Annotated in this window: 50 protein-coding genes, 1 pseudogene and 1 riboswitch; of the genes and pseudogenes, 36 read left to right on the top strand and 15 right to left on the bottom strand. The window is 36.4% G+C overall.

The annotated features are described in order from the left end of the window. The first annotated feature begins 58 nt into the window (after positions 1 to 58). The 23 genes and pseudogenes from modA to OWO01_RS10885 all read left to right on the top strand — a co-directional run bounded on the left by modA (position 59) and on the right by OWO01_RS10885 (position 22,982). Entirely contained in the window at positions 59 to 838 is a 780-nt protein-coding gene (modA, locus tag OWO01_RS10995) for a molybdate ABC transporter substrate-binding protein (RefSeq protein ID WP_268780511.1), read from the top strand. A gap of 94 nt (positions 839 to 932) precedes the next feature. Then, entirely contained in the window at positions 933 to 1,607 is a 675-nt protein-coding gene (gene modB / locus OWO01_RS10990) for a molybdate ABC transporter permease subunit (protein WP_268780510.1), read from the top strand. A gap of 18 nt (positions 1,608 to 1,625) precedes the next feature. Further along, positions 1,626 to 2,291, top strand: a complete 666-nt coding sequence (locus tag OWO01_RS10985) for an ABC transporter ATP-binding protein (RefSeq protein WP_268780509.1) — start codon at positions 1,626 to 1,628, stop codon at positions 2,289 to 2,291. Between the two features lie 886 nt (positions 2,292 to 3,177). Then, positions 3,178 to 4,605, top strand: a complete 1,428-nt coding sequence (gene nifB / locus OWO01_RS10980) for a nitrogenase cofactor biosynthesis protein NifB (protein WP_268780508.1) — start codon at positions 3,178 to 3,180, stop codon at positions 4,603 to 4,605. Positions 4,606 to 4,647: 42 nt separating this feature from the next. After that, a complete protein-coding gene (gene nifH / locus OWO01_RS10975; protein WP_268780507.1) occupies positions 4,648 to 5,523 on the top strand; it encodes a nitrogenase iron protein in 876 nt (291 codons plus the stop codon). 22 nt (positions 5,524 to 5,545) lie between these two features. Then, positions 5,546 to 6,979 carry a nitrogenase molybdenum-iron protein alpha chain gene (gene nifD / locus OWO01_RS10970; RefSeq protein ID WP_272506102.1) on the top strand — a complete coding sequence of 478 codons (1,434 nt, stop codon included), beginning with the start codon at positions 5,546 to 5,548 and terminating at the stop codon, positions 6,977 to 6,979. Positions 6,980 to 6,996: 17 nt separating this feature from the next. Then, a complete protein-coding gene (gene nifK / locus OWO01_RS10965) occupies positions 6,997 to 8,526 on the top strand; it encodes a nitrogenase molybdenum-iron protein subunit beta (protein ID WP_268780505.1) in 1,530 nt (509 codons plus the stop codon). Positions 8,527 to 8,569: 43 nt separating this feature from the next. Further along, on the top strand, positions 8,570 to 9,943 hold the full coding sequence (gene nifE / locus OWO01_RS10960) for a nitrogenase iron-molybdenum cofactor biosynthesis protein NifE (RefSeq protein ID WP_268780504.1): 1,374 nt from the start codon (positions 8,570 to 8,572) through the stop codon (positions 9,941 to 9,943). Next, positions 9,924 to 11,222: a nitrogenase iron-molybdenum cofactor biosynthesis protein NifN gene (nifN, locus tag OWO01_RS10955; protein WP_268780503.1), complete on the top strand. Its 1,299-nt coding sequence runs from the start codon at positions 9,924 to 9,926 to the stop codon at positions 11,220 to 11,222. Before nifE ends, nifN begins: the two co-directional genes overlap by 20 nt. Positions 11,223 to 11,226: 4 nt before the next feature. Beyond that, positions 11,227 to 11,604: a NifB/NifX family molybdenum-iron cluster-binding protein gene (locus OWO01_RS10950; protein WP_268780502.1), complete on the top strand. Its 378-nt coding sequence runs from the start codon at positions 11,227 to 11,229 to the stop codon at positions 11,602 to 11,604. A gap of 23 nt (positions 11,605 to 11,627) precedes the next feature. Then, positions 11,628 to 11,960: a nitrogenase-stabilizing/protective protein NifW gene (locus tag OWO01_RS10945; RefSeq protein ID WP_268780501.1), complete on the top strand. Its 333-nt coding sequence runs from the start codon at positions 11,628 to 11,630 to the stop codon at positions 11,958 to 11,960. A gap of 5 nt (positions 11,961 to 11,965) precedes the next feature. Beyond that, on the top strand, positions 11,966 to 12,277 hold the full coding sequence (locus tag OWO01_RS10940) for a hypothetical protein (protein ID WP_268780500.1): 312 nt from the start codon (positions 11,966 to 11,968) through the stop codon (positions 12,275 to 12,277). Positions 12,278 to 12,543: 266 nt separating this feature from the next. Continuing rightward, positions 12,544 to 13,698 (top strand): homocitrate synthase/isopropylmalate synthase family protein, encoded by a 1,155-nt coding sequence (locus tag OWO01_RS10935; protein WP_268780499.1) that lies wholly within the window; start codon positions 12,544 to 12,546, stop codon positions 13,696 to 13,698. A 1,086-nt stretch (positions 13,699 to 14,784) separates the two neighbouring features. After that, positions 14,785 to 15,408: an ECF transporter S component gene (locus OWO01_RS10930; RefSeq protein ID WP_268780498.1), complete on the top strand. Its 624-nt coding sequence runs from the start codon at positions 14,785 to 14,787 to the stop codon at positions 15,406 to 15,408. A gap of 417 nt (positions 15,409 to 15,825) precedes the next feature. Then, positions 15,826 to 17,577, top strand: a complete 1,752-nt coding sequence (locus OWO01_RS10925; RefSeq protein ID WP_268780497.1) for an ABC transporter ATP-binding protein — start codon at positions 15,826 to 15,828, stop codon at positions 17,575 to 17,577. Positions 17,578 to 17,999: 422 nt separating this feature from the next. Continuing rightward, a complete protein-coding gene (locus OWO01_RS10920; RefSeq protein ID WP_268780496.1) occupies positions 18,000 to 18,230 on the top strand; it encodes an ABC transporter permease family protein in 231 nt (76 codons plus the stop codon). A gap of 1 nt (position 18,231) precedes the next feature. Further along, positions 18,232 to 19,272, top strand: a complete 1,041-nt coding sequence (locus tag OWO01_RS10915; RefSeq protein ID WP_268780495.1) for a hypothetical protein — start codon at positions 18,232 to 18,234, stop codon at positions 19,270 to 19,272. 96 nt (positions 19,273 to 19,368) lie between these two features. Then, positions 19,369 to 19,539, top strand: a complete 171-nt coding sequence (locus OWO01_RS10910) for a hypothetical protein (RefSeq protein ID WP_268780494.1) — start codon at positions 19,369 to 19,371, stop codon at positions 19,537 to 19,539. A gap of 288 nt (positions 19,540 to 19,827) precedes the next feature. Continuing rightward, positions 19,828 to 20,031, top strand: coding sequence for a hypothetical protein (locus OWO01_RS10905; protein WP_268780493.1), 204 nt, complete (start codon positions 19,828 to 19,830; stop codon positions 20,029 to 20,031). A gap of 1,070 nt (positions 20,032 to 21,101) precedes the next feature. Next, a complete protein-coding gene (locus OWO01_RS10900; RefSeq protein ID WP_418936215.1) occupies positions 21,102 to 21,242 on the top strand; it encodes a helix-turn-helix transcriptional regulator in 141 nt (46 codons plus the stop codon). Positions 21,243 to 21,336: 94 nt separating this feature from the next. Beyond that, positions 21,337 to 21,699: a hypothetical protein gene (locus tag OWO01_RS10895; RefSeq protein ID WP_268780492.1), complete on the top strand. Its 363-nt coding sequence runs from the start codon at positions 21,337 to 21,339 to the stop codon at positions 21,697 to 21,699. A gap of 631 nt (positions 21,700 to 22,330) precedes the next feature. Further along, a pseudogene (locus tag OWO01_RS10890) lies at positions 22,331 to 22,803 on the top strand (transposase); the annotation flags it as partial. A 17-nt stretch (positions 22,804 to 22,820) separates the two neighbouring features. Beyond that, positions 22,821 to 22,982: a hypothetical protein gene (locus tag OWO01_RS10885; protein ID WP_268780491.1), complete on the top strand. Its 162-nt coding sequence runs from the start codon at positions 22,821 to 22,823 to the stop codon at positions 22,980 to 22,982. 268 nt (positions 22,983 to 23,250) lie between these two features. On the opposite strand, the gene OWO01_RS10880 is transcribed toward OWO01_RS10885, so the two are convergent. The 4 genes from OWO01_RS10880 to OWO01_RS10865 form a co-directional block, all read right to left on the bottom strand. Further along, the gene (locus tag OWO01_RS10880; RefSeq protein ID WP_268780490.1) at positions 23,251 to 23,892 is read right to left on the bottom strand and encodes a response regulator transcription factor; all 642 of its coding nucleotides are present in this window, start codon (positions 23,890 to 23,892) and stop codon (positions 23,251 to 23,253) included. Positions 23,893 to 24,087: 195 nt separating this feature from the next. Beyond that, the gene (locus tag OWO01_RS10875) at positions 24,088 to 26,361 is read right to left on the bottom strand and encodes a sensor histidine kinase (protein WP_268780489.1); all 2,274 of its coding nucleotides are present in this window, start codon (positions 26,359 to 26,361) and stop codon (positions 24,088 to 24,090) included. Positions 26,362 to 26,383: 22 nt separating this feature from the next. After that, complete coding sequence (gene comX, locus OWO01_RS10870; RefSeq protein WP_268780488.1) at positions 26,384 to 26,545, bottom strand: competence pheromone ComX; 162 nt, start codon at positions 26,543 to 26,545, stop codon at positions 26,384 to 26,386. Between the two features lie 14 nt (positions 26,546 to 26,559). Continuing rightward, positions 26,560 to 27,456 (bottom strand): polyprenyl synthetase family protein, encoded by an 897-nt coding sequence (locus OWO01_RS10865; RefSeq protein ID WP_268780487.1) that lies wholly within the window; start codon positions 27,454 to 27,456, stop codon positions 26,560 to 26,562. Between the two features lie 264 nt (positions 27,457 to 27,720). Between OWO01_RS10865 and OWO01_RS10860 the strand changes: the two genes are divergently transcribed. From OWO01_RS10860 to OWO01_RS10830, 7 genes are all read left to right on the top strand, one after another. Then, positions 27,721 to 29,001 carry an MFS transporter gene (locus tag OWO01_RS10860; protein WP_268780486.1) on the top strand — a complete coding sequence of 427 codons (1,281 nt, stop codon included), beginning with the start codon at positions 27,721 to 27,723 and terminating at the stop codon, positions 28,999 to 29,001. A 474-nt stretch (positions 29,002 to 29,475) separates the two neighbouring features. Continuing rightward, positions 29,476 to 30,531, top strand: coding sequence for an LLM class flavin-dependent oxidoreductase (locus OWO01_RS10855; protein WP_268780485.1), 1,056 nt, complete (start codon positions 29,476 to 29,478; stop codon positions 30,529 to 30,531). Positions 30,532 to 31,702: 1,171 nt separating this feature from the next. Further along, complete coding sequence (locus OWO01_RS10850) at positions 31,703 to 33,403, top strand: sensor histidine kinase (RefSeq protein ID WP_268780484.1); 1,701 nt, start codon at positions 31,703 to 31,705, stop codon at positions 33,401 to 33,403. Positions 33,404 to 33,416: 13 nt separating this feature from the next. Further along, positions 33,417 to 34,181, top strand: a complete 765-nt coding sequence (locus OWO01_RS10845; RefSeq protein ID WP_268780483.1) for a response regulator transcription factor — start codon at positions 33,417 to 33,419, stop codon at positions 34,179 to 34,181. 1,021 nt (positions 34,182 to 35,202) lie between these two features. Continuing rightward, complete coding sequence (locus OWO01_RS10840) at positions 35,203 to 36,531, top strand: extracellular solute-binding protein (protein WP_268780482.1); 1,329 nt, start codon at positions 35,203 to 35,205, stop codon at positions 36,529 to 36,531. Positions 36,532 to 37,082: 551 nt separating this feature from the next. Beyond that, positions 37,083 to 37,961, top strand: coding sequence for a carbohydrate ABC transporter permease (locus tag OWO01_RS10835; protein ID WP_268780481.1), 879 nt, complete (start codon positions 37,083 to 37,085; stop codon positions 37,959 to 37,961). 15 nt (positions 37,962 to 37,976) lie between these two features. Then, a complete protein-coding gene (locus OWO01_RS10830) occupies positions 37,977 to 38,837 on the top strand; it encodes a carbohydrate ABC transporter permease (protein WP_268780480.1) in 861 nt (286 codons plus the stop codon). A gap of 314 nt (positions 38,838 to 39,151) precedes the next feature. Here the strand turns inward: OWO01_RS10830 and OWO01_RS10825 are convergent, their stop codons facing one another. The 7 genes from OWO01_RS10825 to ric form a co-directional block, all read right to left on the bottom strand. Beyond that, positions 39,152 to 39,769: a YesL family protein gene (locus OWO01_RS10825; RefSeq protein WP_268780479.1), complete on the bottom strand. Its 618-nt coding sequence runs from the start codon at positions 39,767 to 39,769 to the stop codon at positions 39,152 to 39,154. A 339-nt stretch (positions 39,770 to 40,108) separates the two neighbouring features. Continuing rightward, entirely contained in the window at positions 40,109 to 41,263 is a 1,155-nt protein-coding gene (locus OWO01_RS10820) for a hypothetical protein (protein WP_268780478.1), read from the bottom strand. A 24-nt stretch (positions 41,264 to 41,287) separates the two neighbouring features. Continuing rightward, entirely contained in the window at positions 41,288 to 42,448 is a 1,161-nt protein-coding gene (locus tag OWO01_RS10815; RefSeq protein ID WP_268780477.1) for a hypothetical protein, read from the bottom strand. Continuing rightward, complete coding sequence (locus OWO01_RS10810; protein ID WP_268780476.1) at positions 42,441 to 43,319, bottom strand: ABC transporter ATP-binding protein; 879 nt, start codon at positions 43,317 to 43,319, stop codon at positions 42,441 to 42,443. Before OWO01_RS10810 ends, OWO01_RS10815 begins: the two co-directional genes overlap by 8 nt. Continuing rightward, the gene (locus OWO01_RS10805) at positions 43,303 to 44,142 is read right to left on the bottom strand and encodes a hypothetical protein (protein ID WP_268780475.1); all 840 of its coding nucleotides are present in this window, start codon (positions 44,140 to 44,142) and stop codon (positions 43,303 to 43,305) included. The genes OWO01_RS10810 and OWO01_RS10805 overlap by 17 nt, the downstream gene beginning before the upstream one ends. After that, the gene (locus tag OWO01_RS10800) at positions 44,102 to 44,695 is read right to left on the bottom strand and encodes an RNA polymerase sigma factor (RefSeq protein WP_268780474.1); all 594 of its coding nucleotides are present in this window, start codon (positions 44,693 to 44,695) and stop codon (positions 44,102 to 44,104) included. The genes OWO01_RS10805 and OWO01_RS10800 overlap by 41 nt, the downstream gene beginning before the upstream one ends. Positions 44,696 to 45,003: 308 nt before the next feature. Continuing rightward, a complete protein-coding gene (gene ric, locus OWO01_RS10795) occupies positions 45,004 to 45,708 on the bottom strand; it encodes an iron-sulfur cluster repair di-iron protein (RefSeq protein WP_268780473.1) in 705 nt (234 codons plus the stop codon). Between the two features lie 342 nt (positions 45,709 to 46,050). On the opposite strand from ric, the gene OWO01_RS10790 reads away from it, so the two are divergent. Beyond that, positions 46,051 to 46,743, top strand: coding sequence for a Crp/Fnr family transcriptional regulator (locus tag OWO01_RS10790; RefSeq protein ID WP_268780472.1), 693 nt, complete (start codon positions 46,051 to 46,053; stop codon positions 46,741 to 46,743). A gap of 138 nt (positions 46,744 to 46,881) precedes the next feature. Here the strand turns inward: OWO01_RS10790 and gcvPB are convergent, their stop codons facing one another. From gcvPB to gcvT, 4 genes are all read right to left on the bottom strand, one after another. Next, positions 46,882 to 48,363, bottom strand: a complete 1,482-nt coding sequence (gene gcvPB / locus OWO01_RS10785; RefSeq protein WP_268780471.1) for an aminomethyl-transferring glycine dehydrogenase subunit GcvPB — start codon at positions 48,361 to 48,363, stop codon at positions 46,882 to 46,884. Further along, positions 48,360 to 49,706, bottom strand: coding sequence for an aminomethyl-transferring glycine dehydrogenase subunit GcvPA (gcvPA, locus tag OWO01_RS10780; protein WP_268780470.1), 1,347 nt, complete (start codon positions 49,704 to 49,706; stop codon positions 48,360 to 48,362). The genes gcvPB and gcvPA overlap by 4 nt, the downstream gene beginning before the upstream one ends. A gap of 1 nt (position 49,707) precedes the next feature. Continuing rightward, positions 49,708 to 50,097: a glycine cleavage system protein GcvH gene (gcvH, locus tag OWO01_RS10775; protein WP_268780469.1), complete on the bottom strand. Its 390-nt coding sequence runs from the start codon at positions 50,095 to 50,097 to the stop codon at positions 49,708 to 49,710. A 208-nt stretch (positions 50,098 to 50,305) separates the two neighbouring features. Next, positions 50,306 to 51,409 carry a glycine cleavage system aminomethyltransferase GcvT gene (gene gcvT, locus OWO01_RS10770; RefSeq protein ID WP_268780468.1) on the bottom strand — a complete coding sequence of 368 codons (1,104 nt, stop codon included), beginning with the start codon at positions 51,407 to 51,409 and terminating at the stop codon, positions 50,306 to 50,308. Positions 51,410 to 51,762: 353 nt separating this feature from the next. After that, positions 51,763 to 51,862: riboswitch (glycine riboswitch) on the bottom strand. 556 nt (positions 51,863 to 52,418) lie between these two features. On the opposite strand from gcvT, the gene OWO01_RS10765 reads away from it, so the two are divergent. The 5 genes from OWO01_RS10765 (at position 52,419) to OWO01_RS10745 (ending at position 57,210) form a co-directional block, all read left to right on the top strand. After that, entirely contained in the window at positions 52,419 to 53,855 is a 1,437-nt protein-coding gene (locus OWO01_RS10765) for a glycoside hydrolase family 1 protein (protein WP_268780467.1), read from the top strand. Between the two features lie 480 nt (positions 53,856 to 54,335). Beyond that, complete coding sequence (gene uvsE / locus OWO01_RS10760) at positions 54,336 to 55,295, top strand: UV DNA damage repair endonuclease UvsE (protein ID WP_268780466.1); 960 nt, start codon at positions 54,336 to 54,338, stop codon at positions 55,293 to 55,295. A gap of 104 nt (positions 55,296 to 55,399) precedes the next feature. Continuing rightward, positions 55,400 to 55,957 carry a sugar O-acetyltransferase gene (locus OWO01_RS10755; RefSeq protein WP_268780465.1) on the top strand — a complete coding sequence of 186 codons (558 nt, stop codon included), beginning with the start codon at positions 55,400 to 55,402 and terminating at the stop codon, positions 55,955 to 55,957. A gap of 89 nt (positions 55,958 to 56,046) precedes the next feature. Continuing rightward, positions 56,047 to 56,724 (top strand): NAD(P)H-dependent oxidoreductase, encoded by a 678-nt coding sequence (locus OWO01_RS10750; RefSeq protein WP_268780464.1) that lies wholly within the window; start codon positions 56,047 to 56,049, stop codon positions 56,722 to 56,724. Between the two features lie 75 nt (positions 56,725 to 56,799). Further along, positions 56,800 to 57,210 (top strand): GNAT family N-acetyltransferase, encoded by a 411-nt coding sequence (locus OWO01_RS10745; protein WP_268780463.1) that lies wholly within the window; start codon positions 56,800 to 56,802, stop codon positions 57,208 to 57,210. Positions 57,211 to 57,671: the final 461 nt, after the last annotated feature.

Here is a 57,671-nt window from a genome sequence, read left to right as displayed (position 1 = left end):
TAAATATTATTCCGATATTTGTAAAACAAAACAATCAGTAGCGAGAGGAAGTGGTTGAGTGAAAAAAATCTGGTTATCGATAGCTTTCGTTTTGGTTTTTTTTGTTTCATGTAGTACGAATGCAGTGGATGAAGGCAAGGAAGTAGAATTAATCATTTCTGCTGCGGCTAGTTTAATGGGGGTGATGGAAGAAATAAAGAATGATTTTGAAACAATCCATGACGACATTTTACTAACATTCAATTTTGCTGGTTCAGGAAGCCTAGCGCAACAAATTCAAAGTGGTGCGCCAGTTGACCTTTATATTTCAGCAAATCAAGAGTGGATGAACACACTTGCAGACAACGAATGGATCCAACCGGACTCACGTATCAATGTTGCTCATAATCAAATTGTTTTGGTGAAAAAAAGCAAGCTAGATTATGAGTCGTCAATGACCTTTGTTGGTTTATCCGAAATAGAAGAATTACAAATAGCAATCGGTGATCCAGCAACGGTCTCGGCAGGTTTTTTTGCAAAACAAGTTTTTGAAGAGCTGGGAATATGGACGAATTTAAAAGACAAACTTGTATATGGAAAAGATGTTCAACAAGTAAGAACATATGTGGAAACAGATAGCGTTGATTACGGGGTATTGTTTCTTAGCGATACAATAGTGACTGATGAGATTGAGGTGCTTGACGTTGCATTATCAAGCTGGCATGATCCGATTGTTTATCCGGCGGCGATCACGTCACATACGGAAAACGTGGAGGCAGCAAGAACTTTTTTAAACTTTATTGCTAGTGAAGCAATTGAAGACGTATGGATTGAATATGGATTCAACCAAAAGCACTAACCTAATGTTGGTGGTAGAATTCTGAAGAGGAGGGACGGTATGATGAAATATTTTGAAGAAATAGACAAACTAGTAAAACGATTAGCCGGAAAACATGTCGTTTGAACCGCTTTTTTTATCTCTGCGCGTCTCCGCGATTGCAACTGTCTTTGTTTTCTTCCTGGGAATGTTCACAGCCCGATTATTTAGTAAACGAGATTTTTACGGGAAAGCCTTTTTAGAATCTTTTATTCTATTACCTATTGTTTTACCACCAACTGTAGTCGGATTCATTCTGCTCTATTTGTTTAATCGGAATGGATTGATTGGCAATCTACTAAGTAATTGGTTTGGTATCGAGGTTGTTTTTCATTGGATGGGTGCATTGATTGCTGCCATCGTTGTTGCATTTCCGTTAATGTATCAGAGTGCTTGTGCAGCGTTTACTAGCTACGACCAGAAACTAGAGAGTGTTGCGTTAACAATGGGCGTATCAAGATCTAAAACGTTTTGGACGATATCGTTTCCATTGGCTTGGCCCGGTTTGTTAGCAGGTTTGGTTCTTACTTTTGCTCGTTCTATCGGTGAATTTGGTGCTACGTTAATGCTTGCAGGTTATATACCAGGGCGAACGGATACTGTGCCAATGACGATTTATTTTGCTGTTCAATCGGGAAACAATCGTTTGGCTGCCTTTTGGGCTATCGTTCTCATTATTCTTGGTTATAGCGCCGTATTATGGTTAAACCATTGGAGTAAAAAAAGCATGACGAAATACAAAAGAAAATAGACCGGAGGAGGGATGTTTATGTTACTACTTAAATTATTCAAACAGCTGGAACAATTTAACTTAGATGTTGAAGTGCAGATTGAAAAAGAAATATGTGTCTTGTATGGCCCGTCAGGATCGGGGAAAACAACAGTGCTCAATTGTATTGCTGGTTTAGATCATCCGGATAAAGGATTCATTCAGTTGAATGACCTGCTATTTTATCCATGCAAAAAGCGATCATTACCTATACGTGAGCGGGAGGTGGGGTATTTATTTCAAGATTATGCACTTTTTCCTCATATGACCGTATTGAAAAATGTTAGGTATGGTGCAAAGCAAGAACAGTTGGTAATGGAGATTCTCGATACCCTTGAAATAGATCAGTTGAAAGATAAATATCCCCACCAGATTTCCGGTGGAGAACAACAACGGGTAGCATTAGCGCGTGCGTTAGTAACAGAACCGAAAATATTATTACTTGACGAGCCATTTTCAAATCTAGATCAACAGTTAAAAAAAGAGTGCTATCGTTTCTTGTTGCATCTCTATCATATTTGGGCAATTCCTGTTTTACTTGTTACGCATGATTATGAAGAAGCGAGAAGTCTCGGTCATTACATTCTTCATATTGATCAAGGAAAGATAACGAAACGAGAAAAAGTAGTCGAAAAAATTAAGAGAAAAGATAAAATTATAACATAATTGAACAATTAACTGAATGTTCATAACTGACTCTAGAAGATTTAGTTCGGAACAGCCGTCGATAAGACGCCCACTTTAAAATAGTGAGAAGGTCAAAGAAGTTTACGAGGATTCACTCAAAGCTTTTCTCCCGAACATTTCTCTACAAGTAGCCGAAATAACAATAGGGTCTGATGGTTGATTCCCAATAAGTAAATGACAGATGACTATGAATGGTCATCTGTCATTTTGTTTGTTGGAAAGTGTCACGCTTTAGCATGATGGGACAAACGTGCTCTTGTCACCACCAGCCCCTTACAAAATATAGCTTCGAATTTTTTAAAAAGGATCTTGTGATTTTCCAAGTTTAATCTTATAGGATAGGAAATCATAAATTTTGTGTTGATGTATCAAGGGTTTAGAGTCTTTTTAAACTTGGAAAACGCCGAAAAAAAACCAAAAAAATAAAGAACTTTAATTTGATGTTCTCTAAGCTGAGGTCGCGCCCGTGGAAAGCGACCGTCTGTAACTGGAGTGCCCGCATAGACATGGTGTAAAAGATCTTAAAGGACCGTGTGATTCTTCGGTTTATCATAACGATCGATATAGCTACGTTCAGCTCTGGGAGCAACAAGGCAGAATCAAAAAACAAACTGTGAGTAGTCATCATCGGTAAGCAAACTTACCGTGATCCCTCTGTCATCAGTGGTTTTCTGCGTTTTTCTTCAAAGAAAAATGATAAAAGTGACAAAAATGTGAATGGATTCACATAGATGTTGTAAGAGAATATCACAACTCTATTGATTCAGAATATTCTAAAAATTATGATAAATTCAAATAAACTGTTATTTTTATACAGTTTGATTCATTGCAACAGCTGTTTGTGTAAGTTCTATTTTCAAAAAAAATGCAAAAGGAGGGTGATCTTATTCTAGTTAAAGAAAAAAGTACGTTCCTAAGTGATGAATCCAAAACCGCTCGCCATCCCTGTTACAGTGAAGAGGCACATCATCATTTTGCTCGAATGCATGTAGCTGTAGCTCCAAAGTGCAATATTAGTTGTAATTTTTGCAGTCGTAAGTTTGATTGTGCAAATGAAAGCAGACCGGGTGTTGTAAGTGAACTTGTTACTCCAGATGAAGCCGTAAGGAAAGTGTTATTTGTAGCAAGTGGTATGAAACAACTCTCGGTTGTTGGGATAGCAGGTCCAGGTGATCCGCTAGCCAATCCAGAGAAAACATTTGCTACTTTTAAGGGGATCGCAGAAGAAGCTCCCGATTTACGCTTGTGCTTGAGTACGAATGGATTAACTTTATTGGATCATATCGATCAAATAAAAGCATTATCGATTGATCATATTACGATTACCATTAACGCAGTTGATCCAGAAATAGGAAAGGAAATATACTCATGGATTTATTATAAGAAAAAGCGATACAAAGGTCTAGAGGCCGCGAAAATTCTTATTGACAGACAATTAAGAGGTTTAGAAGCATTAGTATCACTAGGTGTTTTGGTGAAAGTAAATTCTGTTTTAATACCGGGAATTAATGCGGATCACCTGGCAGAAGTATCAGAGGTAATTGGTGCTAAGGGAGCTTTCATTCACAATATAGTTCCACTGATTGTTACCCCAGATACGGTTTTTGAAAAAAACGGTATTAAAAATCCGACGGCAGTAGAGTTGCAAGCTGTCCAAGAGAAATGCCAAGGTGATAGTCCAATAAAAATGATGAAACATTGTCATCAATGCAGAGCAGATGCGATTGGATTATTAGGTGAAGATAGGAGCTCAGAGTTTACAAAAGAAGAGTTTCTAAACAAGAAGATTGATTACAACATAAAAGAAAGAGCAGATTTTCAACATCAAGTAGAACAGAAGATTAGAAGAAAGAAAGAAGGAAAGGAGGATAATGCAATCTTGGAAAAAGAATCGGATATGTCGGTTGTCAGGATTGCCGTAACAACACGTGGAGAAGGTAAGGTTAATTTGCATTTTGGTCATGCTAAAGATTTTTTGGTTTTCGATGTTTCGGAAACTACGATTACATTTATCGGTGTACGAAAAGTGCAATCTTATTGTGTGGGAGGGGTGATGAATTGTGGTTCAGAGAAACTCACTATCTTAGACGAGACGAAAGCTATTTTAAGTGATTGCCAAATTTTATTATCATCAGGAATGGGTGCTGTTCCGCAAAAATATATGCGTGATCAGGGAATTATCCCAGTCATTCGATCAGGAGATATGGAAGTTTTATTGCATGAAAGTGAAAAATATTATCGATACATGAATCCAGAACCAAAGCAACAAATGGAAGTACCCTCTATTCGTTAAAGATTTACAAAAAAATAAAAAATATTAGGAGGATGTTTAATTATGAGACAGATCGCTTTCTACGGTAAGGGTGGAATTGGAAAATCAACCACATCACAAAATACGTTGGCTCAATTAGCTACGAAGATGGGGCAAAAAATAATGATTGTTGGCTGTGATCCTAAGGCTGATTCTACACGTCTAATTCTTAATCAGAAATCTCAAAACACAGTATTAGAGGAAGCCGCAAAAATAGGAACTGTCGAGGATCTTGAATTGGAAGATGTATTAGCAAAAGGATTTGGAGATATTGAATGTGTTGAATCCGGTGGTCCAGAACCAGGAGTGGGCTGTGCTGGACGGGGAATTATTACGTCGATAAATTTTTTAGAGGAAGAAGGGGCATATGAAGGGAAAGATTTTATCTCCTATGATGTTCTTGGTGATGTAGTATGTGGGGGCTTTGCGATGCCAATTCGCGAAAATAAAGCAAAGGAAATTTACATTGTTGTTTCGGGAGAGATGATGGCAATGTATGCAGCAAACAATATTGCTAGAGGGATTTTAAAATATTCGAATAATGAAGATGGGGTGCGATTAGGTGGCTTGATTTGTAATAGTAGAAATACCGATCGAGAAGCTGAGTTGATTTCAGAATTAGCACGTCGACTTAATACACAAATGATCCACTTTGTTCCTAGAGATAACATCGTTCAACATGCAGAATTACGCCGTATGACGGTTGCTCAGTATGACCCAGAGCATGCACAAGCGAAAGAATATGAAAAGCTAGCGCAGAAAATTTTAGACAATGATAAATTAACCGTCCCGACTCCAATTGAAATGGATGAACTAGAAGATTTATTACTTGAGTACGGAGTAATTGAAGATGATACGGAAAAATTAAAAAAACTAGAAATGGAAGAAGCAGCTAAATAACTTTAAGTGGAGGGTGATTGGCTTGAGTGCTAAAGTAATAGAAGAAAAAAAAGCGTTAATTGAAGAGCTATTAGAAGTTTATCCAAAACGTGCGAAGAAATTTAGAAAAAAACACTTTGAGGTTTCCGATCAAGAAAATATCGAATCCGGCAAGTGTTCGATCAAATCAAACAAGAAATCCCGCCCTGGCGTCATGACGATTCGAGGTTGTGCTTATGCTGGATCCAAAGGTGTAGTATGGGGACCGATAAAGGATATGGTTCACATTAGTCACGGTCCAGTAGGTTGTGGACAATACAGCTGGGGAACAAGACGAAACTATGCAAACGGAAAGCTAGGTATTAACAACTTCACAGCGATGCAAGTAACTAGTGATTTTCAAGAACGAGATATTGTGTTTGGCGGAGATAAAAAACTGGAGCAACTTTGTCGGGAAATAAAGGAGATGTTCCCATTAACGAAAGGGATCTCTATTCAATCAGAGTGTCCGGTTGGTCTAATAGGAGATGACATTAATTCAGTTGCTAAGAAAATGTCTAAAGAACTGGATATACCGGTCATCCCAGTAAATTGTGAAGGATTTAGAGGAGTTAGTCAATCCTTAGGTCACCACATCGCTAATGATGCAATTCGAGATCATTTAATGGGTACCCGAGAGCTTGAAGAATCAGGCCCATATGATGTTGCAATTATCGGTGATTATAACATTGGTGGAGATGCTTGGGCAAGTAGAATTCTTCTAGAAGAAATGGGACTACGAGTTGTTGCTCAGTGGTCTGGTGATGGTTCAATTAATGAACTAGCGATTACACATCATTCAAAGCTAAATCTTGTGCATTGCTACCGATCGATGAATTATATGGCAAAGGAAATGGAGAAAAAATATGGTACACCATATTGCGAATACAATTTCTTTGGTCCAAGTAAAACAATTGAAAGTTTACGAAAAATTGCTTCCTACTTTGATGATACGATTCAACAGAATGCGGAAAAAGTTATTGGAGATTATCTAGATGAAATGGCTCAGACGATGAATAAATATTTATCAAGACTTAAAGGAAAGAAAGTGATGTTAGCTACAGGTGGATTGCGTTCACGCCATACCATCGGAGCCTATGAAGATCTTGGAATGGAAATTATTGCAACCGGACATGAGTTTGCTCATCAGGATGATTATGAAAAAACGTTTCAAGAGGTTCAAGAGGGGACGATTGTATATGATGACCCTACCTCATTTGATTTAGATTTTCTCTCGGAAAAACTCGATGTTGATTTAATTGGTGCAGGGATTAAAGAGAAATATGTGTATCATAAGACCGGAATACCATTCAGACAAATGCACTCTTGGGATTATAGTGGTCCTTATCATGGTTTCGATGGATTTAAAGTATTTGCCAGAGACATGGATAGTGCAGTGAATAGTCCAGTTTGGGATTTAATAGAATCACCATTTTAATAGAAGGAGGGAACTAGATGGATAAATCGATAACAATGAAGGATCATAATACCTTATTTCAAGAAGAAAAGTATGTAAAACAAGCGGAGAATAAGAAGCAATTTGAAGCACCTTGTTCAAACGAAGAAATTGAAATGATGGAGGCTTATTTAAAAACGGATGACTATAAAAAAGTTAATTTTAACCGAGAGGCAGCAACGATAAACCCTAATAAAGCATGCCAACCGCTCGGTGCAGTTTTAGCAGCACTCGGTTTTGAAGGAACGCTTCCTTATGTTCACGGTTCACAAGGCTGTGTAGCTTATTTTAGAAGTCATTTTGCTCGCCATTTTAAAGAACCAGTCCCGGCAGTTTCCTCCTCTATGACAGAGGACGGTGCAGTGTTTGGTGGAATGCGTAACTTAATAGAAGGTTTAGAAAACTGTCAAGCTTTATATAATCCTAAAATGATTGCAATCAGTACGACTTGTATGGCTGAAGTAATCGGAGATGACTTGGGAGCTTTCATAGAAAATGCTAAAAAAGAGGAGGTTATTGATTCTGACTTTCCACTTCCCTATGCGAATACACCGAGTTTTGTCGGCTCACATAATGAGGGATATGACAATATGATGCGTGCTATTTTAAGTCATTTATCTGAAAAGGATAATGGCCTGGCATTGAAGCAACCAAGTGATACGATTAACATTATTCCCGGTTATGACACGTATACAGGAAACTTCTCTGAAATTAAGCATATTTTAGAGACCATGAATGTGGGCTACACTATTTTAGGAGATCATAGTGGAAATTTAGATTCACCTGCAAATGGTGAGTATCACTATTTTTATGGTGGGACTAAGTTGATTGATGTTCAAGAGTCGCCAAGTGCGAAAGGAACAATGATTTTGCAAAAGTATTCAACTAGAAAGACGGCAAAATATATTGAAGACAAGTGGGAACACGCGGTTGTGTCGACCTATTCACCTATTGGTATAAAAGCAACAGACCAATTTGTATCACAGATCAGTGAATTGACCGGTGTGAAGGTCCCTCAGTCCTTAATTGATGAACGTGGTCGAGTTGTTGATGCTTTTACCGACTCACAAGCGTACTTGCACGGAAAGCGTGTTGCCCTATCTGGTGATCCTGACGTATTACTTGGTTTAATTTCGTTTTGTTTAGAAGTAGGTATAGAGCCTGTTCATATTATCTGTACAAATGGAAATAAACAGTTTCAGGAGGAGGCAGAGGAATTATTAAAAACAAGCCCCTATGGTGCTGAATCAACGGTTTATGCAGGAAAGGATTTATGGCATTTAAGATCTTTGCTTCTTACTAATCCAGTTGATTTTGCCATCGGTAATACGAATATGAAATATGCTACTAAGGATGCTAATATTCCATTGGTTCGGATTGGCTTTCCTATATTTGATCGTCATCATATGCACCGCTATCCAATTATTGGTTACCAAGGTGCACTGAATGTATTAACAATGATTGTTAATACAATCTTACAAGAACTCGATGAACAAGCACCAGATTATAGTTATGATGCAGTAAGATAAGAAAAAGTTAAACACCCTACACTAATGGGAAGGGATTGATTTCATGAAAAATCACATCATAAATGCCTTTCAGGAACCAGCCTGTCAGCATAATCAAACTCAATCAAACCAGCAAGGGTGTTCACCAGCTAAGCCTGGACAATCAAATGGAGGATGTGCCTTTGATGGAGCGCAAATTACCTTGTTACCAATTGCTGATGCGGCTCATCTTGTACATGGACCAATCGCGTGTGGGGGAAATAGTTGGGAAAGAAGAGGGAGTCTTAGTTCAGACTCCTCGCTTTACCGCTATGGCCTGACAACGGATTTAAGTGAGCAAGATATTATATTTGGTGGTGATGAAAAATTATTTCGATCTATTGACGAGATTATTCAGCGATTTCATCCACCAGCAATTTTTGTCTATTCCACATGTGTCACCGCACTAATAGGGGTCGATTTAGATTCCATCTGTCATCAAGCTGCAAAACGGCATGCTATACCTATTATCCCTGTTAATAGCCCGGGTTTTTCAGGAAGCAAAAATTTGGGTAATCGCCTAGCAGGGCAAGCATTAATTGATTATGTTATTGGAACAAAAGAGCCACCGTTTGAAACGCCTTTTGATCTGAATTTTATTGGTGAATATAATATTGCAGGAGAAATGTGGGATATTGAAGATCTTCTTAAGCAACTTGGTATTCGACTATTATCACGGATCACAGGAGACAGTCATTTTCATGAGGTACAGTGGGCTCATCGAGCAAAAGTAAACATGGTTGTTTGTGGTAGGGCACTTATTAATGTTGCTCGGCATATGGAAGATGCATATGAAATTCCATATTTTGAAGGTTCCTTCTATGGAGCGAAACAGACGAGTTCTTCATTAATGAAAATTGCCAAATTGTTTGGTGATCAGAGATTAATAGATAATGTGAGCGAGCTAATCAAAAATGAAGAAGAAAAGCTAGAAGAAGCACTTAAGGAAATGCGGAACGTGTTAAGAGGAAAACGAGCCCTTTTGTATACGGGTGGGGTGAAGAGTTGGTCAGTTATATCTGCTTTACAAGAATTGGAGATTGAGGTTGTTGGAGTCGGGATTAGTAAAAGCAGCCAAGAAGATATAGCGAGAATCAAAGATTTAGTTGGAGAGGACGCATTGCTTATCAATTCTCGAGGAGCTCGTGTCGTGTTAGAAACATTTAAAGAGAAGCAAGGGGATATTCTTATAGCTGGTGGTCGTAACATTTATGTTGCTCTTAAGGAGCGAATTCCTTTTCTTGAGATAAATCAAGAACGTGATCACGCATATGCAGGTTATACAGGATTTATTAGAATGGCTCAGCATCTTGTAAATGCAATCCAACACCCTGTATGGAGGCTAGCTAATTTAGAAGCACCATGGGAGGAGAGTAATCATGACCGTATCTTTCAGTGAGAAAGAATTGATGATCAATTCGTTGAAGATTAGCCAAACAGTAGGTGGTGTCTTAGCGTTACAAGGTGTTTTTCGCTCCATCCCGATATTACACAGTGCTCAGGGATGTGCTGCCTTTATAAAAGCGTTAATGACCAATCATTTTCGTGATCCAGTGGCACTTCAAACAACCGCATTGACGGAACTGGATGTGATTTTTAAGGCAGAGCAGAATATGGTTAAAGCGATTGATTCTGTCATTGATAAAAATGATCCAGCTGTCATTGCAATTTTAAGCACGGCGTTAACAGAAACGTTGGGTGATGATGTAAAAAAAAATGTCAGCGATTATCGGAAAAATCATCTTGAAGATACACGGGTAATTTTCCCGGTATCACTTCCAGATTTTGAAGGCTCATTAGAATCAGGTTATGCGCGAACAGTGGAGGCTCTTTTAATGGAAGTTTCTCATCGTATATCGGATAAACTTCCATTAAAGAAACTAGCAAATCGTGTGAACTTAATTCCAGGTTCTCATTTAACCTCTGGTGATGTTATGGAAATCAAAATGATCTTAGCGGATTTTGATTTAGACGTCGTTACCATCCCTGATTTATCTTACTCCCTTTCTGCAACACGAGCAGACGGCTATTCTCCTTTAGCCCAAGGAGGAAGTACGCTAATGGAACTGGAAAAAATCGCATCTGCTCAAGTTACGATTGTTCTAGGTAATAGCATGGAAAAGTCTGGTCAAATCATGGAAGAGCATTTTGATATCCCCTACGTTTTATTTGATTCATTAACTGGTTTAGAAAATGTTGATCGATTTTTCTCTTGGCTTACAAAATACACAAAACTTCCCGTTCCTAGTCGTTATCGTTGGGAACGTGAGCAGTTAGTTGATGCCATGTTGGATAGTCATTTTTATTTTGGTGGGAAATCTTATGCAATGGCCCTAGAACCGGATCATCTCTACACACTCGTGATGTTTTTAAAAGAGCTTGGGTGTAAACCGGCAAAACTAGTCAGTTCCTATGAAACTACCACTTTAAAATTAATGGAAGAAGAAGTGGAGATTGGAGACTTGTATGATCTAGAGAAAGGATCCGACAATGCGGATTTTTGGCTGAGTAACTCTCATGGCCAACAAAGTGCTGACCGCTTGTCTATTCCCTTTGTTCCAATCGGGTTTCCAATAACGGGTCAAATTGCTAACGGTTATCGAATGCAAGTAGGATTTAGAGGCACGATGGAGTTGTTACTCGCTATTAGTCAAAAGATCATGAAAGAAGGAAGGTGATCTGATGAAGGTTGGCTTTTCATCAAGTGATGGTATAACTGTCAATTCACATTTTGGTTATGCAGAGATTTTTTCAATCTATAACATTGATCATTCTCAGTATGAACCATATACAACAAGAGTTATTGAAGAGGTTAATGAAGAAGATGAAATCGATAAAATTGAAACGCGATTAAATGCGGTTAAAGATTGTACAATTTTATTTATTACACAAATTGGACCGGCCGCTGCTGCACGCGTAACAAGAGAAAAAATAATGCCTGTTAAAGTACAAGAAGGGACGTTGATAAAAGAACAGCTAGATCGGTTGTTAATTATGTTGCAGAATAAACCACCATTGTGGTTACAAAAGCTCCTAAATGAGCAAACCGCTAATGAATGAATCCAATGAGAGGGGAGGATAGAATGAGTGAAAATCCAATGAAGGAGTTACAAGATGCTGAGGATTTTTTTGCTTATTATCACGTGCCTTTTCACCCGCAAATTTTAAATATTTCACGGATGCATATATTAAAGAAGTTTAGATCGTATCTGGAAGATGCTGATTTGTTGGAAGCTGATTCTAGAAATAAAGAAGTTTGGCGATTCCAACGGGCCTATTTATTTCGGGCATATGGAGATTTTGTGAAACCAACGCCTGTACGGAAGAAATTTTTCCCTGAATTTTATAAAAACTACGGTACATTCATCGCATTTTCAGACATAAAAAAAGCCGAACCGAGTGAAAAAGGAGAGTGATAAAAATGTACTTTACCGATGAAGCGAAGAAGCAAGTTGTTGCTTATAGAAAAGCACATGATTTGATGGATTATTCTCTTCGAATTCATGCAAGCGAATGGGATGGGAAACTAAATTACCAAGTGTACTGGGATAATCGTCAAGAACAAGATGATATTGTGAGCGAAGAAGAGGGTTTTACTGTATACACAAGTGTTGAATCAAACAATCTATTACATTCTACACTTGTTTTTGTTTCGGAAGAAGAAGGAGAGGAAGGTCTTTTCATGATGGAAAATCAATTGGATTGTGCATCATGTATGATTGATTGTTTTTAAGAAAATGATCCAAACGTAACCTTCACACGAATACTAAGGAGTAGCTAAACGATTAATTCTGGGTTCCAATAAGTTGATCCCGGAGTAACCGTCCGTAAGATTCTCATGATAAAACAACAAGAAAATCAAAGGTGATTGGGTGAGTTTACGGACGCTGGCACTCTGAAGGCTTCAACGAACAAGCAGCGGGGGAAGTCAAGAACCCACTAATTGAAGTTTCACTCTATGAGATTATTTCAACGATACTAAATGATGGAGGGATGAAAGTGGGGGGGATACTATTTTGTGATACCACGTTAAGAGATGGTGAGCAAACAGCAGGTGTGAATTTTTTGGCGGAAGAAAAACGAGCCATTTTAAAATTACTTGCTGAGGTAGGCGTTGAGCAAGCAGAGGTAGGAATTCCGGCAATGGGTTTAACAGAACAACAAACGATTCAATCTATGGTTGACATGGGATTGCCTATTCAATTACTTACTTGGAATCGTGCCCTAATTGCGGACATAGATGCCTCAATTAAATCAGGTGTTTCTAATGTGCATATCTCGATTCCTACATCTGATGTACAGATTCGACATAAGCTTCGTTTAAAAAGAGATGACATTGTTTTAAAAATATTAAAAGCAGTTGACTATGCGAAAGCAGCTAATTTGAATGTATCGATTGGTTTTGAAGATGCTTCAAGAAGTGATATTTCTTTTTTAGTGAAGCTTATTCATTATCTCGATCCGTTTGGAATTACCAAATTTCGTTATGCGGATACTGTTTCTGCTCTTACCCCAATTCATACTAGTGCTAACGTAAAGCGAATACTGAAAGAGTGCCCGAAAGAGGTTGATATGGAGATTCATTGCCATAACGATTTTGGTATGGCTACAGCAAATACGTTGGTAGCTGTTTCAAGTGGGGTTAGATGGGCCAGTACAACCATACTCGGCCTAGGCGAACGAGCGGGTAATGCTCCGTTTGAAGAGGTTGTGATGGGTTGGAAACATTTGTATAACGGTGAAGTAGCAATTGATACCACCCGATTACACTTGCTTTCCGAGCTTGTTAGTCGAGCATCTGGTCGTGCAATACCTGAAGCAAAGCCGATTGTTGGTGAGATGGTTTATACCCATGAATCTGGTATCCATGTTGATGGCTTACTTAAGAATCAATGTACTTACCAAATGTTTGATCCTAAGGAAGTTGGGAAAAACCATCAGTTTATGGTTGGTAAACATTCAGGAGTAGCTTCATTGGCTTATTTTTTCGAAGAAGAAGGATTGAAGCTTGAAAGAGGCGAATTAGAATTTCTATTAATGCATTTACGTAGGATGACAGTGGAGAAGAAAGAAGTGAAACAATCAGATTTAACGAAAATTTATCAGCAATCGATTCAGGGTAAGTATAGTCAATTAGAGCTTCCTGTTCGTTAACAAGTTCAGTACCAAGAAGATAAAGTAGTTTAAGTAGAAGTACTCGCATTCCGATAGATATGTTAACGGTAAAATGCACCACATTGTTAATTAAAAAATTACATCGAAGGCTTCTAGGACTTTTGCGTCATTCTTCAGGGCTAACAATCAGTGGGGGAATACTTAAAAACGCCCACTGATTGAAGGGTCACTTAAAATGATAATGAACCAAAGCGTTTTTGCATCCTTTCATTGACGATGTTCTAACTCGAGTTTTTATCTTTTAGCTTTTAAACAAAATAGAATGGTAGACAAATCGAGTACAACATTATCGAGACCTAAGATGGAAAAGTTATCTCCTTCTGCTTAAAGGGCACCTACTTGTAAAAAGTCCTTTGACGATTTTCCCCTATGTATATACGAACACAATCCTATCCTATCCTTTCAAAATAGGTACGGTTATTATATTCTTGAATTTCAGTCATCTCTTTTTATTTGAGGAAATCCGAATCTGTACGCTTTTTACCAAACATTGATATTCCCCTCCCTGTATTATAAAATACATACTATATCAACTCTTCAGGGGGAAGGTAGAGTGGTTAACAGTTTCCAAAACAGGAATTGCCCAAGTTGATGATTACAGAGAAACATAGGTTTTGATAAACGTATGCAAACTATTTTTCATCTCTTTCAAGTAGCACTGGATCAGTCGGAGATAGTTAAGCTCTCCTTAGTGCGAAGATGATTCGGCCCCCATTTAAGATTGAGCTTTCCCTTCCGCATTCCTTGAATGTGTTTTTTTTGTTGCGGTGGAGACGTTTAGAGAGTAGATATGGTCACCCCAACTCTGAGTGCTAAAAAAAGCCAATCTCACGAAAGAATCTACAGGTTGTCATTGGTTAACAAGCTTACCGTAATGTCTTTATCTCGATTGATTCATTCCTGTTGCTATTTGTTTAATCGACGCTCTGCACCTATGTTCCCGAATTTTAGATGAAGAGGTAGTATATACATAATAAGGTAGGGATAAAGCTAAATAGGCTTGATAGATCGTAGTTGCATGGTATAGTAGGATAAAGATAATTTTTCTAAAGAAGGAGCAAGAAATTGAAACTAAGAGAATTTACGTTAACTGCGATCTTTTTATCGATTATTTTATTGTTTGCATTTACTCCAATTGGGTTCATCCATTTAGGCTTCATTAGAGCGACGTTGATTCATATTCCAGTAATTATCGGATCCATTGTTCTAGGTCCAAAGATCGGGGCGTTTTTAGGTTTAGCATTTGGTATCACGAGTGTGATAACAAATACGATTGCTCCAACCTTAATGTCATTTGCTTTCTCACCCGCAATTCCTGTGTTGGGAACAAGTCAGGGGAGTTTCTGGGCGCTAGTGGTTGCAATAGTTCCAAGAGTGATCGTTGGATTTATTCCTTTCTATCTATTTAAAGCATTTCGTAAAGCTTTGACAAAAAAACAATCCAATCAAAAAGCTTCTTTAATGCTCACTGGTCTGTTTACTACGTTTATACACACTTTTTTCGTGATGGGCTTGATAGCTTTATTGTTTCATGATGCTTATGCCAAAGCGGTTAATGCGGAGAGTACAGGCGCGATCTTTACAGCTGTTTTGACCGTGTTTTTTACAAATGGTCTTGCAGAGGCGGTTGTTGCTGCATTTGTTACGGTGGCGGTCGTGCCGCCATTAATTAAGCGGAAGAACTATTAATAGATAGATTTAGTTATCCCGCACCTAATTTTAGGTGCGGGGTATTTTTCTGGATTTTTAATTGACTGATGTAACTTCTCTATGCCTCCGCGTTGTACCCAGCTATGCAAAAAAGTATAATTGCTGGAAATTATTCTATTGCTTATGATAAAAAAGGGTGACAACAATTGAATCAATAAGTGTTGTGTTAGGTAGGCATGGAGTTATTTTCAATGGATAATGAAAACTAAGTTAGTAACCAAACTCGTCATTTAATGAGAACGCTTTCTTTGGTTGAGCTGTTTTTGCTTATTGGAAATTCATTCCGTACCCCAATGTGATTTATGTACGCATTCCATATCAAAATAAGGAGGAAATCAAAACTGTTTAAGATTGGAGAGTAAACCAGACACGACATAAATCTTAGGGAGGATTTTAATGGAAAATGAGAATAAGAAGTTAATTAGAAGAGAATTATTTCACTTTGTCAAAAAGAAGAAGTTTCTTTATCTGTTATTATGTTTCACCATGATTATAGGAATATTACTAGATTTAGCTTTACCGTGGTTCATGATGAATGTAACGAATATTGCAGTCTTAGAGGATGGAGATCGTTTTTCCTTTTTTATCTGGGTGGGGGTACTTATTCTATTTGCTAATTTCTTTTTTCATTATTTTGATGTTTTTTTGAAAAATAAAGTAGCTAGCTTTGTGCGAAATGATATGAGAAAGAAGCTGTTTGCTCATTCTTTATTATTACCACTAACATATCACGATAAAAACCACTCAGGCAGTATCGTTTCGAAACTAACGAATGATGTGAACGCTATTGGTGATTTGATGGGTAGTGTGTTCTTTTCTATCATTCGGGGTCCTCTTGTTGCGATTGTAGCATTTATCTATTTACTAACCATTCATTGGCCGCTTGCGCTTATTTGTGGATTGATTGGCCCTTTAACCTTATGCGTAGGGGCTGTCTTTGGAAAAGCGATGAAAAAGAATTCGATCTTGCTACAAGAACGAATGGCTAAAGCAGTAGAGTTGGTTCAAGATGTGCTTGCTGGTATACCCATTATTCGTTCCTATTCTCTTGAAAAAACAATGAATGAGAAATATGTGAATTCTAGTGATCGTATTTATGAACATGATCTTAAGAATGGAAAGATTAGTGCTGGTTTACAGGCGACATCAAGTTTCATAGGAATATTAAGCTTCTTACTTGCCTTTGGTCTTGGCTCTTATTTTGTAATGGAAGAAAGTATTTCAATAGGAGAACTGATTGCCTTCATTCAATTGTTAAATCATATTGTCTGGCCATTTACAGGACTTGCAGGGCTGTGGGGGCAAATGCAGTCTTCTTTGGCTGGTGCGGAGAGAGTATTTGAGACAATGCACGAGCAGCCGTGGGTAGATAAATTCCCATCGATCCTTCCTATGAATCAAACAAGCATAAAATCCATCGAGTTTCAGAATGTTAGCTTTGCTTATCAAGATAAATTAGTGATCAAAGACTTGAATTTAAAAATACGAGGCCAAGGGGTAGTCGCCCTCGTTGGTCCTAATGGTGCTGGTAAGTCTACCTTATTTAAATTATTGCAAAACTTCTACGACTATGCTGGTGCTATTTTAATCAATAATAGAAACATAGTCACGATGACACCGGAAGAATTATTAAGTTATTTCTCTGTTGTACCACAAGAAAGTTGTCTTTTTACTGGTACGATTTTAGAAAATATTAATCCTAATGATCAATTGAGCATGGATGACATGGATCGGATTCTCGAATTTTCTCATGCAAAAGACCTCGTTGAAGCATTACCAGGAGGGTTGAACTTCCATATCGGGGAAAAAGGATCAAAACTATCGGGAGGACAAAAACAGCGGATCGCGATTGCGAGAGCGCTAGCGAAAGCAGCACCGATCTTATTGTTAGATGAAGCTACTTCTGCCCTGGATAACCAGTCAGAAAGGAACGTGAATAAAGCAATTACGAACCTGATGAAAGGTAAAACAACATTTGTGATTGCACATCGCCTTTCTACTATTACAGATGCTGATTTAATAGTCGTTCTAGATGATGGAAAAGTAGTTGAGCTTGGCGATCATGATCAATTGTTAAGTGAGAAAGGGCTATACCATCGTTTGTATCATGCACAATTTAAGCATGAAGATGAGCTAGTTATACAGTAGTAGCATTACGCTTGAATGGGTTTTTTTGAGAAAAACCCCATACCTAAAATGTGTAAACTTTGATACCGACAAAAAGTGGCGGTCAACCGCCACTTTTTGTCGGTGTTTCTTTGAAGAGGATTTGGTACACTTTTAATAGGGAAGAAAATTAAATGTAATTGCGAATGACTACAATACATATTTTTGCTGATTAAGATATAAGTTTTTAACATTAAAAATTTTCGGTGGAGATTATTGGTCGGTGGGCGTAATGGAGCCGACGTAGTTTCTACTTAAGACAAATATAATAAGGGTGGACTGAAAATGAAAACAGCTGAGTATATTATTGAGGTTAGCCATCTGCAAAAGTCCTTTTATAAGAATGGCCAACAGAATGAAATTTCAAATGGAATCAATGTTACTATCGCGAAAGGTAAATTTATATGTGTATGATTGCATTTTTCATCGCCATCTCCATTGCTTATCTATTAATAGCAATCATTAATGGGTCTTTCGTACAGAAACCAGATGAAGTTGTTCTAATTTTGAACATGAACATAGGTCATGTTATTTCTAGCTTTATTTTATCAATACTTGTAGGCATTACCGCTAGTTTTCATAAAATAATGAGAACAGCAAAAATAAAGCCTGTGAAATATTTAGGGGGGGAATAATATGTGTAAGAAGAATCATCGGTTCAGCTGCATTATTTTTTCTTTAATCCTTTTCGTACTCATAGGCTGCAATAACTCCATGCCAGATGATCTAGCGTTTGAAGAGGAAATGGGAAGCGATTTTGTCACGTTTCTAACAAGTGAAAAAGGAAAAACATATTTTAATATTCACAGTCAATCAAACAATGCGATTGATTTTACCCATCGATTAAGGGATACAAACGAATTGTTTCATGCAACCGTTGGGGTTTCAGACAATCTGAACATTGTGGCTATAGCGAGAAATGATCTTGCCCCATTTGGATACGATCTCTATCAGGTGGATTCCCACTCTGTGACAAAGAAAGGTTTTATTGAAGGTGATGTCGGACAAGTGATCTTAGTAGAAGACACGCTTTATGCCATCCAATATAATCATATTCGTTCTCATGTCCATCTTTATCAATACGCTATCGATAATCTAACACAAGAACTGAATTCTTGGAAAATACCAGGAATAGAAGTTTCTGATCTCAAATATAACGCAAAGGAAAAAACGTTGTACATGACAAGCTTTGGCGAACAAAGCACTTATCTGTCAACGATTAAAAATGATGTTTTTCAGGAAAAAGAAATTTTTTCACGTCCCTATAGCACGAATTTGTTAATTACGGAAGACTCCTTTTTGGTTAGTCAAGGGAGACAAGTTAATAATGGTTATAAAGAATATGGAACAATTTATGAGCTGAAAGAAGATAGGATAAAGCATTTTATTCAAACCGAATTACCACCGTCTCAAATGATCTATAATCAAGAGAAACTATTTGTAGTGTCCGGTAATGTAAACAGACCTGCTGTAGAAATTTATGAACTAGATTCAAAGCGTAAGTTAGCTCATTTGAACGTTGGAGAACCATTGTGGGGAACGGTTTCTTTAACAAGCGGGGTCCATCTGTATACGCCAAGTGGTGTTTTTTGTATCGACAATTTACGTATGATAAAGTTATTGACCCATCAAAATGAAGCAAACGCAAAAATTAATCTGAATATGTATCATTATTGAAATGATTAAAGTCATTAGTGATTAAGAAATGCTCTTTTAAATAGGGGATAAATTTGTTAGACTGTAAATTAATGAAAGATTGGAGGAATAAAATTTATGGAAATAAAACGAAACGAAATATGGAATAACTTCTCCCCTGGATTTAGAATTATTTTACTACTAATTATGGGATATATTTTAATGGAGTTTGTTCTATTTCTTTATGAGGTAGTAGCATACGATTTGGGTCAATTAATTTATAGGTGGTTATTAAAGCCGTTTGTGTAACGGAAGCATTCAACTTTCAATTTTCAAATGAATCGATAAAGAACTTAAATTAGGAGAATGTTTATGCGACTTTTTGAAAAAAATTTACAATTAACACCAACGAACTACAACAGTTAGAGAAAGTTTGAAAATAGGATTTTTTGTTGGAATAGTGTTGGGGTTTATTCTGCTGGGTCTGGTACTTTGAGGCTATGGGGATCAAATAAAATTCTTGTGAACGAAAATTTTGTAAGAAGGATTGATTCTTTTTTCTGTTGGGGACCTTATAACAAATAGGAGGTAACAACATTGAAAACAAAAGCAAAAGTTATAAGCGGAAGTATCGATGGTGATGATTTAGAAAACAAGATTAACTTTTTCTTGGAAAATGAAAAAAATATTGAAATTCAACATATGCAATTTGCAAATAATAGTATTGCTGAAGTAGCAACCACCGTAATTATTTATAAAAAGACGGACGAAGAGAGCGATAACACAAAACATTGTGAGTAAATCAGTAATGATTGCCGTACATTTTTTAATTCCTTGGTAATGTATAGCGAAGTTTCACCACCTATGTAGAAAAAATGAGAGGTAAATTATGTAAACGCAACACTGTTGAACACACGCAACCAGAATAGTAGCACTTTATGTTTGCTCTGCAATAGTAGTGAATACTTTTGAATTCTTTGAAGCTGAATACAATAATAGTTCAGGTGTAACTTTTTATGGAGCTGCTCTATCGTTAATTGTAATTGTTTCAATAAATAGATATAAAATAAAAAACACATGTAATAAGGGTTATAAATAATATCTTATGAAGGATAAATAATTGAACAAATGTATCTTGTTGAAATGACAATTTTTGTATTAACTTGATATAGAGACATAAAAATGAAGTAGGAGTTGAGTATTTTGGAATTATCTGAGGAGTGTAGAAAATTAATAGAAAGTAACTCGTTACTCTTGAAAGTTCTTTTAGTGGTATGGATATTGGTAGGTGGCTTTCATATAGGGCGTGCTATAGGTGCTTTTATTGCAATTATTCAGTAAATCAAAAATTAAAGAGATTGTACACGAATGTGGGAGTTCTCCTTCTAGGTAGATAACTTTCTTATCGACAGAGTGATTATGGGTTAACTATAGTATCCAAACGAGCTGGTAATCGTGTGAAAGTCAATTTTGATAGTATTGATATGCATACAGATTGCCAAAGCCACTAGTACGGATTTATATAAATGTTTTTTAAAAAAACTGCAGATGTAAGTGGTAAAGCAATAACTCTAGGGAGTCGGAATTGATTTTTAAAAACAAGTGATTAACCTTTGGGGCTTGATCTCGTTAGTTTATTTAGATTCTATGATATTGGTGATTGGTAGTCCTATCATTATTTTTCGGGAGGTGGTTAATATCCATACAAAAAAAGTCGTAGATTTAGAACCTGGTTTTTTCTCTGTATTATTCAAGTCCAGTATCGTATTAATAGCTTTTTATGTGGCTATGGATCTTTATTTTGTAAAGTCAATAAATCATCAAAGTTTAATTCTGCCAGTATTGCTGTTACTTTTCTCCAGATTTTACAAGTGACACGTCAAACGATAACAGCAATTGAAAATTGTAAATATAATCCAGGTTTAGAACTTTCCTTAAAAATCGCTAAATACTTTGATCTTTCAGTTCATGATATTTTTAGATTAAAAGAATCAGCTGAACCAAATCAATAGAACATCATAAGGAAATAGTGGAATTTGAAGAATAACTTAATTATAGGGAGGATTTTTGATGATGAAATGATTTCAAAAATGGATATTATGTCTCGTGGCTATAGGTACAGTTATTGGTAGTTTATTAGGACAAACATTAAACTATATTATAAATGGGACATTTTATTTAGATGCGATACTGGGAACTGTAACAAGTGCGATTATTTTAATATTTATAAATGTTATTATGGTATATGTAAAGTCTGATAAAACACCTTATACAGATGAACGTACAAAAAAACATATATTGAAACTATTAGCGTATTCCTCACAATTATTTTTAGTATTAGTATTCGTAACATTTGGTATATTGGGGTTAATAGGTGTTGAAAATATACTGCTTACATACTTATTAATTGGATTAATGGTATATTTTTTGATTATTGGCATTGGGGCATTCGTTTTAAGAAATAGATAGACTGAAAATTGGAGAGGAATAATTAATCAGAAAGTTTGCTCTTGATTGTTTAGTTGAAGAGTCGGAAAGGCTTTTTCATCCCAAGCAGAATTCTCCAAATTATATAGTGCATTGGAAGGGGGATAGCTATTAAAAATCTATCCCCTGTTTTATAAAACTGTATATGAGTCATAGTTAGTATGCTCTAATTCATCGTTAGATAATACAGATATCCTTTGCTTCTTTGTTAAATGACTGGGTCAGAATTTCTGCCGATAATTTTTCACAAACATTCAAGCAGGATTATGCAGCTTGAATGTTTGTTTTGTTTGGTGGCATTTTGCTGGTTTTGATTCTGCATAATTGGAGTGAAATTGTCTTATTCATGAAGAAATTCTGGCTACCCTAAACCAAAGGGGAAAGTAAGTATTTATGAATTAAGGAATGAGGTTAGCTATATCATGTGAATAGTGATAAGAGGATCTGTGTGCGGTAATACCGCAAGCACGATACTGAGAGGGGGAGGAACTCAATCCTAATGGAAAGGTTCCTTTCTACTCGATCTGTTGAAAGTGAATAGGTTACACTTAGTTGGACATATTCGTTAAGGTCATATAAACTTGAATTAATAAAAAGCGGAGGAGAATCAATTATGGCTAAAAGAGAACGTAGAACATTTTCAAAAGAATTTAAAGAACAAATTGTCCAGCTACATGCTTCAGGTAAGCCAAGAGCTGAGATTATCAAAGAATACGAGCTGACGCCTTCTGCCTTTGATAAGTGGGTTCGCCAACATAGTACAACTGGATCCTTTGAAGAGAAAGATAATAGAACTCCGAAAGAGGAGGAGTTAATCAGACTTCGCAAAGAAAATCAAAGGCTTTCAATGGAAAATGATATTTTAAAGCAAGCCGCGTTGATCATGGGACGAAAGTAGATGTGATTCGAAATAACAGTCACAAATACTCTGTATCAGCGATGTGTGACGTCCTAAAAATCCCCAGAAGTACGTATTATTATGAAGCAAAAATCCGTGATGACCAAGAGGAATAGGAATTAACAGAACTTATTACAGATATATTCAAAAAGAATCGAAATGTATATGGTCAACGAAAAATAAAGAGGGAGAGAGAGGTTTAATAATGGAAAACATTTTAAAAATAAATAAATTTGATGAATTATCAAATGAAGAAATTACTGATATTAATGGTGGTCTTGTTATAACTGGTGGAAAGATACTTATAGGGATTGCTGTCACTGGATATAAGTTCGGTGAATGGGTGAAAAATGCTTTTTTTAAATAATTTGTTGATTTAAAATGATAGGTGTTGGTGAATAATTCATTGTCTCATCGTAATATGATTATAATGGTATTCACTGACATCCTTTTTGTTTTTATATGTAAAAACATAAGGCGTTAATAAAGCCAATTAAAATCCATTGTAATGGTTGGGCAGTAGTAAACCACTCTAAATCACAATGGACAACTTTATTAAAAAACCTCGCTTGAACAATGGCAGTGGAAAAACTGAAATCCCCACTGTCTGAAATTGACTCTATATCCTGAAATGCTCAGCCCATAAATTCAGGTACTATATTTAATTCTTTAGCTTTTGTAATAAGCTCTGACCTAGAGCTTACATTAGCTTTCTTAAATAACTTTGATAAGTGTCTTTCGATACTTCGCTGACTTGTAAATAGTTCTTCAGCAATGGTTGTATTGGTTGCTCCATTTGCAACCGCCAAAAGTATTTTCTCTTCTTTCTCTGTTAATCGAATTTCTTGTTCTTCTTTATTAGGAATATGGGTTTGTCTTTTTAACTGTGTCAGTAGCTCTAATGGAACAATAACTTGATCTTTTAGTGCACATCGTATTGTTGTAATCAGATCGTCACTGGAAGATTCTTTACTAATAAAACCAGTGACACCAGAATCGATAAACTGATTGAAATGACTAGATATATCGTGAGCAGTTAAAATAATTACTTTTGCGTCTGGATAATGTTGTAGAATTTTCTTCGTCAATTGTAAGCCATCAATATCCGGCATGTGCAGATCAATAAGATAAACATCAAATTGCTTCTCTGTAATTTTGTTACAAAAATCTATACTAGACCCTTGGTACACCGTTAAAAAGTCTGGTACTTTGGAAAGAATCGTTTTCGTACCTTCTCCTACAATAGAATGATCATCAACGATTGCGATTTTAATCAATTTAGACACATCCTCTTTATTTTATCCCGGAGCAACCGTCCGTAAGACTCCCACTTCAAAACAACGAGAATATCAAGTTGTTTAAGTGGGAGTAACGGACGCTAGCACCCCGAATGGTTCAAGGGCCTTTAGGTCATCCTTTAGGGCTAACAATCAGTGGGGGAATATCTAAAAACCCACCCACTGATTGAAGTTTCACTTTATTGGTATATTAGCGATTACAGTTAATCCTTTACCTGGTTCAGAATTAAAGGTAACAGTTCCATTAAAACTTTGAATACGCTCTTTCATTCCTACTAGCCCCATTTTATTTTCAGTTGAACGCATATTAATTAATTTCATGCCTATTCCATTATCAACATAGGCAAGCTCCAAGTGGTGATTATTCACGCCTAGTGTTACGCGCACTTCTGATGCCCTCGAATGTTTAGCGGCGTTATTTAGTAGTTCCTGAACAGTTCTAAATAGGATGCGTTTATAATCAAGGTTAAGCGCTTGTTCATCAAAAGAATCATCAATCTGTATCGACAGAAGACTGTTTGACCTTAAATTGAACTTGTTCTGAAGCTCTGTCAACGTAGCCTTAAGCCCGAATTCGATTAATAATGGGGGAGCTATCTCTTGACACGTTTCTCTCATTTGAAAGATAATATCCTCTATATCTTCGTTCATTTCAAACAATTGTTCCGTTACTTCAGCTTCTTTTGTCTTACTTTTAACATCTTCCATTTTTCTTTTTAAAATGATAATATCTTGAAGAAAAGAATCATGGATATCATTAGCAAGTTTTTTTCTTTCTTCTTCTGACCATTTGAAGATCAAGCGATTAATCCAATGGGAATCGCTAGATTGGTTCTTTTTTAATTGAGTGAGTAAATCTTCAATTTTTATCATATTTTCTAGTGATACACTCGCATGATAAGCTAGAGTTGAAAGCCAATCTTGTTCTTCAACATTTAAATTTCTCACGTTATTGAGTGTAGCAAAAAGCACGATGTAATGCTCATCTTTTTCACCTATCGGGATACTAAAAGTACTTCCTAATAAAGTGATCTTCCCTATACGAAGCGTACTTCGCTGTAATTTTCGTGAAAGTTTTTGATAAGACTCGTTTAAATCTTTATCATCATTTTCTTTTCGATACTTATCTATAGGATAAAAATCAAGATGATTTGCGCTTAAAACATCGGTTACTTCTCTTTGAAAATCCTTTAGAACGCCATCGACACTATTTTCATGTTTTAAAGCTTCACTGAATCGATAAATACTTTTTTGGTAATAATCCCTCTCGACGAATAGAGAAGATCTCAGTAATCTGTCTAAGTAATTTTTAAAAAAGAAGCTTGAAAAGGTGAATAAAAAAGTAAAAACAAAAAATATTCCCAAGGTCGTTATTTGAAACGGTTCTTCAGAAAGAGCATAGTAAAGTCCGCAAATGAACAATGTAAATACGAAAGACAATATTGCATAATAGGTGAACTGTTTAATGTGAATTCTGATAAGGTACAGTCTTCCAGTAGTTAGTAAAAATAAAAAACAGATCGGGAGTGTGAAAATGAATAAGATAGCTATTTCACCGCGAATAAGCGCGGAGCCCAAAACTATATGCGGAATTGCATATAACAAGGTGTACGGTGCAATGGCAATAACAAGCGTTTTAAAAATCCAGCTATAAGTTGTCTTTAAAAGGTTGTTTTTGTTTTTCAATACAATAAAACTTTTGGTTAGACATATACCAATGACAGTTAAGAAACAAACAAAAGTAATTAACAAGACTTCTTTTATTGGTAAGTCGATTGGTTCAAAAGTGACTAGGAAAAATACGATCATTGCAATACCATATAAAATATAGAGAACATTCTTTGAAAACCATATGGCGCCTTTTTCCTTCATAAAATGATAAATAAAGTGTAGGAAGAGTATCGGTGCGGTTAATAAAGTGAAATCTCCTGTTATTAGGCCAACGGAAGAAAGCTTCATGGATAAGCTAAAACCGATGTATCCAATTGCCAAAACTAGCATAAAATAGATTAATGTTAGTGAACTGTTATTTTTATAGTTTTTATATAAGGTAAGACTTAGTAACAAGCTCATCAAAAAGTATAAGAAAGGAATCAAGAAATAGATAATGCCCTGCTGAGCTAGTACAGAGGAATAATCAATTTGAAAGGTCATATCCGTCCCATTTTGATTTACAGTTAGTGTTTTGACCTGTTCGATTCGTCCGTGAGTAGTAACGATGTGATTATGCTCCGGTTGTTCCCCATCGATAAGTACAATAAGATCACCATGTTGGATACCGTTATGCCACCCCCATCCAAGATCATGCAATGCTGTGACATAAAAGTCACCATGATCATTGTCGGTTACATAGATTCCTATATATGGATCAGTATTAAGTTGAGTTAAGTAGACAGCGTAAATAATAGAAAAAAAGATAAATAGCGAGAGTAGAGTATTTTTGTTCATCATAGCTTCCTCATTATCTGACTTATCTCCAGTAGTCCTTAATTTCGCCTGCAGAAGTCAACAGAAAAGAATTTAGTATTGCCTTTAGTTCTTTAGGTGTAACCCCAAGCAAACTAGCTTTTCCATTTTTAATTTTTTCGAACACCTCTGGATTTTTGCTTAAATAGTATACTGCTTCTTGCATGAAAAACGCCTCCTCTAAACGAATTTTTTTAATCTATCTTTATAATACTGTGAAACATCTAGCTGGTTAATTAAATCTAGTGCTTCAATTTTGTTTAATTCAATCACTGCTTTTGTATATTTCATAGCTCCTAGCTGTTCCATCTCTTCAATGACTTCTTGTTTTTTAGCTGAAATGGTTTCGAAAGGATGATTACTGCTATAATAATTCTTTAGTAGACTAGCTTCTTTAATTGTGAGCATATAAATAATCGGAAATGTTTTCTTTTTTGCAGGAATATCAGATTTCTTATCCCAAGCGTATATGTCTTGTACATCATTTTTTAATTGGGAAGCAACACCAATTTTTTCTGTGTACTGATTCACAAGAGAAAGCTGTGAACTATTAGCTAATATTGCCCCTAACGAGCAAGCTAGAGTCACGAATGAAGAAGATTTTTTTCTCACAATGTTTACGTAATCAGTCTCGTTGTTGATTTGGTTTTTTAAATCAAGATACTGGCCTGTCATCGACTGAAAAATCATTGAGTAAAAGATGTCATTGAGCAATGAGTGATCATCTGAATTAACATCATCAAGCACTTTCTTACTTAATAGTAATAATCCAGAAGCCAAACTTAACACAAAGGATTTTTCTGTTCGCTGCCATGGAGCATCACTAACATCTTGATCTTGTATGTCATCAAGAATGTCAGCTGCTAAAGCAAATATTTCTATCGAAGCAGCAACAGATAAAATATCTTTACTAACCCCATTAAACATTTCGTAATGAAGGATTGCTAACTTACCAAATAAAAACTCTCTAGTACTAGATTGATAGGCAAAATAGTTGATCGCAAGTGATTCCATCTCATCATTACGAAAGCTATTTCGAATTTGCTCTTCAATTCTCTCCTGAATTAAGCCGTCCATACTTACTCCTCAAAAATCTTTTATAATCCCTATTTTACTACAATTGCTAGTATAATTGTATATTTTTTAAATAATTTAGGGAATGTTTTACACACAGCGGTGCCTGTCACCACCCGGTTTTTGTCGAATGATAACACAAATGATGAGTAGGATCGTTTCTTTTTATTAATTTTTATTTAGAAAAAATTTACATTAAGTTAACTTATTTCTAACAACTATTATGCTACCATTAAGGTGATTTTACTTTGAAGGGATGGGTTGTTAATGAAGTTAAGTAAAGAAGAGCGTTCTTGGATATTATATGATTGTGGAAATTCAGCTTATTCAATAGCTATTAGTACAGCTTTACTACCTATCGTATTTGGCATGTTTGATGGTATAGAAAGTAGCATGAGTTTAGGTTATTTCAACTCTATAGCCAGTATATTGATCGCTATTCTAAGTCCGATATTGGGAACGATTGCTGATTATAAAGATAAGAAAAAACGATTTTTCATCTTTTTTGCCTGTTTAGGTATTTTGGCTACAACTTCATTAGCTTTCATCTCTCCTGCGAGCGGACAGTGGCAACTTCTCGTTCTCTTTTATATTTTATCTGCAATCGGCTTTTCGGGTGCGAATATCTTTTACGATTCTTTTTTAGTCGATGTTACGCCAAACGAAAAGATGGATAAAGTATCTACTCAAGGCTTTGCATATGGGTACATCTTTAGTGTGATTCCGTTTTTAATTAGTTTATCGTTGATTTACTTTATTGGGATGGATCAGGTGCTTGGTTATCAACTTGGTTTTATTATGACTGCCCTGTGGTGGGGACTTTTGACACTACCGATGATTAGAGATGTTAAACAAAGATTCTATGTAGAGCCTGAACCGAAACCAATTGCTAATAGCTTTAAACGGTTAGCAAATACTTTTAAAAACATAAGACAACACAGAACTGTGGTTATTTTCTTAGTAGCCTATTTTTTCTATATCGATGGTGTTGATACTATCATAAAGATGGTTGTTCCTTATGCAACGACAGTTTTGGGTGCCAATTCACTTGATATGTTCACATTACTTGGTATTCTGTTAATTATTCAAATTGTGGCGTTTCCTTGTGCCATAATATATGGCAAGCTTTCCGAACGTTATTCAACGAGAATGATGATTATTGTTGGGATTTGCACTTATATTATTTCCTGTGTAGCCGCATTTTTTATTACATCAGTTTGGCACATTTTTATCTTAGGCATGATGATCGGTTCAGCACAAGGTGGGATACAGGCGTTAAGTCGTTCCTATTATGCGAAGATTATTCCAAAAGAGAATTCAAATGAGTTTTTTGGATTTTATAATATTTTCGGCAAATTTGCTGCTATTTTAGGTCCTTTCATCATGTCTTTGACAACAACCTTAACTGGCAATGCTCAATTTAGTATCTTGGCGATTATTCCGTTGTTTTTAATCGGATGCATCATTTTTATGAGCTTGCCAAAAGATACACCTATCGATGGTGTTATAGAGAAGGATCTTTGTGTAACGGAAGAACAACCTGTTTAATAGTCCAAACAACATTTGATGTATTTCGTTGCACCATTGAGATCTTTAAGAAGGTTTTTAAAAGTTATCAAATGATAAGTAGGGCATCTATTCGGTGGCTCTTTTTTCTGTTCCTTATGTAGAAAAAACTTATCCTCGGGATCTCAGAACTTCGCCCCCATTTGAACTGCTTGCGCCTCATTCGTCGACTTTTTGAACTTTTCGATAATTAGGAGTGTTGAACCCTAGCATTCTGAGGGATTTAAGCTCCTTTAAACTTCAGAACCCCTTTCAGGATTAAAAGTAGTGGGAAAACATTTCCCCTCGCCTGCACTGATGGGAGTCTCACTTTGAAAATATCGATTATAGAAAGAGGATATTTTTAGCTCCTAAGCATCTCAGTTGATTCATTACTATCTTTTGCGGTATTCTAAGCACAACTTAACCAAATGAAATGGTTGGTAAAGAAAAACTGCAGAAGAGGGTGAGGTAAAGATGGAGAAATACGGTATTCATCAAAACGAGGGATTGGAATTTGGTTTATATACACTAGGCGATCATTTACCTAATCCTTTAACTGGAAAAAGAATTTCAGCAGAAGATCGGATTCAGGAAATTATTGAATATGCAAAACTAGCAGATCAAGCGGGGATAAATTTTTTTAGTGTGGGGGAAAGTCATCAAGAGTATTTCACAACACAAGCGCATACGGTTGTTCTTGGAGCGATTGCACAAACGACTGAAAAGATAAAGATAGCAAGCTCTTCAACGATAATTAGCACATTAGATCCTGTTCGTGTGTACGAAGATTTTGCAACATTGGATTTACTTTCCAAGGGGCGGGCTGAGCTTGTTGCTGGTCGCGCATCGAGAGTTGGGTTGTTTGAGTTATTGGGCTATGATATCCGTAACTATGAAGCTTTGTATGAAGAGAAATTTGATTTGCTCCGTCAAATCAATGAAGAAGAAGTAGTGAATTGGCGTGGCGAATTTCGAGCCCCATTAAAAGAGGCTACCGTACTTCCGCGCCCGAAAAAGGGTAAAATGCCAATTTGGCGTGCTGTTGGAGGAACACCTGAAAGTGCAATAAAAGCTGGGAATGCAGGTGTTCCTATGTTTATGGCTCACCTAGGTGGTACGACGCCAGTCTTTAAACGAACGATTGATGCATATCGTGATGCAGCTGAACGTGGTGGACATAATCCAGAAGAATTACCGGTAGCAACAGCAGGATTTTTCTACGCAGCAGAAACATCACAGCAGGCACAAAAAGAAATGTATCCACATATAAACGAAGGAATGAAAAAGACGAATGGACAAGGTTTCCCTAAGCAGCTTTTTGAACAGAGTGCGGATCGAAGTAGTATAATCAATGTTGGTAGCCCACAGGAAATCATTGAAAAGATTTTGTACCAACACGAGATGTTCGGACATCAGCGATACACTGCACAAATTGATTTTGGTGGTGTTCCGTTTGATCGACTAATGAAAAATATTGAGTTGATTGGAAATGAAATCTTACCAGCAATAAAAAAGTACACAGCCAAATAGGGAGATGCTAATGGCATCTCCCATATTTATTGGTTTTTTAATTGGATAGTCGAGAACATTTGCAAGCCTATAGTTTGTAAGGATTTCTAGTTAAACTAATACTCATGTTTCTTCAAATTTCAATGTTTTCTTAAATTTCAGATAAAGACTCTTTGTTAGAAATATTCAATATTTTTCACTGGAATTTGTAACTACCTCACCATGTTGGAATTTAAAGTGATTTGGTGCGTGGGAAAGTTATAACCGCAGTGAAAAAATTAGTTCCACTTGTGACCATAAAATAAAGCCGTTAAAATCTTACTTTGCGTGAATGGTGATGTTCTACAATAGTAGTTAGTAATTAATGGTAGTGATTTTTTGCTGAATATTCCACGTATTCCTGTTTAGAATCCATATATTTCTTGATCTTTGCTAGGGCTTATTACGATAACCTTGATCTTGTAAGTTATTTATCCCGGAGCCATCGTCCGTAAGACTCCCACTTCAAAACAACGAGAAAAGCAAGTTGTTTAAGCGAGAGTAACGCTAGCTAGCCCCCCGAATGGTTCAAGGGCCTTTAGGTCATCCTTTAGAGCTAACAATCAGTGGGGGAATACCTAAAAACCCCCACTGATTGAAGTTTCATTTTATAAAGGTAGCGGCTACTAAAGCAAGTATTGAATTAAAGTAGCAATGGATATAATACCTTTGCCCTTCTCGTTAATATGTTATAGTATTAAATCATTAAATAAAAATCCTCTCTATTACGATTGAAATTTTATAAATGGATTGTACAGCAAACATTTGTATGACTTCTACTTCAAAACATCCAGAAACCTCACAATTGCTTAAATCTATGTAACCGAAATTATGGATTAAATTGTTTAACTCCTATTCGTACTAACAACAATGGGTGAGAAATCGAAGCCCTTTCACTGATTGTAGTGTTACGAATGGTTGTCCGAGTTAAAATAGCTCATTGAATATTAACCTGACGAACTAAATGTTTATTTTCCTCTTTAAAGACCACCCAGATAAGTTTAAAATAAATGAGCAAATGTTTTTTACTATAGACCATATCTGTTTTTCTTTTCAATGTATAATATAGGTAGCAGTATCAGTGATTGTTATGATAAATAAGCTATTCGAGCAGAGGTGATTTCTTATCAAAAAATGGAGAAAATGGAATACGTTGAGAAATCAAATTCTTTCAGTCTATTTAATTGTCATGATACTTGTCCTTTCTACAGTTAGTATCTTAACGTTTAATCACGTGGCAACGATGTTAAAAGGAAATGCCGAAGAACAGATTCAACAAACAGCAATAGAATCAATAGGTAGATACGACTCTTTGTTTGAACAAGTAAATTTAATTACGAAATTGATGGTGACAAATGATACAATCCAAGAAGTTATGTATGAAGAAAGACGTGGTAATTCAGCGAGTTTTGAAGATAAGCAGGAATTAGTAACGTTAACAAATCGTCTTCAAGTGAATGCAGATGGCATCTATATGGTCGAATTATATAATTATCAGTATGAGAAAATTATTCCACTTGATGGATCTGGTCTACAAATAAACATCGGACAGGAAACCGTAGAAAAGGTTAATAATGCAAAAGGTCAGTTAGTTTGGATTGGAGAAGACCCGGTAAATCCGAATTACTTTTTGTTAATGCGAAGAGTTAGTTTAATTGATAAGAATTTTTCGAATGGTGGTTACTTGCTAGCTAGGGTGAATCGAAATTACTTTCAAACCTATGCTCAAGAAAGTGAACAAGAGCAAATAACGGTAGTGACAGACCAAGCTGGTCATATCATTTCAACAAATTACGATGGTTTAAATGCAGTCAATCATGAAAATATGAGGCGCTATTTCGAGAATAAGGATGACCAATCTTATATTCAGATAAGTGAAACGTCCAACGTAACAGGTTGGACCGTTACAATTCTAACGCCAATGAGTCGGTTGACAGAAGGATTACCTGGGTTGAGAACGACAATCTTTGTTTCTGGGCTGGTCGGCGTGATTATCTTCTTTATTTGTTCCTATTTTCTCTCAACTTATATTTCTAAACCTATTCAAAAGCTGACGAAAACGATGCGTCAAGCGAGCAAAGGTAATTTAACAGTAACTCCGAGGAGCGCTTCATCCAACGAGATAAATGAACTGAACGATACGTATAATCAGTTGGTTGAGGAAACCAACTATCTGATTCAAATGGTCTATGAAAAAGAATTGATAAAAAGCCGTACAGAATTAAAGGCGTTACAAGCCCAAATTAATCCCCATTTTCTTTTTAATACATTGGACTCACTATATTGGTCCTTGGACGATAAAGAAGAAGAAGGTTTAGCCAGTATGGTATTAGCTATGTCAGAATTATTTCGATATACGATAACTAAAAGTAATGCTGAGGAGTGGGTTGCGTTAAAAGATGAGTTAGAACATATTAAACAATATATGACGGTAATGAAAATGCGTTTTGGGAACCGCTTGACTTGTCAAGTAGAGGTTGATCAATCATTATTGGACATGCAGATACCTAAATTGCTTATTCAACCTCTTGTTGAGAATGCTGTGCTTCACGGTATTGGCGCTCAAGTGGGTGAAGGATTAATTCAATTGAACGTGACGGAAGTTAAGAAGGATAGTGCACATGTCACTGTAGCGGATAATGGTGTAGGTATGAGCAGGAAGACCATCGATTCTATTTACGAATCAATTGAGAGAAAAAGTAGCCTAAGTACATCAAAAAATGGAATGGCATTAGCGAATGTAGAGAGAAGATTACAATTATATTATAATCCTGAAGAGGTAACTGGCCTTACAATTAAAAGTAAACCGAATGAAGGTACAACCATTAGTTTTACAATACCGATTATAAAATAAAGGGTGGGGTTTAATGAATGAAAAAAAGATTTTAATCGTTGATGATGAACCGAGAACACTGAACGGATTGAAGCGTACCTTGGAAAAATGGTCAGAAGGCCAACATATAATCATTTGTTGCGATAATGCGCATGCGGCTATTGATTATTTACAAAAAGAACCGGTTCATTTACTAATAACCGATATTAGTATGCCCGAAATGACTGGGTTAAAATTATTGGATACTTTGAATAAACAAAGTAGACTTCCAATGGTAATTGTTATTTCAGCATATTCAGAATTTGAATATGCTCAAGAAGCTTTAAGGTTAGGTGTAGCAAATTATTTAGTTAAACCAGTAGGCAAAGATAAGCTTATTGAATCTGTTGAAGAAGCCCTTGACAAACAAGAAGATCTTATGAAAACGAAAGTGATTGAGAAAATGGTAGATGATCATTTGATAAAAGTTAATAGAAATGATTCCTGTTCTCGCTCAATTAGAGAAGCAATTGAGTATATTGATGAGTATTATTATGCGGATCTTTCCTTAAAAAAAGTTGCCGCCCATGTTCACTTAAATCCCAGTTATTTGAGTACATTATTCAAAGATGAATTAAAACTCTCTTTTGTGGAATACTTGACACGAGTTCGAATCCAACGAGCTAAGCAATTACTTTTAACTACTGATTTAAATGTGACGGAAATTGCAGAAAAGGTAGGTTATAGTACGCCTAAGTATTTTAATAAAGTATTCAAAGAACAGGAAAAAGTAACGCCAAGTGGATTCAGGAAAAAATGATAACGCTTTCTGTAAAAATGGACATTTTACTAAAAGACATGTCCTTATCATCAACTAGTTTTGTTGTAAAACTAGAATTTTGCAGTTAAATAGCCTTAAGCTCTTGTTAATGTTAGGTTTGAGGCTGTTGCAATTTTACAGAGAATCATAGCGAATTTTTACTCTTTTTTTGTCCTTACTAATATTTTTTGATTTCTCCTTGTGAGCGAATCTGTTTAGGGAAATTCTATGCTGAAATGCTTGCAAAAATCTTTGGGGACTTCATGAGAGTAAACAAATAAATAATATTTTTTGTTTTATCCCTGAGCAACCGTCCGTAAGACTCCCACTTCAAAACAACGAGAATATCAGGTTGTTTAAGTGGGAGTAACGGACGCTAGCACCCCGAATGGTTCAAATCAGTGGGGGAATACCTAAAAACACCCACTGATTGAAGTTTCACTTTATGTATGTACTGCTGCCTTAGATGGTTGGTCTAACAACTTATCTACAACTGTGTTTATTATTTATTTTAATATCGCACAATAACGAGTGTGGTCAAACAAATGAAAAGTTCGTGTGAAAATGATACAAATACAGAATGTACCTAGAGGTTGCATTTTTGTTAATTAATCCCCCGTGTGCCTCGATAGATATCAATGATACAATCATCCTTTTCGTTATGCTCGCTTGTAAAATATCTATCTATTCTAATAATTATCTCCAATCTGCAAACATATACACCATTTTCTGTTTGATATTTTTAAGATATATGATATTCCCCAAATTAAGGATTCTATAATGCCCCTTTATTCTATAATTTCATAGATAAAAATATAAAAAAAGCATGAGAATAGTCTCTTAAATGCTGGTAGTCAACAGATTGAAGCAGTAGCATTACATATTTAACTGCACCATTAGAATGAAAACGCTTTCTAAAAATAATGGACATTTTACTAATAGACGTGACCTTATCATAACTTAGTTTAGGTGTTAAACTAAGTTTGCAAGTTAAATTTAATATACTCAGGAGGGGATAAAGATGTTTAAGAAGACTTTCTTTTTTATGATTATTTTATCTGTACTAATCCTTGGTTTAGCAGCTTGTGGTAATGGTGAGAATGGCACAACCGGAGATCCCTCAGATAATGATCCAGGAAATGAAAGCGGTGCAACGGATGAAAAAGTAATTGAATTTATGCACTTATGGCCAGAGGGGAGCTCAGCTCAGCACAATGCCATTGTTCAGAAAATTGTAGATGAATTTGAAGCAGATAATCCAGGTATAACTGTAGAAATGGATATTTTCGGTAATGAACAATACAGAGAAAGATTAAGTGTCATCGGTGCTGCAAGTGAATTACCTGATGTTGGTATGACATGGGGTGGTGGGTTTATTGAATCATATGCAAGAGGAAATATGTTTACTGATCTGAGTGATCTTGTAACAGATTCATTTATTCCTGGTACAGCAGAAGCTTACGCTGTAGATGGTGGTGTTTATGGTTTACCATTAGAACTTAATATTACACCAGTATATTACAATACAGCTATTTTTGAGGAAAACGGAGTTGAAGTTCCGGAAACATGGGAAGAGTTTAAACAAGTAGTTGAAGTATTAGTTGATAATGGTGTTACTCCGATTACATTAGGTAACAGAGATGCATGGACAGGTTCCATGTGGTACATGTATTTAGCTGATCGTATCGGCGGACAAACGGCATTGAATGATGCAATTAGTCGTGAAAGCAGCTTTGAAGACCCAGCCCTAATACGAGCAGCGGCAGAATTGAATGAATTAGTTGAAATGGGTGCCTTTATTAATGGCTTCAACGGACTAGGAAATGATGAAGCAAAAGGTTACTTCATTAATGAACAAGCAGCTATGTATTTAATGGCAACTTGGGATCTTCCTGAATGGACTACTAGCCCTAACAACCCAGAGGAATTCAAAGAAAAAATTGATTACTTCAAATTCCCTGTTGTTGAAGGTGGAGAAGGTGGCATTGATAGTTATGTAGGTGGCCCTGGTGTTGGATTGTTCGTTGCAGAAGATTCAGATGTTAAAGACGAAGCAATTGAATTTGTAAGCTACTTTATTGAACGTTGGGGAGAAATGTCGGTAGAAGAAGCAGGGGTAATCCCGGCAACAGCTGTTAATACAGATGGTATGGATTTACCACAAATGTACATTGATGTTTTAAATGACTTAAATGAAGCAACGAACCTAACATTATATGCTGATGTACAAATGAGTCCAAGTGCAGCAGACACTCACTTAAACATGATTCAAGCGATTATGAGTGGTGAAGTTACACCAGAAGAATTTGCGGAACGTCATGAACAAGCTTTACAAGCTAGTGAAGAATAACCAATTCAACTTACTAATGAATGAGTAAAAAAATAGTAACGCAGCGTTACATCTAGAAAAAGGTATTTAATATAACTATCTGTAGAGTGTGTACCCTGTTCAAGTATGGTAATTGTCGCAAAGTAAGGATCGTCGATGATTAGAAATAAAAAAGCGAATGGTTAGCTATTTTAAGCACCAATTGTACATTTTATGATCAAGAAGTATTTCGAATTTAAGGGATACGATGGGACATGGAGTCTTTTTCAAAATAACAGAATCTTTTTTGAAACTTCATAAATAATTTAAAGGTCGTTCGTATGATGGTTTAATTAGTCATACGACCATCGTATCCTATTTATTTTCTTTCGTGACAAAACAGTAACACAGACTTGATTAAACAGTTTTCCTGTAAAACAGGTCAAGGAATCTTTCTTGTAAATGATAGCGGACTGTAAAGAACAGGTCCTGAGCAGAGAAGAAAAAAGACTATTGAAATCGGTTCTTTGATAAGAGCGAAAGAATATTTACGTATCTGATGAACGATAAATGAGAAGGGAGTTCTTTTTTCAATGAAGAAAGTTATGTCCAACAAATGGGTTATCGCCTTATATATCCTGCCTTCCCTTCTGTTGCTAGCGGGATTAGTTTACATTCCGATCTTTTTAACGGGATACTATGGTTTAATGAGGTGGGATGGTATAGGTGATATGACCTTTATCGGTTTAGACAACTATATCAGTTTATTACAAGATTCAACATTTCGTTTTAGTGCTCGTAATTCATTTTTTCTTGCTATATTTTCAGCTTTTAGTTTAGTCCTTTATTTAGCGATATCCCTTGTTTTATCAGGGAGAATAAAAGGTTCTGAATTATTAAGAAAGATTTATTTAGTTCCAATGTTACTGTCCTCAGTTGCGATCGCTCAGCTATGGATTAGAATTTATGACCCAAATAATGGTGTTTTGAACAGTCTTTTAACAACACTAGGTGTAGAAAGTCCACCTGCTTGGTTAGCTGATCGAAGTACAGTACTTATAGCTATTTTCATCGCCGTCATATGGCAATATGCAGGTTTCTATATTATTATTTATAGTGCTGCATTAAAAGGTATTCCATACTCATTAATTGAAGCTGCGCAAATTGATGGCGCAACTCCAATACAAATTGCCTACAAAATAAAAGTACCACTTATTTCAGGTGTAATTAAAACTACTATTTTATTATCGTTTGTCGGTTCATTAAAGTATTTTGATTTAATTTACGTTATGACAGGTGGCGGACCAAACGGTGCTAGTGAGGTTATCGCATCATATATGTATAAAGAAGCATTTGGTCGTAACAATTTTGGTTACGGTAGTGCGATTGGTTTTGCTTTATTAGTCTTGGCATTACTAACAACTTTGATCATCAATAGAATTACGACTTCTAAGGAAGAAGTTCAATATTAAGAAAGGGGGATCTTAATGACAGCTATAGTAGAAAACAAAAAAAATATACGCATACGTAGCTTAGGCTATTTTTTACTGTATTTGGTTCTGGGATTAATAGCAGTTTTTCAAATTTATCCACTTGTTTGGTTGTTTTTCTTTTCATTAAAAGGTAACTCAGAAATTTTTGGTAGATCTCCCTTTGCTCTTCCTGAGGAGTGGCTTTGGGGAAATTATGAAAGGGTTTGGACGACAGGAAATATAGGTTCCTATTTTTTCAATAGTATTTTTGTTACTGTTACGGCAGTAATACTTACAATTCTCTTAGCAAGTTTTGTTACGTTTGCTATTACTCGTATGAATTGGAAATATAGTAATGCAATATTATTACTATTTATGATTGGTTATATGATTCCAATTCATTCAACACTGGTACCATTATTTCAAATATTTAGAAACCTTAGTTTGCTTGATAACCCTTTTTCGCTAATTCTCGCTTACACGGCTTACAATATGCCATTAACGATTATGATCATGGTCGGCTTTTACCGTACATTGCCTATAGAGATAGAAGAAGCGGCGATTATCGATGGATGTTCTATTCACCGTTTATTCTTTCGAATCACATTGCCTATGACGATGCCTGTAATGTCAACAGCTGCAATCATAAACATGATCTATAATTGGAATGAATTTATTTTTGTCAATACATTTATTAGCTCAGAAAGATACAGAACCTTGACGGTAGGTATTCAGAGCTTTATTGGTCAATATTTAACCGATTGGGGAGCTATTGGAGCAACATTAATGATTAGTATAATTCCGATATTAATAGCTTTTGTTTTCTTAAGTAATCGTATAGTTGAGGGGATTGCTGCAGGATCAGTTAAGGGCTAATATAAATATAATAAATTTATGCAGAAGCGGCTGTAACTTCCTTTGAATATGGAGGTTGCAGTCTTTTGTTTGCAATGAATGATTGAATTTTCTCGGAATGAATAATTCGATCACAGGTTTAAAAACGCGTTTTTCTAATCCAAAGCCTTATAAAAAAATAAGTGCCCCAAAGTATACGAACTACCATGGGGCATGGGGAATAAAATATTTCTATCCTCTGTTATGTCTATAAATTTTTTAATGACTTATCTTTGTTCTTATATGAAGAAAAGTGTCTAATCACTGAACTGTACTTTGAAAATTATAAACGATTTTTATTCAGTAATGGTACTTTTTTTCTTCTCGATATCTAAAAATACTTGATATGCTGTTCCCATTACTAAAAGGGCGATAAATGAACCACCAAAGAAAAACATCGTCCCAGGAATATATTGCATTACAACTACAGTTACAACAATCCCTATAATCATAAATAGAGTTTGTAAAGGGTGAATGATCATAATGGAAAAAGCTTGCTTAATAACAGCGAAGAAACCAATTTTATAATGAACATAAACGGGAAATAAGTAAAGTATTGTAAGAAAAGTGAATAAAAGAAACAGATAAAATGGAATGTGGAGAAAAAGCATAGGTGCTTCACTATTGTTGGCCATGAAAATTAAATGGGCATAGGCTACTAATCCTAAAAAACTAATGACAATACCATAACCGTGTGCTTTTAAGAAATCTTTCTTAAAGTATGACCAATATGTTTTAGCAATCGGTTTATCTGTTTCGCCACGAAGCCACTGTCTAATTGTTGAAAACATCGCAACAGTAGCTGGGAAAAAAGTGAAAACAATAAATCCTGATAGACTAAATGCTAGCCATAAGATATTTAATTGTACGAGCCGTGTTATCCACTCCGTTGCTCGAAAAAAAATCGAATTCAAGTTGCTACCTCCTTTTAAGGTCGTACAACTATTATACCGCTTTCATAGCATTAACAAAGTAATAATATTTAGTATTTATTCACCTATTTTTAGATTATAGTGAAAGTGCCTGTCACCACCCGAATTATGTCGAAAAATATTTAAACGGATGGAATCACCGGTAAGCCAGCCAGCCGTCCATCCGCTTAAAGAAATAACAAAAGTATCAAGGTGATTAAGTGGTACTAACGGTGCTACGCTAGCTCCTGAATGGTCTAAAGGAGTTTAGATATCCATTATGTTAACAATCCAATCAGTGGGGAAAAGCTAAAACCCACACTGATTGAAGCTTCACTTAATTTAGTTACCGACTTGCTGTTTTCTAAACAAATCGTACGTAACAAAAATCAATAGACTTGTTATCACCGCAAATAGAATGAAGATTAGAGTTGGGTACAATACAGGATAACCAAATACGTTAAAGGCTCGAAACTGTGTAAACATGCTAGATACTTTTATTAATTCTGTATAGCTGAAATGAATGAGATAGCTAAATATTCCTCGTGTGATCCCTAACTGCTGAAGCAAGACAGGAATGGCCATAATGATCCCACTAATAAAAAAGGTAATCATCGTATTTTTTGTCAGGAAAGATAAAAATAACACAAGCATCCCTACTGCTATACACGCCAGCAACTGAAGAACTAATGATAGCAAGTAGAATTGCCAGACGTCCATACTATATGGTGAGCTGTCGTAGCTTATGAGCGAATGAGTATCAAATCCCTCAGATATCCCTTGTATTGGTGCGTTCCAACCTGCTGCTCCTCCAAATTTTACTAGGTTAAGTATCGTGTTGATCAAGTGAAGTGATAGAAAAACAATAGCGATATAAGTGATACTAGCCAGTATTTTCGCAGTAACAAGTTTTGCTTTTCCGTGTTTCGTTGCTAAGATTAAATCTAAGCTCTGACTAGAGTATTCTTCGGAGAACACTGGCGTTAAACCAATTAACAATATGATTGATAGTATCAATACATGAGTGACGGGCTCAATAAATTCAAACATCTCAAGCCAGGATTGGATTAAATAAAAACCATGTACATCTCCTACTTCTTCTAACATCTCAAGTTCTTTCGAAGCTTCCTTGTATTCGTAAGTTCCCTCATTATATAGGGCTATTTGCTCCTCAAGTATGTTCATACGATCGTGTTGTTCTGCCTTTTGCATTGCAGATCCGACTACCAGAAATTGAACATAATCTGTTGCTCTTGCTTCAAAGGTATTAGTATAGACTTCACCTGAATCAGAGGCATACATCGCTTCTCGTGCAAGTTCAACCTTTTCCTCCGTTACAGGGCCGCCCCACGTTTCTTCTAGCTCTTCAAAAATATCTTCCCTCATCGTCATCGAAATGGGAAGTTGATTCACATAGACTAGTAACAGAACAATCACGGCAAAGACGAGGTAAATACTCTTTTTCGTAAAAATTTTAAAACATTCTTGTTTGTACATAGACCTATCACTACTTTCCTAAATCTAGTTCATAATTTGTTGATTTTTATATTGATGATAAATAAGATACATTGTTAAAATAGCTACTAGTAAAAAAGTGGAAATAAGTAAAACCGGATACAGTACTGGTTGATCAAATAAGGGAAAGGCAACAAACTGATCGAACAAACCTTTTACCCTCATGAGTTCCGCATAACTAAATTGAGTGACATACTGAATAAACGGTTGATCAATTCCTAGTTGGCGGAACAAAAATGGTGTCCCAATAACTGCTCCACTGATAAAAAATGTCAACATTCCATTTCTAGTCACAATGGATAAAAATAGTACTAGTAACCCAATCACTAACGACGCAAAAAATTGAATGCCAAGTGCAATAGCATAATATTGCCAGATCGTTAGAGAGAATGGTGATTGAATAAATAAAAATAAATTTTGTAGTGGCACGGTTCCGTCCATTAGTGCTCCAAACTTCCTTACTTCTAGTGCGACATTAATGATGTGCAATGTGACAAACAACGAGACGATGTAGGTACATGATGCTAGAATTTTAGTAGTTACTATTTTTCTTTTTCCATGCTTTGTGCTTCTGATTAATGAAATACTCTTTTGGCTATGTTCGTCAGCGAAAACTGGAGATAACCCTAAAACAATAAGAATCGTTAAGATTATAAAGGCAAACACATTGATAAAGTCTACCGTGTTGCCCCATGCTGTCGTATTGTAAAAACCAAAAGGCTGACCTAATTCATTCAACATGTTAAGTTCGAGCCTAGCTTCTTCTGACTCATATGCTGTAGTTGTGGAACCTCTTGTCGCTTCCTGTAAGTCTTCTTTTCGTTGTTGAAAAGAATCGATGTATCTACCTATACTAGCGACCGAAGAGTAAACGCGAAAAGCTGCTTGCTCTTCGATACTTTGAGGAGGAAAGACAACTTCAAGATCCTCAGTTTGCTCCATTTCTTGATCGATTCGATTTTGTAGTTCTTCAAGCTTTTGGTTAGCTAAATCAATTTCCGTTCTGCTAAGTGGCCCACGCCATTCCTCATATAATGTCTGATACTCATCAGTTTGAATGATAGGGGTAGATCCACCAGGCAAGATTACCATGAATAAAACGAATAGAAGGAATGCGAAATATAGACTTTTTCTTGTGAAAATTTTATAACATTCCTGCTTATACATTTTCTTCAGCCTCCTTTTCGAAGAAATATAAATACACATCTTCTAAGGTGGGAGAAACAGACAGAGCATTTGGCATTGGCTTCACATCACTTACAATCCGTATTTCAATGCCAGATTCAGCGCGTTGAATATTGCCCACTTTGTAACTTTTTTGTAGCTGTGATAATGCTCCTTGTTCAACACTACATTTCCATACTTTTTCTTCGACACTTTCTAATAGTTTTTCAATCGTGCTACGCTGAATCAACTCTCCTTGACGCATGAGAAGCACTTCTTTGGCAATGTACTCGATATCTGTAACAATATGAGTGGATAAAAGAACAATTCGATCTCCAGCAATTTCTGAAAGTAAATTTCGGAATCGTACTCGTTCCTGTGGATCTAGCCCTGCTGTGGGCTCATCCACAATAAGAATTTTCGGATCATTTAAAAGTGCTTGAGCGATACCTAATCTTCGTTTCATTCCACCTGAATAGGTTCTAAGTTTTCGTTTACGATCTTTTTGTAAATTTACCAATTTCAATACTTCTTCGACCCGTGTTTTCGCTTTTTCTTTATCTAACCCTTTCAAGCTAGCAAAATAAGAAAGAAATCGAATGGCATTGAAATTTTTATAAAGCCCAAATTCTTGAGGTAGATAACCTAAAATATCTCGGTAATGATCGCCCATCAGGGAGATGTCTTTATCGTCTAACAAAATTCTTCCAGATGAAGGTTTCATAATATCTGCCAACATTCGCATCAGTGTAGTTTTTCCAGCTCCATTTGGACCAAGGAGGGCATAGACCCCTTCTGTCAGTTCTGCAGAAAATGTGGTCACTGCTTGTTTATCTTTAAATGTTTTTGAAATTTTTTCAATAGTTAATCTCAACGCGAGTTCCCCCTTCGAATGTTTGATATTTTTTCGTGAACTGTATAAGTTGTAACCCAACCAGTAGGAATCCTGCGGTTAAAAATACGAGATGTAAAATATAATGGATATTAAGAAATGCTACCATCCAATGATTGTTGATCACAAAGATAACGATGAATACAAGCCATAATGAAAGCAAGGTAGTCACAAAAATTTGACCTTTAAATTTCATACTTAGCCATAGTCCGATTGCTACGAAAAAGGTAAATGGTGTGAACCATGTAAGGATCATTTCTATTAATGGTTTCCCTGTAACGGGCGAAAGGACTAACGTTAGTACCGTGTTTAAAGTGAGATTATAGATCCCGATCAAGAATAGACGAGAGAGAATGATTTCATGAGCAGAGAACTTACACGCAAGTTCCATTTCGAATAGCCCGTGTTCTCTTCCTTTAAACACTTCTGATAACCCAAAGATAAATGGCAATGGCGCTAGAAAAATGAGTGTTAAAATTGGATCAGTATTTGTCTGATTGGCAATCAGATAACCGATGAAAAATAAAAAAGTGCTAGCAATCCAGTACGTTTTGCTTACGATTGTCACTTCGGTTTTCGCACGTTTGATTAATGCAAAGGATCGTTCTCGAATACTTACTGATTTTGTTGTGCGATCTGGAACATATTGACGCAAGGTATCTACGGTTGCATCTATTTTGTTTTCATCCGGGAATTTTACTAGGTAATGGGTTAGTTCTTGTTCAAGTGCTTCATATTCTTTTTCATCAAAACTATCATCAAGCTCATCGATATCGGTTTCGTCGGTTTGGTTGAATCTGTTCATCTTTATCTTCATTCCCTTCCATTAGAATGATTTTTAATTTCGCCATTCCTTGTTTGAGTCTTGATTTTACGGTAGACTCCTTGGCTTCTGTTAGTTCGGCAATCTTTTTGATTTTTAAATCTTGATAATACTTTAATATTATGGCTTCACGTTGATATACCGGTAGCTGGTCAATCGCTTCTTTCACTTTGACACTTGTGTGCTTTTTACTGAGCAAATCTTCTATGTTCTCTCGTTCATCTTTCAAGTGATCATTGATTTCGTTTATTTGATTTTTATTTCGATAAGCACTACTTCGGTAATAGTCGCGACAGTGATTCACGGCAATTTTCAAAAGCCAGTGCTGGAATTTCCCTTGACCACTGTAGCTCGAAATATACTTTAACATTTTGATAAAAATTTCTTGGGTCATATCGTAAGCTAAGTGATAGTCCCCAACTTTTCGATAGGTATAAGCAAAGATCGTCCGATAGTGTTTTTTTACGAGCACTTCCATAGCTGCTTGACTACCGTTTCTTATTTCTTCTAATAATGATTCATCTGATTGCTGCATGTTTTCACCACCTCTACTTATAGTAACGAATTTATTTAAAAAAAGATTTAAATAATGAAAAAAAGTGCCTGTCACCACCCGAAATTTGTCGAATACTTGCTTGAGTGGAATTTTTTATTTTCGTTTAGGTTAAGGATAAGTGAGAATAAGTGAGACTTCTATCCATTGAAACTAAAGATGCTAATGCTGAGTGTGTTGAGGTTCTTTTATTATTAGTATTTCAAAAAACAGAAAAGAATTTTCAACGAAAAAAGCACAATGACTTCAACAGAAGCATTGTGCTCTTTGGTTGGTTCTTATGATTTTCATTACTGTGCTACAGCGCGTGGGAACAAGATGTTATTCTCTAGGTGAATATGCTGAAACATGTTCGACTCAAGGTCTTCTAGACGTTGGTAGACTAGACGATACGTGCCACAAGCATTTGCAGGTGGTGTAAAATTGTTTGTTACCTCACGAAGTTCTTTCAAAAGAGCGCCAGCATGGCTATGATCACTTTCCAAGTTTCCCACAACTTTTTGCAGTTTCGCAACATTTTCTTTGCTACGGTTTTCTTCGATCTCTAAAATAAGCGGAAAATCTTCCGTTTCTTCCTGAATTAAATGTTGCTCAAGTTCTACTTTTAACTCATGAAATAATTGGTGGATCTGAACTAAATGAGGTTGATCTGCACCATGAACACGTAATAATCGGGTTACATAAGGGCTCAAATTTGGTAATTCCTCATTTAAATAGCTGTGATGTTTTTGGATAATGTGGTCAATCAAATCACGATAGGAAGCATTCTCCCAATCGATGGTTGTTTCGTTTAAAGCAATGGTTTCATCATACAGTGTGTTTAGCTTGTTTAAAACCTCATCTGCTGATAAGTTTCTTTCGTTAATTGCATCTATAAGTGGGCGATTTCCCCCACAACAAAAGTCAATACGATAGGATTTGAAAACATCGCTTGCTTTTGGGAATTTTGTTACAATATCTCTTACAATAGCTTCTTCTGTAAATGTGTTTGTCACAAGAATACCTCCAGTAATGTTAATTTCATGTTCAGTGATAGGATATCATCTCTATAGCAGTAAGATGGTGATTTGAATCACATAGAGCTCTTATGTATGTGTGTAACAATGGAACAAGATTTGTCTTTGTGCTTTTTTTTGTAACTCATCGATGTTATTGATATAGTTTTAGTGTAGGGTAGGAGTAATCATAGTGAATGATAGGTAATAGATTAGAATAATCCCTTAAGTGAATTCGCACTAATTTGATGTTTTGCTAACATCTCTAGACATAATAGGGGTTGAAAAGTAGTTTTAAAAGAATATAACGGTCACAAGATTTTCATAGTAAGGAGTTTAGCGATGAATGATTCGATAATAAAAAAGCATTTACAAGCAGTTTCTCTTTTTAAGGGGCTTTCTGGAGAAGAAATCGATCCGATTGTTGGTATTTCGAATGTAAAAGCTTATCAACCGGGCACTTTTGTCTTTATGCAAGATGAACCACTTGATCGGGTTTTCTTTATTTATTCAGGCAAAGTAAAAATTCATAAATCGGATATGTCGGGAAAAGAACAAATCGTATCTGTGCTCGAAGCGGGAGATATGTTCCCACATGCTGGTTTCTTTCGAGAGGGGAATTTTCCAGCACACGCAGAGGTGCTAGAGACCTCGGAACTGATTGTTATTCCTGTTCAGAAGTTTGAAGATATTTTGTTGGAGTATCCAGAACTATGTGTGAAGATGTTTCGAGTATTAGGAGAGAAAATATTGGACCTTCAGAGCAGATTAGAGGAAAAAATACTTCGAAATACATACGAACAAATTGTCATGCTTCTGCTTCGTTTAGCTCAATCAAATGGTGTGAAGAGCAAGGAACAATATTATCGACTTACTTCTCCATTTACTAATCAAGAATTAGCCAATATGATTGGAACGTCAAGAGAAACGGTGAATCGAACGCTGAACCAATTGAGAAAGAGGGGTATGATTGAACGAGATGGGGAAGGATACTTTCTTCTTGATACAGAGAAATTAGAGGAAGAAATACTTTAGGGACGGGATTCAACAAGCCTCAAATGAGCAGTAGTTGATCTTTGCATGGTCACTTTCTTAAGATTGGTATATCGTTTTTAAAAAGGTATCAGGGATGAGCTATAGATGGCAGTCTACAGCTCATCCCTCTATACATATTTAACTATTATTCGACAAATTACGGGTGGTGACAGGCACCCGTAAAACTGGTTTGCGTGATGCTTTGGTTTCGTCTAGTCGACCGATAATCGTTGTGTGTGGAGCGTCTAAGACGATGTTTGGGTCTTGTTCGATTTCTTTTGCAATTTGAATCATCGTATCTGCAAAACCATCTAATGTTTCTTTCGTTTCTGTTTCGGTTGGTTCGATCATCAATCCTTCTTCCACGTTCAATGGGAAGTAGATGGTTGGTGGGTGGTAACCAAAATCAAGCAGGCGCTTGGCGATATCAAGTGTACGAACACCGAGTTTTTTCTGCTTTGATCCAGACAATACGAATTCATGCTTGCAGGTTTGTGGAAATGGTGACTCGTAATGTGTTTCCAACCGTTTCTTTAAGTAATTGGCATGGAGAACAGCAGACTCTGATACTTGTTGAAGCCCTTCGGCTCCCATTGTACGAACATACGTATAGGCACGAACAAGTATCCCAAAGTTTCCGTAGTAACCTTTGACTCGTCCGATCGATAACGGTTCTTTGTCATCAAGTACATAGTGATTCTGAACTTTTTTGATCCGTGGTACCGGCAAATAGGGGATAAGTTTCTCGGTAACACCGACAGGACCAGCTCCAGGACCACCACCTCCATGTGGTGTGGTGAAAGTTTTATGCAAATTCAAATGTACGATATCAAAGCCCATTTTTCCGGGAGTTGTTTTTCCTAAAATCGCGTTTGCATTAGCACCATCATAGTAAAGCAAACCTCCAGCTTCATGGACAATTTCAGCAATTTCAACAATGTCCTTTTCAAACAAACCTAATGTATTTGGATTGGTTAACATTAATGCAGCAGTATCATCGTCTACAAGTTTTTTTAATTCAGCTACGTCAACTAATCCGTCTTTAGTTGATGGGATAGTTACCGTATCAAATCCAGCTACAGTAGCACTTGCTGGATTGGTTCCATGTGCGGAATCAGGGATAAGTACTTTCGATCTATTTTCTCCGTTATGTTTGTGATAGTTTTTGGCGATCATTAAACCAGTCCATTCACCTTGCGCGCCTGCAGAAGGTTGTAACGTGACTTCTGCCATTCCAGATATAACTGCTAGATCTTCTTGTAATTCATGCAATAATTGTAATGCACCTTGCACCGTATTTTCTGGTTGATAGGGATGTATACGACTAAAGCCTTCTAATCGTGCAACATCTTCATTTAATTTTGGGTTATATTTCATCGTACACGATCCAAGTGGATAGAATCCGTTATCTACCCCATAGTTTTTATTTGATAGAGCGGTATAATGTCGTACGAGCTGTAGCTCTGATATTTCTGGCAGTTCGGCTTCGGTTTCTCTTATTAAGTGTTCTGGAAATTTATCAGATAAATCAACAGATTCCACATCGCTCTCTGGAAGGTCTACACCAGAACGGTCAGGCTGACTGAGTTCAAAAATTAAAGAATCATAAGTTGTTGTCATTGTAATCCCCCCAAGATGTGAACGAATTGATCGATTTCTTCTTTCGTACGTTGTTCGGTTACTGCAATCAGCATCTGATTGGTTCGATCATCCTCTTTCCTCAAATCAAACCCACCGATAAATCCAGCTTCCAGCAATTTCTGATTGACTTCCTGTGCGGATATAGGTAATTCAACGGCAAACTCATTAAAAAATGGAGCTTGGTTGATTACTTTTATGCCATTTTCTACAAGTTGTTTCGCCATATAATCTGCTTTTTCTATATTTAATTGGGCCATTTTACGAATGCCGTGTTTTCCAAGTGCAGCCATGCAAACTGCTGAAGCAAGTGCATTTAATGCTTGGTTCGAACAAATATTAGAAGAGGCTTTTTCTCTCCGAATGTGCTGTTCACGTGCTTGTAACACGAGAGTGAAACCTCGTTTTCCCTTTGTATCTTCCGTTTGGCCGACGACACGACCGGGAATCTTGCGCATGAATTTTTTCTTCACAGCAAAATAACCACAATGTGGGCCGCCAAAGGACATCGGAATGCCTAATGGTTGCATATCACCAACGACAATGTCAGCTCCGAGTTTACCTGGGGATTGTAAGAGTGCTAACGCTAAAGGGTTCGCGCTAACAATTAGTAATGCACCGTGTTCTTTCGCTATTTTATTAATTTCTTGTAAATCTTCTACCGAACCAAAAAAGTTCGGGTATTGAACAATAATCGCTGCAGTATTAGGATCTATTTTTTCTTCCAGTTCTTTAAGATCGGTTATGTCCTGATCGAGCGCAATTTCCTCTACCTTATAACCAGGCCCTGCAGCACTCGTTTGTAGTATGGATCGCGATTCTGGGTGAACAGCTTTAGAGATGAGTACTTTAGACCGCTTCGTTGAGGAAACGGCAAGAGCTGCTGCTTCTGCTACGGAAGTAAATCCATCATACATGGAGGAATTGGCAACATCCATGCCTGTCAGTTCACAAACCATCGTTTGAAATTCAAAGATCGCTTGCAACTCTCCTTGGCTGATTTCTGGTTGATACGGTGTATAGGCAGTATAAAATTCTGAGCGTGAAATGATATGATTTACGACACTTGGGATGAAGTGATCGTATGTTCCAGCTCCTAAGAAAAATGGATAGTTATTTGCATTGGTGTTTTGCCCAGAAAGGCGCTGCATTTTTTTCATAAGGATAGGTTCAGAGATAGCTTCTGGAATAGCTAGGGCTTCGTTTAATCGAATCTCGTCAGGAAGATCGTCAAATAACTCTTCGATCGAATCTTTCTTTAAGTAACGAAGCATATCCTGTTGATCTTGTTTGGTATCGGTAAGGTATCGAAAAGTAGAATTCATTCTATTCCTCTCCTTCGTTAATAAAAGATTGATAGTCTGCTTCACTTAATAGATTTTCTAATTCTTCTGGATGACTATATTCTATTTCTAGTAACCAACCTGATTCAAGAGGATCATTGTTAATCAATTCTGGTTCGTCTTCTAAGTTCTCATTAACTTTTACTATTTTTCCTGTGAGAGGTGAATAGACTTCAGAAGCGGCCTTTACCGATTCGATAACTCCAATCGAATCTTCTGCTGCAAGTTGGTCTCCAATTTCTCCGTTTTCAAAGAAAACAATATCTCCAAGTTCTTGTTGGGCATGGTCAGTAATGCCAATACGTGCTCGGTTTTCATTTAATGGCAAAACCCACTCGTGTTTTTTGGTGAAGCGAAAATTTTGATTTGTCATGTTTCTCTCCCTTTCGTTCCTAAACTAAATTATTGAAAATTTATCCTGGAGCAACTGTCCGTAAGATTCCCACTTCAAAACAAGGAGAATATCAAGTTGTTTAAGTGAGAGTAAGAGACACTAGCACCCCGAATGGTTCAGGGGCCTTTAGGTCATCCTTTAGGGCTAACAATCAGTGTAAACACCCACTGATTGAAGTTTCACTTTATTAACGTTTCAAAAAGGGTGTTTTTATTACAACTGCATCAATCATTTTGTTACGAATTTTTACTTTTAGTTGAGTACCTTCATTTGCGTATTGGCAATCAATCAAGGCAAGGCCTAGTAATTTTTTTAACGTTGGTGAATGGGAACCAGATGTAATGAAGCCGATCTCTTCTTCTGTTGAAGAAAAAACTTGATGCTCGTGTCGTGGTATCCCTTTACCAAGTATTTCTAAACCAACGAGCTTTCTTTTGGGCCCGTTTTCTTTTTGCTTGGCTAGTACTGTTTCTCCAATAAAATGCTGTGCTTTTTCTGGTTTAACCGTAAAACCAATTCCGGCTTCGATCGGTGTGATGTTAGCAGTTAGTTCTTGGCCATATAAAGCTAATCTTGCTTCAAAGCGAAGGGTGTCACGTGCACCAAGTCCACAAGGCTGTATCTCTTTCTCTGCAGCTAAGATTTTTTGCCAAAGTTCTTTCACTCGGGTATTGGCAAGGTATAATTCAAAACCATCTTCACCGGTATAACCAGTACGTGAAACAAGGACGTCTGGGACGTTAGCAACTTCCGCACCTTGGACAAAGTGGAAAGAAGGTATTTTGGCTAAATCGGTATCGGTAAGTTTTTGTAAAATCTGCAGTGATCTTGGACCTTGGATTGCTAGTTGTGCTGTTTTTTGAGAGATATCAGTAACGGTTACCGCACCTTTTGTGTGTTTCGTGATCCAATCCAAATCTTTTTCTGTGTTCGCTGCATTCACCACAAGCATGAATTTCTGATCCTCTAACTTATAAACGAGCAGATCGTCGACTGTTCCACCATCTTCAAAGCACATAGCTGTATATTGTGCTTGGTTCACTTCAATTTTTGATACGTCATTGGTTAGAATGTAATTGAGAAAAAATTCAGCATCCTTACCTTCAATAAGGATTTCTCCCATATGTGATACGTCAAACAAGCCTGCTACATTCCTCACTGCATGGTGTTCACTAAGGATACTGGTAAAGTGAACTGGTAATGCCCATCCGCCAAAATCGATGACTTTTGCCTCGTATTCATGATAGAGCGGGAAAACGGCTGTTTCTTTTAATGGGGTTTTGTCCTGCATGTGTGATTCCACCTCCAAATTGATTTTTTGTTTCATGCCGGAGCAACCGTCCGTAAGACTCCCACTTCAAAACAACGAGAATATCAAGTTGTTTAAGTGGCAGTAATGGACGCTAGCACCCCGAATGGTTCAACTAACAATCAGTGGGGGACTAACTAAAAAAACCCCCACTGATTGAAGTTTCACTTTATGCCGATCACTGTATTTTGCATGTCTATTGAAAATTTGGACACAAAAAAGGACAGAAAAGGGCATGGACTTGCTACCCTTCTCTGTCCTTTTTACCTGAGAGTTTCGCTTTTTTAGAAAAAAGCATCCCCTTTGGTGGCATTTTCATGCACTCTCCAGAGTTTCGTCCTATTATGGTTCGGTTACCTGAGAGATTGGTTCATATGGTTTTTTATGAACTTGCTCCTTCGGTGGTATAGAAATACACTCTCCCATAATATTCATCCGCACTTTATATACTTATTAAACATTTTACTACACTTTCTTTATGAAGGCGATAGAATCGGTAAAATTTCTAACAAAACATTTGAAGAATTTATCCTGGAACAACTGTCCGTAAGACTCCCACTTCAACGAAGATATTAAGCTGTTTACGTCAGGGTAACGGACGCTAGCTCCTCGAATGGTTCAAGGGCCTTTAGGTTATATTTAGGGCTAACAATCAGTGGAGGGATGCCTAAAAACCCGCACTGATTGAAGTTTCACTTTATCTTAATGTATTCGAATATATTTGGGATCATGTTGATTTTGTTCTATAACAAGAAATCCATTCGACAAAACTCGGGAGGTGACAGGCACCTCCAACTTGTGCTATTATAGGTAGCAAATATATATGGACTTATGGATTGTTACTGATTTGCAGGCAAAACCTAAGTTGCTTTAAGGGATTGGGAGTCGTTTCTTCTGATTTCTTGAGCAATTTAGGTTTTTTTATTCCGATAAGTTTATATATTATGTGCAACACTATCGTTAGTTAAAATAATTTAATGAGGTGATGATTATGTCAAAAAGTTTTCCAGATGGATTTTTATGGGGTGGAGCTACAGCAGCTAACCAATTAGAAGGTGGTTACAATGAAGGGGGAAAAGGCCCTAACTTAGCAGACGTGCTTCCAGGTGGAAAAAAGGACAGACTTAAACTTTTGTCTGATACGGGCTTTGATTTTGAAATTGATCAATCAAAATATACGTATCCAAACCACGAAGCAATTGATTTTTATCATCGATATGCAGAAGACATTGCGCTATTTGCAGAAATGGGTTTTAAAACATTTCGCTTAAGTATTGCTTGGTCTCGGATTTTTCCTAACGGTGATGAACTAGAACCGAATGAGGAAGGATTAGCATTTTATGATCGCGTTTTTGATGAACTTGCTAAATATGATATTGAACCTTTAGTAACCATTGCACACTATGAAACACCATTACATTTAATTAAAGAGTACGGCGGCTGGAGAAATAGAAAATTGGTCGAATTTTTTGAGCGTTATGTAACCGTTCTATTCAATCGCTATAAAGATAAAGTGAAATATTGGTTAACCTTTAATGAAATTAATGGCGCAACCCATATGCCGTTATTGGGACTTGGTTTTTCACCTGAAAACGAAGAAACGCGTCTTCAAGACAGTTTCCAAGGACTTCATCACCAGTTTGTTGCAAGTGCCAAAGCTGTACAATTAGCTCATGAGATTATTCCAGGTTCACAAATTGGTTGTATGCTAATCTATGCACCGGTTTATTCCTTTGATTGTAATCCTGAGAATGTTCAGTACGCACAGGAGCAGGCGCGTATCTTTAATAATTTCTGTGGAGATATACATGTGCGTGGGGAATATCCAACTTTCATAAATCGTTACTTTAAGGAAAACGACATCAACATAGAGATGCATGATGGGGATTTAGAATTGATAGAAAAAGGTACAGTGGACTTTATTTCTTTCAGTTATTATATGTCTCGTACTGACAAGAAAAACAAAACACCTGAAGAAATTGGTCAGGGGAACTTAATTGGTGGGGTAATGAATCCATTTTTAGAAGCAAGTGATTGGGGATGGGAAATTGATCCAGTAGGTCTCCGAATTGCTTTAAATGAGTTATATGGTCGTTACCAACTGCCGTTATTCATCGTGGAAAATGGGTTGGGTGCTTATGATGTAGTAGAGGAAGATGGATCCATTAACGATGACTACCGGATCAAGTATTTACGTGAACACATTCAAGCGATCGCTGATGCGATTGAAGATGGTGTAGAAGTAATGGGTTATACTTCGTGGGGATGTATTGACCTAGTAAGTGCTTCCTCTGGTGAAATGTCAAAACGTTATGGTTTCATTTATGTAGATAAACATGATGATGGTAGCGGTACATTAGCGCGGAGTAGAAAGAAATCATTCTTCTGGTATAAAAAAGTTATTGATACAAATGGAGAAGAACTGTAAGTAAATATTCACAAAAAACACCTGGTAGATTAAAGAATTAATTTCTTCTTTGAATACCAGGTATTTTTTGATTACTTAGGAAACAGCAAAAGGTTGAATGGTGGAGTATTTTACGGAACAGTCTTGGTGCTCTGGATTATTGCTTTTAACAGCGAATTTTTGTTCTTATTTACGGTTCCTTTGTCATATAAAAAGGGGGGAACTGTTCTTTTAAAGAGAATGACTGCTTTTTTGGATTAAGGATTGTGACTATAAGAGATATCGCTAGCTAAAAAAATCGGTCTTGTTAGTTAGGCATATTTCTTTCCAATTGTATGTGCTTATATTAAAGTTAGCTTGAGAAGTTTACTTTGTCTCTCTTCAATTGGTATGCATCTAAATTAGTTAGACAAGCTAATACTACATAAAATGCTTATCATTTGAAAGACATATTTCGACAAAAAACGGGTGGTGCCAGGCACCCCGGAGGAGGTACGTGCAATGATACTTAGGTTTGGATATGTTTCGACTGCGCTTTCTTTATGGGAAGCTTCTCCTTCGCGTACACTAACTTTCGCTAGTTGGAAGAAACTAGACAAGCGCGGCAGGGAAGAAAAACTCTACGAAAAAACAGAGCAAAATCTAAAAAATACGCTTCGAATGCTTCATTATAATATTGCTCATGGAATCGACATGTATCGGATGTCCTCATCCCTCGTGCCACTTGCTACACATCCGGAGGTGGAATGGGATTACTTAACACCTTTCGCTGATCTTTATCATGAGATTGGAGCATTGGTACAGAAAAATAACTTGCGAGTAAGTTTTCATCCCAACCAATTTACCTTGTTTACAAGCCCGCAAGACCATGTAACGACCAATGCAATAATAGACATGACCTATCACTATGAAATGTTAGAAGCAATGGGCTTACATAAGAACACAAATATTAATATCCATGTTGGTGGCGCGTATGGAAACAAAGCGGAGACTATTGGACGGTTTCATAAAAATTTTGAGAAGTTACCAACAGATATTCGGATGCAAACCACTCTTGAGAATGATGATAAAACGTATACGGCCGAAGAAACATTACAGGTTTGTGAGAAACAAGGCGTTCCATTTGTTTTCGATTATCATCACCATTGGGCAAATCCAGGGGATGGTTCCTTTGAAACGCTAATTCCTCGTATTTTTTCGACGTGGGAAAGGACAGGAAAAGCCCCCAAATTTCATTTATCTTCACCCAAATCTGATCAATTAATCCGAGCACATGCGGATTATGTTGATTTGGAGTTTGCCATCCCTTTTATCAAGGCATTAAAAAATTATGGAGCATCAGCAGATATTATGATTGAGGCAAAAGCAAAAGACAAAGCGGCACTAAAACTTGTGGAGGATGTAAGTAAGTTAAGAGGCTTTACGCGAATCACTGGTGGTGCGATTGAAGTGAAGAGCTAAATTTTTATATTTGAATAGGGTGCCAAAAATAAATCATCTTCCAAACAGGGTACTGAAAAAGTTGTTATAATTAAATAAATATAATATAGAAGGAAGGTGCATAAATGAGAACGGAAAAAGAAAAAATGCTCGCTGGTGAAATGTATGATCCGTCAGACCAGGAATTATCAAAAGAACGTCAAGAAGCAAGAAGAAAAGTTAGAAACTATAATCAAACGATTGAAACAGAACGGGAAAAACGAACGAGCTTATTAAAGGATCTGCTCGCTTCAACCGGAGATAACGTGTTTATGGAACCGAATATTAGATTTGACTACGGATCTAACACTTATGTAGGAGAAAATTTCTATGCAAACTTTGATTGTACGATTTTGGATGTGTGTGAAGTTCGATTTGGGGATAATTGCATGCTTGCACCTGGTGTGCAAATTTATACCGCAACACATCCACTTGATCCAACCGAACGTAACTCAGGTAAAGAATTCGCGAAACCTATCACGGTTGGAGACAATGTGTGGATTGGTGGAAGTTCCATCATTAACCCTGGAGTAACTGTTGGGAATAATGTAGTCATTGCATCTGGTTCAGTCGTTGTTAAAGACGTGCCAGATAATGTGGTGGTCGGAGGTAATCCGGCAAAAGTAATAAAACAGTTAAGCTAGCATAAAGAATTAAGAACGTTATTTTTATGGAGTCGTTTTATTATGAGGGAAAAGCAACAATAAACAAACAATAATGGAGGTTACATAATATGAATAAACAACAAAAAAAACAAGAAATCATCGAGGCATACAAATCTAGACATGCGACAAAAAAATTTGATGCTACAAAGAAAATATCAGAGGAAGATTTTGATTTTATTTTAGAAGTTGGAAGGCTATCTCCGAGCTCTATTGGTTTAGAACCATGGAAGTTTGTTGTTGTACAAAACGAGCAATTAAGAGAAAAATTAAAAACTGTAACATGGGGAGCGCAAGGACAACTTCCAACCGCAAGTCATTTTGTGTTGATTTTGGCGCGAACAATAAAAGATACAAAATACGATTCCGCATATATAAAAGATCATTTAAAACAGGTGAAAAAATTTCCTGATGAAGTGATTGAAAAAGTTGTAAATGATAAATTTAAAAATTTTCAAGAAAACGATCTGCACTTACTTGAGAATGAAAGAACGATGTTTGATTGGGCTAGCAAACAGACGTATATTGCCTTAGGGAACATGATGACAGCTGCTGCGCAAATCGGGATAGATTCTTGCCCTATTGAAGGATTCCATTACGAATCTATAAACAAGATTCTAGAAGAGGAAGGATTACTCGAAGATGGTCATTTAGATATTTCTGTAATGGTGGCATTCGGATACAGAGAAACAGAACCACAGCCAAAAACAAGAAAAGAACATGACCAAGTGATTAAGTGGATTGAATAGTCATCTTTAGGACTTCAATCCACACCGACAAACGCAATAATATCCACTGATGTCACTTGATGAGGAGTTGACTAAATGATCTATCAAGATAATCTTAAAGGAATTTCATCTGATATGCTAAACGGTTTTTTTGTCGGGTGGCCTGATCCACCAAGTACGAAAACTCATTTAGAGTTGTTGAAAAAAAGTAGCAATGTTGTTGTTGCATTAAATGATAATCAAACACAAGTTTTAGGTTTCATTACGGCTATTAGCGATGGTGTGCTGTCAGCTTATATTCCTTTTCTTGAAGTTTTACCGGAATATCAAGGTCAAGGAATAGGTGAGGAATTGGTTAATCAGATCCTAAAACAATTAAATAGACTTTATATGGTAGATTTGTGTTGTGATGATTCTTTAGTACCTTATTATGAGAAGTTAGGATTACTAAAAACAAATGGTATGTGTAAAAGAAATTATAAAATGCAATCCGGAACATTGTCGTAAGGTACAGGATTAACAGTGAAATGTAAAGTAGCCATTTTGTATGTTAGAATGGTTACTTTATTTTTTTAAAAAAGTGTTTCTTCATTTGCATAAAAGAAATAATCTTGCTGATAATAAGGAAAGTAAATGTGAGTCTGATGCGTTGTGATAGACTATGATTTAATCCTATAATTTACCTGTTGTATTCTTGGAGATTCATGATAACATTATATATCCAGTCCCGATCGTTAAAACGATGCGGTGCTTAAGGAAATAAGTAAGACAAATAAAGTCTTGACTGCAATCTCTAAAAATGTTATATTATTTAGCTCGCTAAAAAAAGATAACAATCTTAATTGATTTGTTTATCAAAAAAATTGTTGACATTATATATTTTTTTATATATAATATAAAAGCTGTCGCAAGCGAAGGCAGTAACATTTGATCTTTGAAAACTGAACAAAACAACCAGTATGTTAAGC

The sequence above is a fragment of the Natronobacillus azotifigens genome, assembly GCF_026805325.1.
Classification (GTDB): Bacteria; Bacillota; Bacilli; order Bacillales; family Amphibacillaceae; genus Natronobacillus; species Natronobacillus azotifigens.
This window is presented reverse-complemented; position numbering and strand designations above follow the sequence as displayed.

Bases quoted from the DNA above. Each gene is read 5' to 3' on its own strand.
- nifK (WP_268780505.1), top strand. From the start codon at position 6,997: ATGGATAAATCGATAACAATGAAGGATCATAATACCTTATTTCAAGAA.
- OWO01_RS10920 (WP_268780496.1), top strand. From the start codon at position 18,000: ATGTGTATGATTGCATTTTTCATCGCCATCTCCATTGCTTATCTATTA.
- OWO01_RS10925 (WP_268780497.1), top strand. From the start codon at position 15,826: ATGGAAAATGAGAATAAGAAGTTAATTAGAAGAGAATTATTTCACTTT.
- OWO01_RS10985 (WP_268780509.1), top strand. From the start codon at position 1,626: ATGTTACTACTTAAATTATTCAAACAGCTGGAACAATTTAACTTAGAT.
- nifB (WP_268780508.1), top strand. From the start codon at position 3,178: ATGCAAAAGGAGGGTGATCTTATTCTAGTTAAAGAAAAAAGTACGTTC.
- gcvPA (WP_268780470.1), bottom strand. From the start codon at position 49,706: ATGAATTCTACTTTTCGATACCTTACCGATACCAAACAAGATCAACAG.
- OWO01_RS10815 (WP_268780477.1), bottom strand. From the start codon at position 42,448: ATGTATAAGCAGGAATGTTATAAAATTTTCACAAGAAAAAGTCTATAT.
- modB (WP_268780510.1), top strand. From the start codon at position 933: ATGTCGTTTGAACCGCTTTTTTTATCTCTGCGCGTCTCCGCGATTGCA.
- OWO01_RS10765 (WP_268780467.1), top strand. From the start codon at position 52,419: ATGTCAAAAAGTTTTCCAGATGGATTTTTATGGGGTGGAGCTACAGCA.
- OWO01_RS10950 (WP_268780502.1), top strand. From the start codon at position 11,227: ATGAAGGTTGGCTTTTCATCAAGTGATGGTATAACTGTCAATTCACAT.
- uvsE (WP_268780466.1), top strand. From the start codon at position 54,336: ATGATACTTAGGTTTGGATATGTTTCGACTGCGCTTTCTTTATGGGAA.
- OWO01_RS10835 (WP_268780481.1), top strand. From the start codon at position 37,083: ATGAAGAAAGTTATGTCCAACAAATGGGTTATCGCCTTATATATCCTG.
- OWO01_RS10875 (WP_268780489.1), bottom strand. From the start codon at position 26,361: ATGAACAAAAATACTCTACTCTCGCTATTTATCTTTTTTTCTATTATT.
- OWO01_RS10885 (WP_268780491.1), top strand. From the start codon at position 22,821: ATGGAAAACATTTTAAAAATAAATAAATTTGATGAATTATCAAATGAA.
- OWO01_RS10755 (WP_268780465.1), top strand. From the start codon at position 55,400: ATGAGAACGGAAAAAGAAAAAATGCTCGCTGGTGAAATGTATGATCCG.
- nifH (WP_268780507.1), top strand. From the start codon at position 4,648: ATGAGACAGATCGCTTTCTACGGTAAGGGTGGAATTGGAAAATCAACC.
- OWO01_RS10915 (WP_268780495.1), top strand. From the start codon at position 18,232: ATGTGTAAGAAGAATCATCGGTTCAGCTGCATTATTTTTTCTTTAATC.
- OWO01_RS10945 (WP_268780501.1), top strand. From the start codon at position 11,628: ATGAGTGAAAATCCAATGAAGGAGTTACAAGATGCTGAGGATTTTTTT.
- OWO01_RS10855 (WP_268780485.1), top strand. From the start codon at position 29,476: ATGGAGAAATACGGTATTCATCAAAACGAGGGATTGGAATTTGGTTTA.
- OWO01_RS10805 (WP_268780475.1), bottom strand. From the start codon at position 44,142: ATGAACAGATTCAACCAAACCGACGAAACCGATATCGATGAGCTTGAT.
- OWO01_RS10910 (WP_268780494.1), top strand. From the start codon at position 19,369: ATGGAAATAAAACGAAACGAAATATGGAATAACTTCTCCCCTGGATTT.
- OWO01_RS10840 (WP_268780482.1), top strand. From the start codon at position 35,203: ATGTTTAAGAAGACTTTCTTTTTTATGATTATTTTATCTGTACTAATC.
- OWO01_RS10800 (WP_268780474.1), bottom strand. From the start codon at position 44,695: ATGCAGCAATCAGATGAATCATTATTAGAAGAAATAAGAAACGGTAGT.
- OWO01_RS10830 (WP_268780480.1), top strand. From the start codon at position 37,977: ATGACAGCTATAGTAGAAAACAAAAAAAATATACGCATACGTAGCTTA.
- OWO01_RS10865 (WP_268780487.1), bottom strand. From the start codon at position 27,456: ATGGACGGCTTAATTCAGGAGAGAATTGAAGAGCAAATTCGAAATAGC.
- OWO01_RS10940 (WP_268780500.1), top strand. From the start codon at position 11,966: ATGTACTTTACCGATGAAGCGAAGAAGCAAGTTGTTGCTTATAGAAAA.
- comX (WP_268780488.1), bottom strand. From the start codon at position 26,545: ATGCAAGAAGCAGTATACTATTTAAGCAAAAATCCAGAGGTGTTCGAA.
- OWO01_RS10750 (WP_268780464.1), top strand. From the start codon at position 56,047: ATGAATAAACAACAAAAAAAACAAGAAATCATCGAGGCATACAAATCT.
- OWO01_RS10860 (WP_268780486.1), top strand. From the start codon at position 27,721: ATGAAGTTAAGTAAAGAAGAGCGTTCTTGGATATTATATGATTGTGGA.
- gcvPB (WP_268780471.1), bottom strand. From the start codon at position 48,363: ATGACAACAACTTATGATTCTTTAATTTTTGAACTCAGTCAGCCTGAC.
- gcvT (WP_268780468.1), bottom strand. From the start codon at position 51,409: ATGCAGGACAAAACCCCATTAAAAGAAACAGCCGTTTTCCCGCTCTAT.
- OWO01_RS10820 (WP_268780478.1), bottom strand. From the start codon at position 41,263: ATGTACAAACAAGAATGTTTTAAAATTTTTACGAAAAAGAGTATTTAC.
- nifN (WP_268780503.1), top strand. From the start codon at position 9,924: ATGACCGTATCTTTCAGTGAGAAAGAATTGATGATCAATTCGTTGAAG.
- gcvH (WP_268780469.1), bottom strand. From the start codon at position 50,097: ATGACAAATCAAAATTTTCGCTTCACCAAAAAACACGAGTGGGTTTTG.
- nifE (WP_268780504.1), top strand. From the start codon at position 8,570: ATGAAAAATCACATCATAAATGCCTTTCAGGAACCAGCCTGTCAGCAT.
- OWO01_RS10790 (WP_268780472.1), top strand. From the start codon at position 46,051: ATGAATGATTCGATAATAAAAAAGCATTTACAAGCAGTTTCTCTTTTT.
- OWO01_RS10745 (WP_268780463.1), top strand. From the start codon at position 56,800: ATGATCTATCAAGATAATCTTAAAGGAATTTCATCTGATATGCTAAAC.
- OWO01_RS10845 (WP_268780483.1), top strand. From the start codon at position 33,417: ATGAATGAAAAAAAGATTTTAATCGTTGATGATGAACCGAGAACACTG.